This window comes from Streptomyces sp. NPDC091282 (assembly GCF_044757385.1).
Classification (GTDB): domain Bacteria; phylum Actinomycetota; class Actinomycetes; order Streptomycetales; family Streptomycetaceae; genus Streptomyces; species Streptomyces gramineus.
Genome location: NZ_JBIVUX010000007.1, coordinates 57,672 through 114,361, shown reverse-complemented (window position 1 = coordinate 114,361; position 56,690 = coordinate 57,672). Strand labels below are relative to the sequence as shown.

General features: G+C 72.5%; 52 protein-coding genes and 1 riboswitch (2 of these 53 cut by a window edge). Of the genes, 41 read left to right on the top strand and 11 right to left on the bottom strand.

Going from position 1 to position 56,690, the window contains the following annotated elements; genetic code table 11:
* Together metK and ACIQOE_RS30025 are read left to right on the top strand one after the other, a co-directional pair.
* Positions 1-1,142, top strand: partial view of a methionine adenosyltransferase gene (gene metK, locus ACIQOE_RS30030; protein ID WP_351320094.1) — the 3' portion only. 67 nt of this gene lie to the left of the window's left edge; only the last 1,142 of its 1,209 coding nucleotides appear in the window; the start codon falls outside the window, past its left edge; its stop codon occupies positions 1,140-1,142.
* Between the two features lie 94 nt (positions 1,143-1,236).
* Complete coding sequence (locus tag ACIQOE_RS30025; protein WP_401414824.1) at positions 1,237-3,414, top strand: primosomal protein N'; 2,178 nt, start codon at positions 1,237-1,239, stop codon at positions 3,412-3,414.
* A 72-nt stretch (positions 3,415-3,486) separates the two neighbouring features.
* On the opposite strand, the gene ACIQOE_RS30020 is transcribed toward ACIQOE_RS30025, so the two are convergent.
* The gene (locus ACIQOE_RS30020) at positions 3,487-4,035 is read right to left on the bottom strand and encodes a hypothetical protein (RefSeq protein WP_365558144.1); all 549 of its coding nucleotides are present in this window, start codon (positions 4,033-4,035) and stop codon (positions 3,487-3,489) included.
* 275 nt (positions 4,036-4,310) lie between these two features.
* Between ACIQOE_RS30020 and fmt the strand changes: the two genes are divergently transcribed.
* The 4 genes from fmt to ACIQOE_RS30000 all read left to right on the top strand — a co-directional run bounded on the left by fmt (position 4,311) and on the right by ACIQOE_RS30000 (position 8,705).
* Positions 4,311-5,243 (top strand): methionyl-tRNA formyltransferase, encoded by a 933-nt coding sequence (gene fmt, locus ACIQOE_RS30015; RefSeq protein ID WP_351320088.1) that lies wholly within the window; start codon positions 4,311-4,313, stop codon positions 5,241-5,243.
* Between the two features lie 85 nt (positions 5,244-5,328).
* Entirely contained in the window at positions 5,329-6,756 is a 1,428-nt protein-coding gene (locus tag ACIQOE_RS30010) for a transcription antitermination factor NusB (RefSeq protein WP_351320086.1), read from the top strand.
* 140 nt (positions 6,757-6,896) lie between these two features.
* On the top strand, positions 6,897-7,583 hold the full coding sequence (rpe, locus tag ACIQOE_RS30005; RefSeq protein ID WP_351320084.1) for a ribulose-phosphate 3-epimerase: 687 nt from the start codon (positions 6,897-6,899) through the stop codon (positions 7,581-7,583).
* Between the two features lie 78 nt (positions 7,584-7,661).
* The gene (locus tag ACIQOE_RS30000) at positions 7,662-8,705 is read left to right on the top strand and encodes a sugar-binding domain-containing protein (protein WP_351320082.1); all 1,044 of its coding nucleotides are present in this window, start codon (positions 7,662-7,664) and stop codon (positions 8,703-8,705) included.
* Between the two features lie 100 nt (positions 8,706-8,805).
* Here the strand turns inward: ACIQOE_RS30000 and ACIQOE_RS29995 are convergent, their stop codons facing one another.
* Together ACIQOE_RS29995 and ACIQOE_RS29990 are read right to left on the bottom strand one after the other, a co-directional pair.
* Entirely contained in the window at positions 8,806-9,411 is a 606-nt protein-coding gene (locus tag ACIQOE_RS29995; protein ID WP_365573674.1) for a TetR/AcrR family transcriptional regulator, read from the bottom strand.
* 57 nt (positions 9,412-9,468) lie between these two features.
* Complete coding sequence (locus ACIQOE_RS29990; RefSeq protein WP_365573677.1) at positions 9,469-10,767, bottom strand: MFS transporter; 1,299 nt, start codon at positions 10,765-10,767, stop codon at positions 9,469-9,471.
* 263 nt (positions 10,768-11,030) lie between these two features.
* Here ACIQOE_RS29990 and ACIQOE_RS29985 point away from each other — a divergent pair, with 263 nt between their 5' ends.
* The 4 genes from ACIQOE_RS29985 to ACIQOE_RS29970 all read left to right on the top strand — a co-directional run bounded on the left by ACIQOE_RS29985 (position 11,031) and on the right by ACIQOE_RS29970 (position 14,537).
* Positions 11,031-11,984 carry a Dyp-type peroxidase gene (locus ACIQOE_RS29985; RefSeq protein WP_365558232.1) on the top strand — a complete coding sequence of 318 codons (954 nt, stop codon included), beginning with the start codon at positions 11,031-11,033 and terminating at the stop codon, positions 11,982-11,984.
* A gap of 83 nt (positions 11,985-12,067) precedes the next feature.
* On the top strand, positions 12,068-12,379 hold the full coding sequence (locus ACIQOE_RS29980; RefSeq protein ID WP_365558235.1) for a barstar family protein: 312 nt from the start codon (positions 12,068-12,070) through the stop codon (positions 12,377-12,379).
* A gap of 171 nt (positions 12,380-12,550) precedes the next feature.
* Complete coding sequence (locus ACIQOE_RS29975) at positions 12,551-13,993, top strand: GuaB1 family IMP dehydrogenase-related protein (protein WP_365558238.1); 1,443 nt, start codon at positions 12,551-12,553, stop codon at positions 13,991-13,993.
* Between the two features lie 91 nt (positions 13,994-14,084).
* A complete protein-coding gene (locus tag ACIQOE_RS29970; protein WP_046726552.1) occupies positions 14,085-14,537 on the top strand; it encodes an Lrp/AsnC family transcriptional regulator in 453 nt (150 codons plus the stop codon).
* A 120-nt stretch (positions 14,538-14,657) separates the two neighbouring features.
* On the opposite strand, the gene ACIQOE_RS29965 is transcribed toward ACIQOE_RS29970, so the two are convergent.
* Complete coding sequence (locus ACIQOE_RS29965; protein WP_351320071.1) at positions 14,658-15,398, bottom strand: GntR family transcriptional regulator; 741 nt, start codon at positions 15,396-15,398, stop codon at positions 14,658-14,660.
* A gap of 233 nt (positions 15,399-15,631) precedes the next feature.
* Here ACIQOE_RS29965 and ACIQOE_RS29960 point away from each other — a divergent pair, with 233 nt between their 5' ends.
* The 10 genes from ACIQOE_RS29960 (at position 15,632) to ACIQOE_RS29915 (ending at position 27,421) form a co-directional block, all read left to right on the top strand.
* Positions 15,632-16,792 carry an extracellular solute-binding protein gene (locus ACIQOE_RS29960; RefSeq protein WP_365558241.1) on the top strand — a complete coding sequence of 387 codons (1,161 nt, stop codon included), beginning with the start codon at positions 15,632-15,634 and terminating at the stop codon, positions 16,790-16,792.
* Positions 16,789-17,688, top strand: a complete 900-nt coding sequence (locus ACIQOE_RS29955) for an ABC transporter permease subunit (protein ID WP_351320067.1) — start codon at positions 16,789-16,791, stop codon at positions 17,686-17,688. The genes ACIQOE_RS29960 and ACIQOE_RS29955 overlap by 4 nt, the downstream gene beginning before the upstream one ends.
* Positions 17,673-18,491, top strand: a complete 819-nt coding sequence (locus ACIQOE_RS29950; protein ID WP_365558244.1) for an ABC transporter permease subunit — start codon at positions 17,673-17,675, stop codon at positions 18,489-18,491. The genes ACIQOE_RS29955 and ACIQOE_RS29950 overlap by 16 nt, the downstream gene beginning before the upstream one ends.
* 3 nt (positions 18,492-18,494) lie before the next feature.
* The gene (locus tag ACIQOE_RS29945; RefSeq protein ID WP_365558247.1) at positions 18,495-19,571 is read left to right on the top strand and encodes an ABC transporter ATP-binding protein; all 1,077 of its coding nucleotides are present in this window, start codon (positions 18,495-18,497) and stop codon (positions 19,569-19,571) included.
* Between the two features lie 55 nt (positions 19,572-19,626).
* Positions 19,627-21,078: an HAD-IA family hydrolase gene (locus tag ACIQOE_RS29940; RefSeq protein ID WP_401414817.1), complete on the top strand. Its 1,452-nt coding sequence runs from the start codon at positions 19,627-19,629 to the stop codon at positions 21,076-21,078.
* 93 nt (positions 21,079-21,171) lie between these two features.
* Complete coding sequence (locus tag ACIQOE_RS29935; protein ID WP_401414815.1) at positions 21,172-23,892, top strand: nitrate- and nitrite sensing domain-containing protein; 2,721 nt, start codon at positions 21,172-21,174, stop codon at positions 23,890-23,892.
* Positions 23,876-24,310, top strand: coding sequence for a roadblock/LC7 domain-containing protein (locus ACIQOE_RS29930; RefSeq protein WP_401414813.1), 435 nt, complete (start codon positions 23,876-23,878; stop codon positions 24,308-24,310). The genes ACIQOE_RS29935 and ACIQOE_RS29930 overlap by 17 nt, the downstream gene beginning before the upstream one ends.
* A 7-nt stretch (positions 24,311-24,317) precedes the next feature.
* The gene (locus tag ACIQOE_RS29925) at positions 24,318-24,698 is read left to right on the top strand and encodes a DUF742 domain-containing protein (RefSeq protein ID WP_401414811.1); all 381 of its coding nucleotides are present in this window, start codon (positions 24,318-24,320) and stop codon (positions 24,696-24,698) included.
* Positions 24,699-24,851: 153 nt separating this feature from the next.
* A complete protein-coding gene (locus ACIQOE_RS29920) occupies positions 24,852-25,640 on the top strand; it encodes a carbon-nitrogen hydrolase family protein (protein ID WP_401414809.1) in 789 nt (262 codons plus the stop codon).
* Between the two features lie 68 nt (positions 25,641-25,708).
* Positions 25,709-27,421 carry a flavin monoamine oxidase family protein gene (locus tag ACIQOE_RS29915; protein WP_401414807.1) on the top strand — a complete coding sequence of 571 codons (1,713 nt, stop codon included), beginning with the start codon at positions 25,709-25,711 and terminating at the stop codon, positions 27,419-27,421.
* A gap of 12 nt (positions 27,422-27,433) precedes the next feature.
* Here ACIQOE_RS29915 and ACIQOE_RS29910 read toward each other — a convergent pair whose 3' ends face one another.
* From ACIQOE_RS29910 to ACIQOE_RS29900, 3 genes are all read right to left on the bottom strand, one after another.
* Positions 27,434-28,363: an LLM class F420-dependent oxidoreductase gene (locus ACIQOE_RS29910; protein ID WP_351320049.1), complete on the bottom strand. Its 930-nt coding sequence runs from the start codon at positions 28,361-28,363 to the stop codon at positions 27,434-27,436.
* Positions 28,364-28,457: 94 nt separating this feature from the next.
* On the bottom strand, positions 28,458-29,144 hold the full coding sequence (locus ACIQOE_RS29905; RefSeq protein WP_351320047.1) for a DUF5995 family protein: 687 nt from the start codon (positions 29,142-29,144) through the stop codon (positions 28,458-28,460).
* Between the two features lie 108 nt (positions 29,145-29,252).
* The gene (locus tag ACIQOE_RS29900; protein ID WP_401414805.1) at positions 29,253-30,632 is read right to left on the bottom strand and encodes a uracil-xanthine permease family protein; all 1,380 of its coding nucleotides are present in this window, start codon (positions 30,630-30,632) and stop codon (positions 29,253-29,255) included.
* A gap of 165 nt (positions 30,633-30,797) precedes the next feature.
* On the opposite strand from ACIQOE_RS29900, the gene ACIQOE_RS29895 reads away from it, so the two are divergent.
* Complete coding sequence (locus tag ACIQOE_RS29895; RefSeq protein WP_401414803.1) at positions 30,798-32,066, top strand: alginate lyase family protein; 1,269 nt, start codon at positions 30,798-30,800, stop codon at positions 32,064-32,066.
* An 89-nt stretch (positions 32,067-32,155) separates the two neighbouring features.
* The gene (locus tag ACIQOE_RS29890; protein WP_365558268.1) at positions 32,156-32,614 is read left to right on the top strand and encodes a thioesterase family protein; all 459 of its coding nucleotides are present in this window, start codon (positions 32,156-32,158) and stop codon (positions 32,612-32,614) included.
* On the opposite strand, the gene ACIQOE_RS29885 is transcribed toward ACIQOE_RS29890, so the two are convergent.
* Positions 32,574-33,788: an MFS transporter gene (locus tag ACIQOE_RS29885; RefSeq protein WP_401415078.1), complete on the bottom strand. Its 1,215-nt coding sequence runs from the start codon at positions 33,786-33,788 to the stop codon at positions 32,574-32,576. The genes ACIQOE_RS29890 and ACIQOE_RS29885 overlap by 41 nt on opposite strands.
* Before the next feature lie 133 nt (positions 33,789-33,921).
* Here ACIQOE_RS29885 and ACIQOE_RS29880 point away from each other — a divergent pair, with 133 nt between their 5' ends.
* The 13 genes from ACIQOE_RS29880 (at position 33,922) to ACIQOE_RS29820 (ending at position 45,884) form a co-directional block, all read left to right on the top strand.
* Complete coding sequence (locus ACIQOE_RS29880) at positions 33,922-35,274, top strand: ROK family transcriptional regulator (RefSeq protein WP_401414800.1); 1,353 nt, start codon at positions 33,922-33,924, stop codon at positions 35,272-35,274.
* A gap of 263 nt (positions 35,275-35,537) precedes the next feature.
* A riboswitch (FMN riboswitch) is annotated at positions 35,538-35,668 on the top strand.
* 156 nt (positions 35,669-35,824) lie between these two features.
* On the top strand, positions 35,825-36,430 hold the full coding sequence (locus ACIQOE_RS29875; RefSeq protein WP_351320039.1) for a riboflavin synthase: 606 nt from the start codon (positions 35,825-35,827) through the stop codon (positions 36,428-36,430).
* Positions 36,427-37,068 (top strand): nicotinamide mononucleotide transporter family protein, encoded by a 642-nt coding sequence (locus ACIQOE_RS29870; protein ID WP_351933797.1) that lies wholly within the window; start codon positions 36,427-36,429, stop codon positions 37,066-37,068. The genes ACIQOE_RS29875 and ACIQOE_RS29870 overlap by 4 nt, the downstream gene beginning before the upstream one ends.
* A complete protein-coding gene (locus ACIQOE_RS29865; protein ID WP_365558274.1) occupies positions 37,065-38,399 on the top strand; it encodes a bifunctional 3,4-dihydroxy-2-butanone-4-phosphate synthase/GTP cyclohydrolase II in 1,335 nt (444 codons plus the stop codon). The genes ACIQOE_RS29870 and ACIQOE_RS29865 overlap by 4 nt, the downstream gene beginning before the upstream one ends.
* Before the next feature lie 25 nt (positions 38,400-38,424).
* Positions 38,425-38,910 carry a 6,7-dimethyl-8-ribityllumazine synthase gene (ribH, locus tag ACIQOE_RS29860; RefSeq protein ID WP_362647417.1) on the top strand — a complete coding sequence of 162 codons (486 nt, stop codon included), beginning with the start codon at positions 38,425-38,427 and terminating at the stop codon, positions 38,908-38,910.
* Positions 38,911-38,944: 34 nt separating this feature from the next.
* Positions 38,945-39,217: a phosphoribosyl-ATP diphosphatase gene (locus ACIQOE_RS29855; RefSeq protein ID WP_351320031.1), complete on the top strand. Its 273-nt coding sequence runs from the start codon at positions 38,945-38,947 to the stop codon at positions 39,215-39,217.
* Between the two features lie 49 nt (positions 39,218-39,266).
* Positions 39,267-40,115 (top strand): ATP phosphoribosyltransferase, encoded by an 849-nt coding sequence (gene hisG, locus ACIQOE_RS29850; protein ID WP_351320029.1) that lies wholly within the window; start codon positions 39,267-39,269, stop codon positions 40,113-40,115.
* A 14-nt stretch (positions 40,116-40,129) separates the two neighbouring features.
* Entirely contained in the window at positions 40,130-40,585 is a 456-nt protein-coding gene (locus ACIQOE_RS29845) for a PH domain-containing protein (protein WP_401414796.1), read from the top strand.
* Between the two features lie 256 nt (positions 40,586-40,841).
* Positions 40,842-42,170 (top strand): hemolysin family protein, encoded by a 1,329-nt coding sequence (locus ACIQOE_RS29840; protein WP_351320025.1) that lies wholly within the window; start codon positions 40,842-40,844, stop codon positions 42,168-42,170.
* Entirely contained in the window at positions 42,167-43,252 is a 1,086-nt protein-coding gene (locus tag ACIQOE_RS29835; RefSeq protein WP_351320023.1) for a hemolysin family protein, read from the top strand. The genes ACIQOE_RS29840 and ACIQOE_RS29835 overlap by 4 nt, the downstream gene beginning before the upstream one ends.
* A 333-nt stretch (positions 43,253-43,585) precedes the next feature.
* On the top strand, positions 43,586-44,368 hold the full coding sequence (locus ACIQOE_RS29830; protein WP_401415076.1) for an aldo/keto reductase: 783 nt from the start codon (positions 43,586-43,588) through the stop codon (positions 44,366-44,368).
* An 83-nt stretch (positions 44,369-44,451) separates the two neighbouring features.
* The gene (locus tag ACIQOE_RS29825; RefSeq protein WP_401414793.1) at positions 44,452-45,471 is read left to right on the top strand and encodes an aldo/keto reductase; all 1,020 of its coding nucleotides are present in this window, start codon (positions 44,452-44,454) and stop codon (positions 45,469-45,471) included.
* The gene (locus tag ACIQOE_RS29820) at positions 45,468-45,884 is read left to right on the top strand and encodes an SRPBCC family protein (RefSeq protein WP_351320017.1); all 417 of its coding nucleotides are present in this window, start codon (positions 45,468-45,470) and stop codon (positions 45,882-45,884) included. Before ACIQOE_RS29825 ends, ACIQOE_RS29820 begins: the two co-directional genes overlap by 4 nt.
* Positions 45,885-45,925: 41 nt before the next feature.
* On the opposite strand, the gene ACIQOE_RS29815 is transcribed toward ACIQOE_RS29820, so the two are convergent.
* Together ACIQOE_RS29815 and ACIQOE_RS29810 are read right to left on the bottom strand one after the other, a co-directional pair.
* Positions 45,926-47,785 (bottom strand): AAA family ATPase, encoded by a 1,860-nt coding sequence (locus ACIQOE_RS29815; protein WP_351320015.1) that lies wholly within the window; start codon positions 47,783-47,785, stop codon positions 45,926-45,928.
* Between the two features lie 427 nt (positions 47,786-48,212).
* Positions 48,213-48,833: a uridine kinase gene (locus tag ACIQOE_RS29810; RefSeq protein WP_401415074.1), complete on the bottom strand. Its 621-nt coding sequence runs from the start codon at positions 48,831-48,833 to the stop codon at positions 48,213-48,215.
* Between the two features lie 282 nt (positions 48,834-49,115).
* On the opposite strand from ACIQOE_RS29810, the gene ACIQOE_RS29805 reads away from it, so the two are divergent.
* The 5 genes from ACIQOE_RS29805 (at position 49,116) to ACIQOE_RS29785 (ending at position 54,116) form a co-directional block, all read left to right on the top strand.
* Positions 49,116-50,066 carry a hypothetical protein gene (locus tag ACIQOE_RS29805; RefSeq protein WP_351320013.1) on the top strand — a complete coding sequence of 317 codons (951 nt, stop codon included), beginning with the start codon at positions 49,116-49,118 and terminating at the stop codon, positions 50,064-50,066.
* A 31-nt stretch (positions 50,067-50,097) separates the two neighbouring features.
* Positions 50,098-51,609 (top strand): amino acid permease, encoded by a 1,512-nt coding sequence (locus ACIQOE_RS29800; protein ID WP_401414790.1) that lies wholly within the window; start codon positions 50,098-50,100, stop codon positions 51,607-51,609.
* Between the two features lie 165 nt (positions 51,610-51,774).
* Positions 51,775-53,154: a peptidase C39 family protein gene (locus ACIQOE_RS29795; RefSeq protein WP_401414788.1), complete on the top strand. Its 1,380-nt coding sequence runs from the start codon at positions 51,775-51,777 to the stop codon at positions 53,152-53,154.
* A gap of 94 nt (positions 53,155-53,248) precedes the next feature.
* Positions 53,249-53,389 (top strand): SCO1431 family membrane protein, encoded by a 141-nt coding sequence (locus ACIQOE_RS29790; RefSeq protein WP_365558294.1) that lies wholly within the window; start codon positions 53,249-53,251, stop codon positions 53,387-53,389.
* Positions 53,390-53,456: 67 nt separating this feature from the next.
* Positions 53,457-54,116, top strand: coding sequence for a TetR/AcrR family transcriptional regulator (locus ACIQOE_RS29785; protein ID WP_365558297.1), 660 nt, complete (start codon positions 53,457-53,459; stop codon positions 54,114-54,116).
* Between the two features lie 60 nt (positions 54,117-54,176).
* Here the strand turns inward: ACIQOE_RS29785 and ACIQOE_RS29780 are convergent, their stop codons facing one another.
* Positions 54,177-55,418 carry a glycoside hydrolase family 18 protein gene (locus tag ACIQOE_RS29780; protein ID WP_399012878.1) on the bottom strand — a complete coding sequence of 414 codons (1,242 nt, stop codon included), beginning with the start codon at positions 55,416-55,418 and terminating at the stop codon, positions 54,177-54,179.
* Between the two features lie 330 nt (positions 55,419-55,748).
* On the opposite strand from ACIQOE_RS29780, the gene ACIQOE_RS29775 reads away from it, so the two are divergent.
* Positions 55,749-56,690: the 5' portion of an acyl-CoA dehydrogenase family protein gene (locus ACIQOE_RS29775; protein ID WP_365558303.1), read on the top strand. Its footprint extends 231 nt past the window's final position; only the first 942 of its 1,173 coding nucleotides appear in the window; the start codon lies at positions 55,749-55,751; its stop codon lies beyond the right edge, outside the window.

Here is a 56,690-nt window from a genome sequence, read left to right as displayed (position 1 = left end):
TCAGCGACACCATTCTCGACGCGCTTCTGCGCGAGGACCCGACCTCCCGGGTCGCCGTCGAGACGCTGATCACGACCGGCCTGGTGCACGTGGCCGGCGAGGTCACGACCAAGACGTACGCGGACATCGCGACGCTGGTCCGCAACAAGATCCTCGACATCGGCTACGACTCGTCCAAGAAGGGCTTCGACGGCGCTTCCTGCGGTGTGTCGGTGTCGATCGGCGCGCAGTCACCGGACATCGCGCAGGGCGTGGACAGCGCGTACGAGAACCGGGTCGAGGGCGACGAGGACGAGCTCGACAAGCAGGGCGCCGGCGACCAGGGCCTGATGTTCGGCTACGCGACCGACGAGACCCCGACCCTGATGCCGCTGCCGATCTTCCTCGCGCACCGGCTGTCCAAGCGCCTGTCCGAGGTCCGCAAGAACGGCACCATCCCCTACCTGCGGCCCGACGGCAAGACGCAGGTCACCATCGAGTACGACGGCGACAAGGCCGTCCGCCTCGACACGGTCGTCGTCTCCAGCCAGCACGCCTCGGACATCGACCTGGAGTCGCTGCTCGCCCCCGACATCCGCGAGTTCGTCGTGGAGCCCGAGCTCAAGGCCCTGCTGGACGAGGGCATCAAGCTCGACACCGAGGGCTACCGCCTCCTGGTCAACCCGACCGGCCGCTTCGAGATCGGCGGCCCGATGGGCGACGCCGGCCTGACCGGCCGCAAGATCATCATCGACACCTACGGCGGCATGGCCCGGCACGGCGGCGGCGCCTTCTCCGGCAAGGACCCGTCCAAGGTCGACCGTTCCGCCGCCTACGCCATGCGCTGGGTCGCCAAGAACGTCGTCGCGGCCGGCCTGGCCTCCCGCTGCGAGGTCCAGGTGGCCTACGCGATCGGCAAGGCCGAGCCCGTCGGCCTGTTCGTGGAGACCTTCGGCACCGCCAAGATCGACGCCGAGAAGATCGAGAAGGCGATCGACGAGGTCTTCGACCTGCGTCCGGCCGCGATCATCCGCGACCTCGACCTGCTGCGCCCGATCTACGCGCAGACCGCGGCCTACGGTCACTTCGGCCGTGAGATCCCCGAGTTCACCTGGGAGAAGACGGACCGCGTGGACGCCCTGCGCAAGGCCGCCGGCCTCTGATCCGCACGCACGACGCGCGTCGGCTCCCGTGCCCACCGTCCGGTGGGCACGGGAGCCGACGCCGTTCGGGCCCGGGACGCGGGACACGCGGCCGATGTCAGAGGCGTTTGGTAGGAATGCAGGTGTGAGCAGCGAGGACGAACACGGGGGCGGGGGCGCCGAAGGGGCGCCGCCGGAGCAGCTCGCGCTCATCCGGGAGAGCGTCCGGGAGGCCAGGGTGCCGCGCGCCAAGCCGCGGACCTGGCGGGGTGCCGCGCTCGCCGAGCGGCTGCCGGTCGCCCGGGTGCTCGTGGACAAGGGCGTGCTCCATCTCGACCGGTACTTCGACTACGCCGTCCCGGCCGAACTGGACGCCGACGCACGGCCCGGAGTGCGGGTGCGGGTGCGGTTCGGGGCCGGCCGGCACCGGGTGCGGGACGGGCGCCGCGAGGGCGGCGGGCTCATCGACGGGTTCCTCGTGGAGCGGCTCGACGAGTCCGACTACGCGGGACCGCTGGCCGCGCTGGCCCAGGTGGTCTCGCCCGAGCCGGTGCTCAGCGCGGAACTGCTGCGGCTCGCCCGGTCCGTCGCCGACCGGTACGCGGGGAGCCTCGCCGACGTGCTGCAGCTGGCGGTGCCGCCGCGCAGCGCGCGGGCGGAGAAGCGGCCGTCCGCCGACCCGCTGCCGCCCCCGCCGGCACCCGGCGCCGGATCCTGGACGCGCTACGAACACGGCGCCGCCTTCGTCGAGGCGCTGGCCTCCGGCGGCGCACCGCGTGCGGTGTGGAACGCCCTGCCGGGGCCCGAATGGAGCCGGGAGACCGCCCTGGCCGTCGCCGCCACGCTCTCCTCGGGACGCGGCGCGCTGGTCGTCGTACCGGACGGGCGGGCCGCGGCGCGGGTCGACGCGGCGCTGACCGAGGTCCTGGGCGAAGGGCGGCACGCGCTGCTCACGGCCGACGCCGGGCCCGAGAAGCGGTACGCGCAGTGGCTCGCCGTCAGCCGTGGCGCGGTACGGGCGGTGGTGGGGACGCGGGCCGCCATGTTCGCGCCGGTACGGGACCTCGGGCTGGTCGCGATCTGGGACGACGGGGACGACAGCCACAGCGAGCAGCACGCCCCCCAGCCGCATGCCAGGGACGTGCTGCTGCTGCGCGCCGCCCTGGACAAGTGCGGCTTCCTGCTGGGCGGTTGGAGCTGCACGGTGGAGGCCGCGCAGCTCGTGGAGAACGGCTGGGCACGGCCCCTGGTGGCGGGCAGGGAGCAGGTGCGGCGGGCCGCTCCGCTGGTGCGGACCGTCGGCGACGGCGACCTCGCGCGGGACGAGGCCGCCCGTGCGGCCCGGCTGCCGACCCTCGCCTGGCAGGCCGTCCGGGACGGTCTGCGGCACGGTCCGGTGCTGGTGCAGGTGCCCCGGCGGGGATACGTGCCCCGGATGGCCTGCGACCGGTGCCGGGCCCCGGCGCGCTGCCGGCACTGCGCCGGTCCGCTGGAGGCGCGGGACGCCGGGGCGCTGGGGTGCGGTTGGTGCGGGCGCGCCGAGAGCGACTGGCACTGCACCGAGTGCGGCGGCTTCCGGCTGCGGGCCCAGGTGGTCGGTGCCCGGCGGACCGCCGAGGAACTGGGCCGGGCGTTTCCCGCCGTGCCCGTACGGACCTCGGGGCGCGAACAGGTGCTGGACACGGTCCCGGGGACGCCGGCGCTGGTGGTGAGCACACCGGGCGCCGAGCCGGTCGCCGAGGGCGGCTACGCGGCCGCCCTGCTGCTGGACGGCTGGGCGATGCTGGGACGGCCCGACCTGCGGGCCGGTGAGGACGCGCTGCGGCGGTGGATCGCGGCCGGGTCGCTGGTGCGGCCGCAGGACGCGGGCGGCACCGTGGTCGTCGTCGCGGAGCCGACGCTGCGGCCGGTGCAGGCACTGGTGCGCTGGGACCCCGTCGGACACGCGGTACGCGAACTCGCCGAGCGGGCCGAGCTGGGCTTTCCGCCGGTGTCGCGGATGGCGGCGGTGTCGGGTCCGCCGGAGGCGCTCACCGAGTTCCTCGCGACGGCCGAACTGCCGCCGGACGCGGAGCTGCTGGGGCCGGTTCCGGTGCCCGTGGCACGGGCCGGGGCACCGCGGCGGGCCGGGGCGCCGCCGCCCGGCGAGCACTGGGAGCGGGCGCTGGTGCGGGTGCCGCCGGGGAGCGGCGGCGCGCTGGCGGCCGCCCTGAAGGCGGCTCAGGCCGCGCGGATGGCACGGGGGAACGGCGAGGCCGTGCGCGTGCGGGTCGATCCGCCCGACATCGGGTAACGGCGCGGGCCGGGCGGGCGGCTGCCCTCCCGGAGGCACGCCGGGAGGGCGGGCGGGGCCTGCGTCCGGAGGTCAGCCGTTGCGCGGGCCGGGAAAGGCCGTCGGCCTGACCTCCTCGCGCAGGGTCGGGCTGCCCGCGGTCGGCTGGGTCGGCATGGAGCGGGCGGCCGGGACGGTGGGGACCGTGGGCAGCGCCGGGACCGTGTCCAGCGTGCGGGTGCCGGACGGCTCGGTGGCGTGCTCGGTCTCGGCGGCCGGCGCCGACGGGGCCGCGGCGCGGCGGGCGCCGTAACGGCGGTGCACCGCCTGCTTGGTCACGCCGAGCGCGGAGCCCACCGCGTCCCACGAGAAGCCCAGCGAGCGGTCGAAGTCCACGGCGGCCGTGACCAGCGTCTCGACGCTGTCCCGGAGCTCCTGGGCGAGGCGGACCGTCGGGGCGGGAGCGCGTCCGTAGACGACGAAGCCCGTGGAGGGGCCGGAGCGGCGCGGGCGGTAGACGTTGCCCAACTGGGCGGTGAGCGTGCGCAGTGCGTCCACCTGCCGGCGGACCCGCTCGATGTCCCGCACCAACAAGTGCAGGCTGGCCCGGGCCTGGGCGTCGTGGGTTGCGTTCTCGGCCATGAACAAGCCTCTCGAACCGGCGTTGAAAGGAACGGGCCGCGCAAGCGGCCCGGTGTGGTCAACTCTTCCTTGACCAACGCGTGGGCGCGCGGCTGGTCACGGTGTGGGGGCGTGTGGGCATATGCGTACGCCGTGTTCTTCCGCCCGCGCACCGCCCGTTCGGTCGGCCGGGGCCGTGCCGTCGGCGGGGGTGTTCGCCGTCGGCGGCGCGCGGTGCGCGGCATAGACTTGCGTGTCGCCCGTGTCCGTCGTGTCCGAGAGGCCCTCACTCGCCCATGAAGCTCGTCTTCGCCGGTACCCCCGAAGTCGCCGTCCCCGCTCTGGACGCCCTCATCGCCTCCGGGCGGCACGAGGTCGCCGCCGTGGTCACGCGGCCCGACGCACCGGCCGGGCGGGGCCGCAGGCTGATCGCCTCTCCGGTGGCCGAGCGGGCGATGGAGGCGGGCATCGAGGTGCTGAAGCCGCTCAAGCCGCGTGATCCGGAGTTCCTGGAGCGGCTGCGGGAGATCGGGCCGGACTGCTGCCCGGTCGTGGCCTACGGCGCGCTGCTGCCCCGGGTCGCCCTCGACGTGCCGGCCCACGGGTGGGTCAACCTGCACTTCTCGCTGCTGCCCGCCTGGCGCGGGGCGGCTCCGGTGCAGCACTCGGTCATGGCGGGCGACGAGATCACGGGCGCGTCCACCTTCCTGATCGAGGAAGGCCTCGACTCCGGGCCCGTCTACGGGACCGTCACCGAGGAGGTGCGGCCCACCGACACCAGCGGCGACCTGCTGACGCGGCTCGCGTTCGCCGGGTCGGGGCTGCTGGCCGCCACCATGGACGGCATCGAGGACGGCACGCTCAAGGCCGTGCCGCAGCCCGCCGACGGTGTCACCCTCGCGCCGAAGATCACCGTCGAGGACGCCAGGATCGACTGGTCGGCGCCGGCGCTGCGGGTCGACCGGGTGGTGCGCGGCTGCACTCCCGCGCCCGGCGCCTGGACCACCTTCCGCGGGGAGCGGCTCAAGCTGATCCAGGTCGCGCCGGTGCCCGAGCGGACCGACCTGGCGCCGGCCGAGATCGCCGTGGGCAAGAACAGCGCGCACGTGGGGACCGGTTCGTACGCCGTGGAGCTGCTCTGGGTGCAGGCCCAGGGCAAGAAGCCGATGCGGGCGGCGGACTGGGCGCGCGGCGTGCGCATCGGCGCCGGCGAGACCCTCGGCGACTGAGCCGCCCCTTCCCGGCCGCGGCCTTCCGGGGCGTCCGGCGTACGCTGGAAGGCCGCACCTCTCCCATGTCCGGAGCACCTTTTTCGTGAGCCAGCAGTCCCGGGGGCCGCGTCGGCCCGCCAAGCCCTACCGCCGTCCCCAGAAGGACCCCGTCCGTCTCCTCGCCTTCGAGGCGCTGCGCGCCGTGGACGAGCGGGACGCCTACGCCAACCTCGTCCTGCCGCCGCTGCTGCGCAAGGCACGCGAGAAGGAGGGCCCCGACCGGTTCGACGGCAGGGACGCGGCCCTCGCGACCGAGCTGGTCTACGGGACGCTGCGCCGGCAGGGGACGTACGACGCGGTCATCGCCGCGTGCGTGGACCGGCCGCTGCGCGAGGTCGACCCGCCGGTCCTCGACGTGCTGAGCCTCGGCGTGCACCAGCTGCTCGGCACCCGGATCCCGACGCACGCCGCCGTGTCCGCCTCCGTGGAGCTGGCCCGGGTGGTGCTGGGCGACGGCCGCGCCAAGTTCGTCAACGCCGTGCTGCGCAAGGTCGCGCAGGACGACCTCGACGGCTGGCTCGCGAAGGTCGCGCCGCCCTACGACGAGGACCCCGAGGACCATCTCGCCGTCGTGCACTCGCACCCGCGGTGGGTCGTCTCCGCGCTCTGGGACTCGCTGGGCGGCGGCCGGGCCGGGATCGAGGACCTGCTGTCCGCCGACAACGAACGGCCCGAGGTGACGCTGGTGGCCCGGCCCGGCCGCGCCACCACCGCGGAACTGCTCGACGAGGAGGCGGCCGTGCCGGGGCGCTGGTCGCCGTACGCGGTGCGGCTCAGCGAGGGCGGCGAGCCCGGCGCCGTCGAGGCCGTGCGGGAGGGACGGGCCGGCGTGCAGGACGAGGGCAGCCAGCTGGTGGCCCTCGCGCTCGCCAACGCGCCGCTGGACGGCCCGGACGGCACCTGGCTCGACGGGTGCGCCGGGCCCGGCGGCAAGGCCGCGCTGCTCGCGGCGCTCGCGGCGGAGCGCGGGGCGGTGCTCCTCGCGTCGGAGAAGCAGCCGCACCGGGCGGGCCTGGTGGCGAAGGCGCTGCACGGCAATCCGGGGCCGTACCAGGTCATCGCCGCCGACGGCACCCGGCCGCCGTGGCGTCCCGGCACCTTCGACCGGGTCCTGATGGACGTCCCCTGCACGGGTCTGGGCGCGCTCCGGCGGCGCCCGGAGGCGCGCTGGCGCCGCCGGCCCGAGGACCTGGACAACTTCGCCCCGCTGCAGCGCTCCCTGCTGCGCACCGCGATCGACTCGGTGCGGGTCGGCGGTGTCGTCGGCTACGCCACCTGCTCGCCGCATCTCGCCGAGACCCGTGCGGTGGTCCAGGACGTGCTCAAGCAGCGCCCGGAGACGGAGCTGCTGGACGCGCGCCCGCTGCTGCCGGGCGTCCCGGACCTCGGCGAGGGCCCTGACATCCAGCTGTGGCCGCACGTGCACGGCACGGACGCGATGTATCTCGCTCTGATCCGGCGGACCGGCTGAGGGCGCCTGCCGGGAGGCGCGGTCGGGCAGCGCCCCGAAAGGGGCGCGATCAGCTCCCACCGGCGGGTGGCCGGGGCCCGGCCGCGACCACCCCGGAACCCCACGCGGCCCTCCCCGGCGGGGCATGGCAGGCTTGACGCATGGCCGCGCAGATCAACCCCAGCATCCTGTCCGCCGACTTCGCCCGCCTCGCGGACGAGGCCGAGGCGGTCGCAGGCGCCGACTGGCTCCACGTCGACGTCATGGACAACCACTTCGTCCCGAACCTCACGCTCGGTGTGCCGGTCGTAGAGTCCCTGGCCCGGGCCACGGACATCCCGCTGGACTGCCATCTGATGATCGAGGCCCCCGATCGGTGGGCACCCCAGTACGTCGAAGCGGGTGCCTCGTCCGTCACCTTCCACGTGGAGGCGGCGGCCGCCCCGGTGCGGCTCGCGCGCGAGATCCGGGCGAAGGGCGCCCGCGCCTCCATGGCGCTCAAGCCCGCGACGCCCATCGAGCCGTACGAGGACCTGCTGCCCGAGCTGGACATGCTGCTCATCATGACGGTGGAGCCCGGTTTCGGCGGTCAGGCGTTCCTCGACATCATGCTTCCCAAGATCCGCCGCACCCGGGAGCTGATCGGCAAGCACGGGCTGGAGCTGTGGCTGCAGGTCGACGGCGGAGTCTCGGCGGCGACGATCGAGCGGTGCGCGGACGCGGGAGCCGACGTTTTCGTGGCAGGTTCCGCGGTGTACGGGGCAAACGACCCGGCAGAGGCGGTACGTGCACTACGCACCCAGGCCGAGGCGGCCACGGCTGCCGCGTCCTGGGCGTGCGACCACTGAGGTACGGGAACGTGAACGGCTCCGATCAGGGCTGATCGACTGCGCCGGATCTGCAAGGATGAACGGCGTATCCAGAGTGTGAACAGCAGTGAGGAGATGGCCGTGTCGGGTATGTCGGCGGGCCGGTCAGCCATGCGGATGGGACCCGCTGAGCTGGTGCAGGCGGCGGCCATGGCCCGCCGCTTCTACCTAGAGGGCAAGTCCAAGATCCAGATCGCGGAGGAGTTCGGCGTCAGCCGCTTCAAGGTGGCCCGGGTCCTGGAGACCGCACTCGAAAGGGATCTCGTACGCATCGAGATCCGTGTGCCGGCCGAGCTGGACGCCGAGCGCTCGGACGCGCTCCGCGCCCGCTACGGCCTGCGGCACGCCGTCGTGGTGGAGTCCCCGGCCGAGGCGGAGGAGACCCCCGATCCGGAGAATCTCGGTGAGGTGGCCGCCGACCTGCTCGGCGAACTGGTCAACGAGGGGGACGTGCTCGGCCTCGCCTGGGGCCGGTCCACCATCCACATGGCGGCGGCGCTGGACCGGCTGCCGCCGTGCACGGTGGTGCAGCTGACCGGCGTGTACGACGCCGGGACCTCCGAGCGCGGTTCGGTGGAGGCCGTCCGGCGCGCCGCCCAGGTGTCGGGGGGCGACGCGCACCCCATCTACGCGCCGATGCTGCTGCCGGACGCGGCCACCGCGGCCGCGCTGCGCAACCAGACGGGCATCGCCCGTGCCTTCGAGTACTTCGACAAGGTCACGGTCGCCTGTGTCTCCATCGGTTCCTGGGAGCCCGGGATCTCGACGGTGCACGACATGCTCAGCGACGAGGAGCGGGCGCACTACGCCACGCTCGGTGTCGCCGCCGAGATGGCCGCGCACCTGTTCGACGCCGACGGCCGCCGGGTCGGACGTGACCTGGGGGAGCGGTGCATCACGGTCAAGGCCGACCAGCTGCGCCGGATCCCCGAGGTCGTCGCGATCGCGGGCGGCCAGCGCAAGGCGGCGGCGATCGACGCGGTGCTGAGGTCGGGGCTGGTCACCAGCCTCGTCACCGACACCTCGGCCGCCGACTACCTGATGACGGCGGGACCCACGCCCAAGCCGACCCTGAGCCGTTCGGACCCCGACGGCTCCTGACGGGGGACCGCCGCGGCGGCACCGGTACCGGTGACAACGCTGCCGTGGCGGTCCGCCCGTCCGGTTCGGGCCGTCGGGCGGGCCCGCGCGCCCGGTGGGCTCAGGAAGCGGGCCGCTCCGCGGGACCCGAGGCAAGCGCCGCGTCGATCAGCAGGCCCGCCGCCTGCCGGGCGACCGCGCCCGCCGACGGGTCGCGGTCCATCCGCGCGGACACGCTGCCGCCGTCGTACAGCAGCTGGAGCTGGCGGGCCAGGCTCGCGGGATCCGGTGCGCCGGCCTCCCGCGCCAGGTCGGTCAGGAGCGCCCGGACCCAGGCCCGGTAGAGGTCCGAGATCTCTTCGATGGTGCCGCCCCGCTTGGCCTCCGCGCTGGCCGCCAGGAAGGCGCACCCGTGGAAGCCCTGCTCGGAGAAGAGCGCGGTCTGCGCGTCGAAGACGGCCAGCAGCCGTTCCCGCGGACCGTCGGCGCCCTCGACCGCGCGCAGCAGGCGGGCGGACATCCGGGCGTACCGGGAGTCGAGATAGGCGCGGATGAGCTGTTCCTTGCCGCCGAAGGTGTTGTACAGCGAGGCCTTGGCGACGCCGGCGCGCTCGATGATCCGGTCGATCCCGACCGACTGCACGCCCTCCGCGTAGAACAGCTCGTTCGCGGCCGAGAGCAGGCGCTCCCGGGCCGTCGGAGCCTTGGCGGTCAACGCCTTCGTCATGCCACCCACCTTCTCGACGCTTCCACTCTACGGGCGAGGGGACCGCTGCCTGCCCCGTCAGCGGGGCGACACCGCGTCGGCGTGCCCGGCTTCCCGGACCTCGACGGCCGGCGTGCCGCCTGAGGCCACCAGCACCCCGGACGTGCTCTGCGTCCCGCGGCGCAGCAGCAGGGCCGCGAGGGCCAGCAGGGCCAGGCCGATGACCACCGCGCCGTACTCCTCCGAGGTCGGGACGAGTCCGCCGCCGTGCACCACCAGGGCTCCGGCGACGACGGACGGGACGCCCATGCCGAGGTAGGCGACGACGAACAGCAGGGACAGCACGCCCGAGCTCTCGTGCGGCCGGGTCAGCGGCAGCACGGTGCGGATGCCGCCCTGGAAGCCGCTGCCGAAGCCGAAGCCGGCGACGGCCGTACCGGCGAAGAACAGGGCCGGTACGTTCTGCGCGACGGCCAGCAGGGTGACGGCGACACCGACGACCAGCGCGCCGATGCCGGTGTACATCACGGTCGTCGCACGGGCGTCGCGCAGCAGGAGGACGGCGACGGCCGCCACGAACGCGAGGACGAACAGGCCGAGGCCGCCCCAGACGGCGGAGGTGGAGCCGACCAGGGTGCGCACCAGGGCCGGGCCGAGGGAGCCGTAGAACCCGGCGAGCGCCCAGACGGCGAAGATGACCGGGGCCGCCGCGAGGGCCGCGCCGCGGACCGTGCGCGGGAGCTTGATCTCGGGCACCAGCGAGGCGAGCGCGCCCGGCGCGCGGGTGACGGTCTCGTCGATCAGGGAGATGGCGACGGCCTGGGCCACGAACACGCCGAGCAGGCCGAGGTAGATCGTGTGGGTCGGGGCGGGCAGGTACTGCACGACGAAGCCGCTGACCAGGGCGCCGGTGGCGGTGCCCAGACCGGGGGCGAAGGCGTTGGCCATGGTGCCCCGGGAGCGGTTGATGTCCATCATCGCGGCACCCACCGCGCCGAGCGCGGCACCGGTGGACAGGCCCTGCACGATCCGGGCGACGAGCAGTTCGCCGACGCCCCCGGCGGTGGAGAACAGCACCATCGCGACGGCCTGGGCGGCGATCGCGGAGATCAGCACGGGGCGGCGGCCGACATGGTCCGACAGCTTGCCGAGGACCAGGAGGCCGGACAGGACGGCGATCGCGTAGATGCCGAAGACCACGGTGGTGGTGATCGGGCTGAAGCCCCACTCGGCCTGGTAGGACGCGTAGAGCGGGGTCGGCGCGCTGGAGGCGGCGAGGAAGGAGACGACGATGGAGGCGAGCACGTAGAACGCCGCGCGGGGCGGGATCGGCCTGCTCTGCGCCGTGGGTCGGGCGTGCTGTGCGAGGTGGTTCATCAGGAGAGATCCTTCGCGGGGACGGTGCCGGAGATCGTCGGTTCACAGATGCCTGAAGTGAGTAGACAGGTCTGTCTACATGACCTGGTCAACCCCATAGACAGGTCTGTCTATTCCGACGCCGGGAAAAAAATTCCGGGGAAGCCGGGAGGGCGGCGCGCGGCTCGATGGGAGCGTCTGCGCCTGCCCGGCGCCGCGAACCCCGATCATGTGAATGACATACGGGCACGAAGGCCGAGTGCCGATCACTTCCGGAGGACGCGGTGACCACTGAACCCCAGCCCGCACGGGACGCCGAACCACAGCCGGTGCTCGGGCCGTTGACCACCGCCGCGATCTTCCTGGTGGTCAGCGTCGGCCCTGGGCACGAGGAGCGGGCGCGGGACGTGCTCGGCGATCTCGCCGCGCTCTGCCGCAGCTTCGGGTTCGGCGCCCCGGACGGCGCCCTGAGCTGTGTCGCGGGCATCGGCTCCGACGCCTGGGACCGGCTGTTCGCCTACCCCCGGCCGGCCGGACTGCATCCCTTCCGTCCCCTGGAAGGCGCCCGGCACACCGCCGTCGCCACCCCCGGCGACCTCCTCTTCCACATCAGGGCCACCCGCTTCGACCTCTGTTTCGGGCTGGCCGCCGAGATCATGCACCGGCTGCGCGACGCGGTGACCGTCGAGGACGAGGTGCAGGGCTTCCGGTACCTGGACGCCCGTGACCTGCTGGGCTTCGTCGACGGCACCGCCAACCCGGTCGGCGCCGCCGCCCGCAGGGACGTCCTGATCGGCGCGGAGGATCCCGCGCACGCCGGCGGCAGCTACGTGATCGTGCAGAAGTACCTGCACGACCTGGACGCCTGGAACGCGCTGCCGGTCGAGACGCAGGAGCGGATCATCGGCCGGACGAAGCTGACCAACATCGAACTGGAGGAACAGGGCTCGCACGTCGACCTGAACACCGTCACGGGACCGGACGGCAAGGAGCAGGACATCGTGCGCGACAACATGCCCTTCGGCAGCCCCGGCCAGGGCGAGTTCGGCACCTACTTCATCGGGTACGCCCGCAGGCCGGACGTCATCGAGCACATGCTCCGCAACATGTTCCTCGGCAACGAGGACGCCCGCTACGACCGGATCCTCGACTTCTCCACGGCGGTCACCGGCACCCTCTTCCACGTGCCGTCCGGCGACTTCCTCGACGACCTGCCCCCGGCTCCCGGCAAGGCGTGACGCGGGCGCGCGTTGTCATCCGGTGCGCCGGTGGGTTCTACTGCACCGGTGTCCCCCCACAACTCCTCCCGGACGGAGCTGAGATGACGACGGATCCGTGTCTGGTCGTGCTCGACCTCACCGGGGTCGCGGACAAGGCGGCCCTCATGGACCGCGCCGCCACCGCCCTCGGCCTGCCCGACTGGTTCGGCCGCAACTGGGACGCCCTCGCCGACGTCCTCCGCGACCCCTCGGTGTGGGCGCCGCAGGCGGCCGGCCGCGGCCTGGTCCTGGCCGTGACCGGCTGGCAGGGGTACGCGCAGGCCCGCCCGGCGGAGTGGGGCACCGCCCGGGACGTGTTGGCCCAGGCATCCGCCGACGAGCCGCGGCTGACCGTGGCGCTCGCCCTCGGATGACCCGGCGAGCGGCGCCGACCGCCCTTGTAGCTTCCTCCTAAGCGGCTCTGACCTGCCTGGACGTTCGTCCCGGGCACCGCATACCGGTCGCCATGGGACAATGAAGTACGTGCTTTTCCCCTTGGCCGGCCGGTCCGGGGGTCACCTCTGATCGACCGGGATGTGCGGCACGTGCGTTTCCTCAATGACATCCAGCCCGCGTACGACCTGACGTACGACGACGTCTTCATGGTGCCGAGCCGCTCCGCGGTCGGCTCGCGGCAGGGCGTCGACCTCGACTCGCCGGACGGCACGGGCACCACCATCCCGCTGGTCGTCGCGAACATGACCGCGATCGCGGGCCGGCGGATGGCCGAGACGGTGGCCCGGCGCGGCGGTCTCGTCGTCATCCCCCAGGACATCCCGATCGACGTGGTCACCGACGTCATCGGCTGGGTGAAGAGCCGCCACCTGGTGCTGGACACCCCGATCGTGCTCGCCCCGCACCAGACCGTCGCCGACGCGCTGGCCCTGCTGCCCAAGCGCGCGCACAACGCGGGCGTCGTCGTCGACGAGGACGGCCGTCCCGTCGGCGTCGTCACCGACCAGGACCTCAACGGCGTCGACCGCTTCACCCAGCTGGCCGAGGTCATGTCCCGCGATCTGCTGCTCCTCGACGCGGACATCGACCCGCGCGAGGCGTTCAACAAGCTGGACGCGGCCAACCGCCGCTACGCCCCGGCCGTCGACCGCGACGGCAGGCTGGCCGGCATCCTCACCCGCAAGGGGGCCCTGCGCGCCACCCTGTACACCCCGGCCACCGACGCCCGGGGCAGGCTGCGGATCGCCGCCGCCGTCGGCATCAACGGGGACTTCGCGGACAAGGCCAAGCAACTGCTCGACGCGGGTGTCGACACGCTCGTCATCGACACCGCGCACGGCCACCAGGAATCGATGATCAACGCGGTCAGGCTGGTCCGCGGCCTCGACCCGAAGGTCCCGATCGCGGCCGGCAACATCGTCTCCGCCGAGGGCGTCAAGGACCTCGTGGACGCGGGCGCGGACATCATCAAGGTCGGTGTGGGCCCCGGCGCCATGTGCACCACCCGCATGATGACGGGCGTCGGCCGGCCGCAGTTCTCGGCCGTCCTGGAGTGCGCCGCGGAGGCGAAGAAGTACGGCAAGCACGTCTGGGCCGACGGTGGCGTCCGGCACCCGCGGGACGTCGCCATGGCGCTGGCCGCGGGCGCGTCCAACGTGATGGTCGGCTCCTGGTTCGCCGGCACCTACGAGTCGCCCGGCGACCTCCAGCAGGCCGCCGACGGCCGGCTCTACAAGGAGTCCTTCGGCATGGCCTCGGCGCGCGCGGTGCGCAACCGCACGTCCGAGGAGTCCGCCTACGACCGGGCCCGCAAGGCGCTCTTCGAGGAGGGCATCTCCACGTCCCGGATGTTCCTCGACCCGGCCCGGCCGGGCGTCGAGGACCTGATCGACTCGATCATCGCGGGCGTGCGGTCCTCGTGCACCTACGCCGGCGCGGGGTCGCTGGAGGAGTTCGCCGAGAAGGCGATCGTGGGCATCCAGAGCGCGGCCGGGTACGCGGAGGGCAAGCCGCTGCACGCGAGCTGGAGCTAGCCGCTTCACGGACGGCGGCCGGGCTCGTGTTCTACTTCGGGTACGGCTGTCGCCGGTCCCGTCCTGCACCACCTGAAAGCTGAACGACCCCTTGCTGAACGATCTCGACGAACGCATCGTGCACGCCCTCGCCGAGGACGCCCGCCGCTCCTACGCGGACATCGGGCAACTGGTCGGCCTGTCCGCGCCCGCCGTCAAACGGCGCGTGGACCGGCTGCGCGCCACCGGGGCGATCACCGGTTTCACCGTGCGGGTGGATCCGGCGGCCCTCGGCTGGGAGACGGAGGGGTTCGTCGAGATCTACTGCCGGCGCAACACCTCGCCGGAGACGATCCAGCGGGGGCTGGAGCGCTACCAGGAGGTGGTGGCCGCGTCCACGGTCACCGGGGAGGCCGACGCGGTCGTGCAGGTCTTCGCGTCGGACATGCGGCACTTCGAGCGGGTGCTGGAGCGGATCGCGGGGGAGCCGTTCGTGGAGCGCACCAAGTCGGTCCTGGTGCTGTCGCCCCTCCTGAGAAGGTTCTCCTCAGGAGCACCGGGGTAGGTCCCTGCCCACCGGAACGGGGAGTGCGGGTCGTGCGCCGGGTTCGGCCCGGTGGGGGCCGTTCGCGCGGTTCCCCGCGCCCCTTCGGGCCCTGCCCGCACCCGGCGCACCACCGCACCCCTATCCCGCCGTCTTCCGCGCCAGCGCGTTGTTGCCGATGGAGTTGTGCACGCTGAAGCTCACCGCGTCCGACCGGTACCGGTCGTCGGACCACTCCACCGGCCGCCCCTCCCGCGTCGTCGTCACGCGCCGCACCCGCAGCAGCGGGCTCGTCCGGCGGATGCCGAGCAGTTCCGCGTCCTGCGCCCCGGCCGCCACCGCGTCGATGACGTGCTCGCCGTAGGCGAAGACCAACCCCTTGTCCTCGTAGAGGCGTTGCGTGACCGACGGGCAGTCCGGCTCTATCGTCTCGACCGCCGGGGAGATCCAGTCCGCGTACACCGTGCGCTCCAGCAACACCGGCTCGCCGTCCAGGCCGCGGACCCGGAGGACGTGCAACACCCGGGTGCCTGAGGTGAGTTGGAGGCGTACCGAGTCCTCGTGGGTGGCCGGGCGGTACTCCTGGGACACCACGTGCCCGGTCGCCTCGCGGCCCATCGACCTCGCCCACTGCGCGAAACTGCGCAGCTCCGCGAAGCTCTGGCTGCGCCGGCTGGCCAGCACCATCCGGCGGGCGCCCTGGCGGGAGCCGATCAGCCCCTCGGAGGTGAGCGCGGCGACGGCCTGGCGGACGGTGCCGCGGGACACGCCGTACTGCGCCGCCAGCTCCGTCTCCGCGGGCAGCCGACTGCCGACGGTGTACTCCTCGCGGTCGATGGCGTGCCGCAGCTCGTCGGCGATCTCCTCGTGTCGCGCCGTCATGCTTCCCCTCTGATCAGACCGCTGTGCACAGCGTGACCAGCCTAATCGACGTCCTGGGGTGATGCGTGTCAGCCGCGAATGTGCAGGGAATCAGGGGCTGGTGTTTCTGCTGTGTTCATGAACAGGCCACTCGCACCGGGCGTACTGGGGTCAACTTGTTCAGACAAGTTCGCTCGGCGCCCGCCACAGCGCCGCCCACAGCGCCACCCTCGTGCGTACTCCCTGGAGAGACCGTGATCGTGTCCCTGCCGAGAACCGCCGTCCTTGGCGGCTCCCTCGCCGTCGTAGCCGCGCTCGCCCTGAGCGCCTGCGGCGCCGCCCCCGACAACGCGTCGTCCACCACCTCCGACGGCAAGAACGCCGCCACCGCCGCCTCCGCCGCCGACCTCGGCGGCATGGACAAGCTGGTCGCCGCGGCCAAGAAGGAGGGCGCGCTTCACATCATCGCCGTGCCCCGCGACTGGGCCAACTACGGCGCCATCATCGACGGCTTCCAGAAGAAGTACGGCATCAAGATCGAGGACGAGAGCCCCGACGGCTCCAGCCAGGACGAGATCAACGCCGTGACCTCGCGCAAGGGCCAGGACCGTGCGCCGGACGTGCTCGACCTCGGTTCGTCCTTCGCGCTCAGCGCCGCCCAGCAGGGGCTGCTCGCGCCGTACAAGGTGACCACGTACGGCGACATCCCCACCGCCCAGAAGGACCCGCAGGCCCGCTGGTACAACGACTACGGCGGCTACATCTCCATCGGCTGCGACGCCAAGCGCGTCAAGACCTGCCCGACCACCTTCGCCGACCTGCTCAAGCCGCAGTACAAGGGCCAGGTCGCGCTCAACGGCAACCCGACCAAGTCCGGCTCCGCCTTCGGCGGCGTCTACGCGGCCGCGCTCGCCAGCAAGGGCTCCTTCGACGACATCCAGCCCGGCCTGGACTTCTTCGCCAAGCTGAAGAAGAACGGCAACTACACGCCCGTCGAGTCCACCCCGGCCACCGTCGAGAAGGGCGAGACGCCCATCTCGATCGACTGGGACTACCTGAACGCCGGCTACGCCGACGAGTTCAAGTCCAAGGGCGTGGACTGGAAGGTCAGCATCCCGTCCGACGGCCAGTACGCCCAGTACTACTCGCAGGCCATCAACAAGGACGCCCCGCACCCGGCGGCCGCCCGCCTGTGGCAGGAGTACCTGTACAGCACCGAGGGCCAGAACCTGTGGCTCAAGGGCTACGCCCGCCCGGTCCTGATGACCTCCATGGACTCGGCCGGCACGCTGGACAAGACCGCCGCCGCCAAGCTCCCCGCGGTCACCGGCACGCCGTCCTTCCCGACCGAGGCCCAGCAGGACAAGGCCAAGACGGTGCTCTCGACCGGCTGGTCGAAGGCCGTCTCCGGATGACGGCCACGCTCACGCGGGCCGACGTGGCGTCCGCCGCTTCCCAGAAGCGGCGGCGCCGCGCCCCCGGCTGGCTCGCCGTCGTCCCGCTGCTGGTCTTCACGGCCGTCGCCTTCGGGCTCCCGGCCGTGGCCATGCTGAACGGCGCCTTCACGGTCAAGGACCCGGCGACCGGGGTGTCCTCGTACACCGGGAGCAACCTCACGGACTCGCTCCAGGGCCCGTACCTCACCGCCCTCGTCGGCAGCGTCAAGCTGTCCGCGCTCTCCGCCCTGATCGCCGCCGTCCTCGGACTGCCGCTCGCGCAGGCCGTGGTCAGCTCGCGCTCCCGGGCGCTGCGCGAGGCCGTGCTCACCGCCTCCGGCGTGCTCGCCAACTTCGGCGGTGTGCCGCTGGCCTTCGCGTTCGTGGCGACCCTCGGCAACGCCGGTGTGCTGACCGTGCGCCTGCACCTCGCGGACCACGGCTGGAACCTGTACAGCTTCTGGGGCCTCGTCCTGGTCTACCTGTACTTCCTGATCCCGCTGATGGTCCTCACCATCACACCGGCCCTGGACGGACTGCGCGCCCAGTGGCGGGAGGCCGCGCTGAACAACGGCGCCACCGGCGTGCAGTACTGGCGGTTCGTGGCGCTGCCCGTGCTCGCGCCCTCGCTGCTCGGCGGGCTCGTCCTGCTCTTCGGCAGCGCCTTCGCCGCCTACGCCACCGCCGCCGCGATGGTCGGCAGCGCGGTCCCGCTGGTGACCCTGCAGATCGCCGACGCCCTCTCCGGCAACGTCCTGGTCGGCCAGGAGAACGTGGCCCTCGCCCTCAGCCTGGACATGGTGCTGGTGGCGGGCGTGGTGATGGCCGTGTACCTGCCCCTGCAACGACGGAGTGCCCGATGGCTCGACGCCTGACCCCCTGGCGCTGGGCCGTCCTAGGCCTCGCCGCCCTGTACTTCCTCGTCCCGCTGGGCGCCTCCGTCGTCTTCACGGTGGACGTGCCCGGCCAGGGCGTCACCTTCGACGCCTACAGCCAGATCCTGTCCGCCGACGGGTTCACCTCCAGCCTGCTGCTCTCCCTCGAGCTGGCCGTCGCCACCATCGCCGTCGTGCTGCTGCTGATGGTGCCCGCCGTGGTCGCGCTGCGGCTGAGCGCGCCGAAGCTGCGGCCCGTCGTCGAGATCGTCTGCTCGCTGCCGCTGGTGGTGCCGCCGATCGCGTTCGTGGCCGGGATCGCGAGCGTTCTCAAGTGGGGGCCGGACCACCTGTCACGGACCCCCCTGTTCGAGACGTTCGTCGCCATCCAGAACCCGGACTTCCCGTTCGTCCTGGTCCTCGCGTACGTCGTGATGGCCCTGCCCTTCGTCTACCGGGCGCTGGACGCCGGACTGCGCGCCGTCGACGTCCGCACCCTCGTCGAGGCCGCCCGCAGCTGCGGTGCCAACTGGCCGCAGGCCCTGGTCAGGGCCGTACTGCCCAACCTGCGCGGAGCGCTGCTCAACGCCTCCTTCCTCACCCTGGCGCTGGTGCTCGGCGAGTTCACCGTCGCCCGGCTGCTCGGCTTCCAGCCCTTCGCCGTGTGGATCTACAACGTCGGCGGCTCGCAGGCCCAGATGTCCGTCGCCGTGTCCGTGCTCAGTCTCCTGGTGACCTGGGCCCTGCTCCTCGCGCTCGCCGGTGCCGGCGGCCGTGACCGTACCGCTTCCTCCCGGGGATGAACCATGAGTGTCAGCACGCCTGAGAAGGCCACCGCCACCGCCGCCACCGTCGAATTCCGCTCCCTGCGCAGGGAGTTCGGCACCACCGTCGCCCTCGACGGACTCGATCTCACCGTCCGGCCCGGGGAGTTCCTGGCCCTGCTCGGCCCGTCCGGCTGCGGCAAGACCACCGCGCTGCGCATGCTCGCCGGGTTCGAACACCCCGACTCCGGCGCCGTGCTGGTGGACGGCGAGGACGTCACCTCGGTGCCCGCGCACCGCCGCGACGCCGGCATGGTCTTCCAGTCGTACAGCCTCTTCCCGCACCTGAACGCCGTCGACAACGTGGCGTTCGGGCTGCGCATGCGCAAGGTCCGCACCTCCGAACGGCGCGCCCGTGCCGCCGAACTGCTGGAGCTGGTCGGACTCGGCGACAAGGGCGAGCGGTTCCCGCACCAGCTCTCCGGCGGCCAGCAGCAGCGCATCGCGCTCGCCCGCGCCCTCGCCCTGCGGCCCCGCGTGCTCCTCCTCGACGAGCCGCTGTCGGCCCTGGACGCCAAGGTCCGGCTGACGCTCCGCGAGGAGATCCGCCGCCTCCAGCAGGAACTCGGCATCACCACACTGTTCGTGACGCACGATCAGGAAGAGGCGCTGTCCATGGCCGACCGGGTCGCCGTGATGCGCGCCGGACGGCTCGAACAGTGCGCCGAGCCCGCCGAGCTGTACGGCCGTCCGGCCACCGCCTTCGTCGCCGAGTTCGTCGGCACGATGAGCCGGATCCCCGGCACGGTCGAGGACGGCCTGGTCGAGGTGCTCGGACAGCGGCTCCCGCTCGACGGACCGGCACCGCAGGCCCGCGAGGTCGACGTGCTGGTACGGCCCGAGGCGGTCCGGGTGCGTGCGGACGCCACCGGCGGCGCCACCGTCGTCGCCACCGCCTTCCTGGGCGCCGTCGTCCGGGTCACCGTACGGCTCGCCGACGGCACCGAGGCCAAGGCCGACCTGCCCGCCCATGAGGCCGCGGGTCTGGGCGCCGGTGCGGCGGTGAGCGTGTCGCTGCCCGAGCGGCCGGTGCTCGTGGCGGACCGTACCCAGAAGTAGCGCTTCCGGAGATCCGGAAGAGTCCATCAGCCCAGACGTGAGGAATGACGACAACGTGACCCCCCACCCCCGACTCCCGCTCCAGGCCGTCCTGTTCGACATGGACGGAACGCTCGTCGACACCGAGCGACTGTGGTGGGAGGCGGTGGAACGCGTTGCCGGGCGGCCGCTCGGCGAGGCCGACGAACCCGACGTGCTGGGCCGGCCGGTCGAGCACACCGCCCACTGGCTGGCCGACGCCACCGGCAGGTCCGGCGCCGGCCTCGCGGCCGAACTGCACCGGGAGTTCGCGGACCGCGTCCGCACCGGCATCGTGCCCCGCCCCGGCGCCCTCGACCTGCTGGACGCGCTCGCCGCGGCCGGCGTTCCCACCGCCCTGGTCACCGCGTCCCCCCGCGCGGTCGCCGACCTCGTGCTCGCCGCGCTCGGCGAAGGCCGGTTCGCCGCCTCCGTCACCGCCGACGACACCGCCCGGACCAAACCCGCCCCCGACCCCTACCTCGCCGCCTGCCGGGCCCTCGGCGTCGACCCGGCGGCCTGCGTCGCCGTCGAGGACACCGAGACCGGGGTCGCCTCGGCGGAGGCGGCGGGCTGCGCGGTCCTCGCCGTGCCCTCCCTCGCGCCGATCGGCGACGCCCTCGGCCGGACCGTCCGGGACAGCCTGGTCGGGGTCACCCCGAAGCAGCTCAGCGACATGGCCGTACCCGAACTGCGGGTCATGTCCTGGAACCTGTGGCTCGGCGGCAGCCTGATCGACGACCACCGGGCCAAGCAGATCAAAGCCGTCGTCGACGCCGGCGCGGACGTCGTCGGCCTCCAGGAGACCGCCGGCACCTCGGCCCGCGAACTCGCCGAGGCCCTCGGCTGGCACCACCACACGGCAGGCGAGAACCTCGGCATCATCAGCCGGTACCCGATCACCGCCCGCCTCGGCGACCCGGAGGTCGGCTTCTACGGGGCCGCCGGGGTGCGGATCGCGGTACGTCCCGGACGCGAGGTCGACGTGTGGACCGCGCATCTGCACTACACCCCCTACGGGCCCTACGAGTTCCACTTCGACGGGCTCGGGGCGGCCGAACTCGCCGCCCACGAGGAGGTGCGGCTCGGGCAACTGCGCGAGGCGCTCGGGCTGATCGGCGACGGCACGGTGCCCGTCGTCCTGGTCGGTGACTTCAACTGCCCGTCCCACCTGGACTGGACGGAGGTCGAGTGGCCCGTGACCAAGGCCGCCGAGGCGGCCGGGTTCCGCGACTCCTACCGGGAGGCCCACCCGGATCCGGTGGCCGCGCCGGGCCACACCTGGTCGCCGGTCCACCCCGTGCGGGAGGACGGCAGCGGGCGGCCCGAGCCGCAGGACCGCATCGACTACGTGCTGTACCGGGGGCTGCGCGTGATCGACTCCAGGACCTGCGTCAGCGGCGTCCCCGCGCCCTGGCCCGACGTGGCGGGCAACGACTGGCCCTCCGACCACGCGGCCGTCGTCAGCACCTTCGCCGTCGGATCCTGACCGGGGTTACCCGGGGCAACCGTTGCGGTCGTCTGGGGCATCCCGTAGGTTGTGCCGGGCTCCTTACTCGCTGGTAACACCGGTAGGCAATCCATGCGCTGGACAGTCGGCCGACCCGCCACGGTCCGCGCGCGGATCGTGGCGCTCGCCCTCGCACCGGCCGTCGCGCTGACGGCTCTGTGGAGCTTCGCCATGGTCTCCGTCACCGCCGACCTGCGCGCGCTGATCCGGGTCCAGGGGGTGTACGACGACTTCGGCACCCCCGTCGACACCGCCGTCGGGCAGATCCAGATCGAACGACGGCTGTCGGCGGCCTACTTGGGCGCCCGGCCCGGCACGGTGTCCGCCGCCGCCCTGTCGGCGCAGCGGCGCCGCACCGACCGGGCCGTGGCCGCCCTGCGCGACGCGGTCCGCGACGGTGACCGCGGACGCCTCAGCGGCCCGCAGCGCACCGCCCTGGACGCGATGGTGACCGCCACCGGCGGACTCGGAGCCCTGCGCGAGCGGGTGCTGTCCCGGACCGTCTCCTGGGACGCCGCCGTCACCGGCTACAACGCCCTCGTGGAACCCGGCTTCGACGTGCAGTCCGCCCTCACCGCCCTCCAGGCCGGCCGCCTGGCCCGAGAGGCGCAGATCGTCGTCGAACTGGTCCGGGTACGGGAGTTCGTCTCCCGCGAGGACGCGCTGGTCGCGGGAGCCAGGGCCGCCGGACGGCTCACCGCCGCGCAGTACGGCGGCCTCACCGCGGCCGTCGAGGACCGGCGCGTCTTCGAGCGGACCTACGTCGCGGACCTGCCCGCCGACTCCCGGGCCCTGTTCGAGCGGTTCCAGCGCGGCGAGCTGTACCGGTCGCTGGTGCGCGGCGAGGACACGCTGCTGCGCGCCGGTGCCGGCCGGGCCGGTGCGGCCGTCGCCGCGGACACCTGGCGGTCTACCACCGACCGGGCCGTGCGGCAGTACATGCTGCTGTGCACCGATGCGGCGCGGAACGCCGCTTCGCGCGGACGGGCCTTCGCCTACCGGGAGCTGACCAGGGCGGCCGTCGTCGGTGTCGTCGGACTGGCCGTCGTGGGGCTCTCGCTGTGGTACGCGGTGCGCGGTGCGCGCCGCGTCTCGCGCCGCCTGGAGAACCTGCGGGACGCGGCCGACCTGCTCACCGCGCATCAGCTTCCGGCCCTGATGGACCGGTTGAGCGCCGGTGAGGACGTGGACGCGGCCGCCGAGGCGCCGCCGCTGGCCGCCGGGGAGGCGGGGCGCGACGAGATCGGGGACGTCGGCCGGTCGTTCAACCGGGCGCGGCTGGCCGCCGTCGAGGCGGCGGTGAAGCAGGCCACCCTGCGCCGGGGCCTGTTCGCGGTCCTGCTGAACATCGCGCGCCGCAACCAGGCCCTCGTGCACCGCCAGCTGAAACTCGTCGACACCCTGGAGCGGCGGACCGACGACCCGGCCGTCCTGGCCGAGTTGTTCCGCATCGACCACCTGACCACCCGGATGCGCCGGCACGCCGAGAGCCTGATCATCCTCTCCGGCGCGACCCCCGGGCGGCGCTGGCGGCGGCCGGTGCCCGTCGCCGACGTGGTGTCCTCGGCGGTCGGCGAGATCGAGGAGTACCCGCGGGTCGTGGTGCCGCCGATGCCCGAGGTCGGCGTCGCGGCGGACGCGGTCGCCGACGTCGTGCACCTGGTCGCCGAGCTGCTGGAGAACGCCACCGTGTTCTCGCCGCCGCACACCCGGGTCACCCTGCGCACCGGCCGGACCGGCCGGGGTTTCACCCTGGAGATAGACGACCGGGGTCTCGGCCTGGACGCCGGCCGGCTCGCCGAGGCCCACCGCACCCTCACCGACCCCGAGGCCTTCGACCCGACCCGCCACGACCGCCTCGGCCTCTACGTCGTGGGCCGGCTGGCCGCCCGGCACGGCATCGCGGTGACCCTGCGGGAGTCCCCGTACGGAGGCACCACCGCGGCGGTTCTGCTGCCGCCGACGATGCTGGCGGAGACGGACTCCGGGCCCGGCGCCACGAAGACGGACTCCGGGCCGGGCGCGGCCGGGGCGCGTGCCCTGGCGAGTGCGTCGGCCGTCGCTGCGGAGACGGATGTGCGACCCGGTGCGCCAGAGGCCGCGATGGACGGGCGGCCCGCTGCATCGGAGGCCGCGATGGGTGCGGGGCTTGCTGCATCGGAGGCTGTGATGGGTGCGCGGCCCGCTGTACCGGTGGCCGTGGCGGGTGCGCGGCCCGCTGTACCGGAGGCCGTGGCGGGTGCGGGGCCCGGTGCGCCGGAGGCCGTGGCCGACGCGGGTCCCCGCCACGACGGGACGGCGGACGCCGGTGTCCCTCCGCGCGGCACGGCGGGCCCCGGTACCCCTCCGCGCGGTCCGGCGGACGCGGGTGTCCTCCCGGACGGTACGGCGGACGCGGGTGTCCGCCCGGACGGGACGGTGGACGCGGATGTCCCTCCGCGCGGCACGGCGGGCCCCGGTACCCCTCCGCGCGGTCCGGCGGACGCGGGTGTCCGTCCGGGCGGAACGGCGGACGCCGGTGTCCCTCCGGTCGGGGCGGCGGGTGCCGGGCCCGGCGTGGCGCGTGCGGCCGCCGGTCCCGCGCTGCCCACCCGCAGACGGCAGGCCTCCCTCGCTCCCGAGCTGCGCACCGAGCCCGAGCCCGGACCCGTGCGCGAGCTGGACGCCGACGAGATGAGGGCGGTCTTCGGAGCCCTCCAGCGGGGTCTGGACCGCGGGCGCAGGGGGCTGCCCCTCGACACCGACGAGCCGCCCGCCACCGACGAAAGGACGCCCCGTGCCGACGACCAGTGACAGCCACCCCGCCCCGGAACCCGGCACGCCGCCCGGCAGCGACCTCGGCTGGCTCCTCGACGACCTGGTGGCCCGCACGGACCACGTCCGCCAGGCCGTGCTGCTCACCGCGGACGGGCTGCCGCTCAGCCGTTCCGAGGGCATGCGGCGGCGCGACATCGAGCACCTCGCGGCCCTCTGCTCCGGCCTCCACAGCCTGGCCCGCTCGGCGGGGGAGCGGTTCGCCGCCGGAGAGGTGCGCCAGACCATGGTGATGCTCGACGACGCCTATCTCTTCGTGACCCCGGCAGGCCACGGCAGCCGGCTGGCCGTCCTCAGCGACGTCCGCACCGACGTCGGCCAGCTGGCCCACGAGATGGCCCTGCTCGTCCGCCGCCTCGGCCGTCACCTGGACGCGGCCGCCCGCTCGGCACCCTGACCCCGCGGTGCGCGAGGAACACTGGTACGAGGACGAGACCGGCTCGCTGGTCCGCCCCTACACCGTGACCCGGGGCCGTACCGAGCCGTCCGGACGGCTGGTCATCGACTTGATGTCGCAGGTCACAGCGGTGGACACCGGCCGGTCCGAGCACGGCGTCGACCATGCCGGGACGGCTCTGCTCGCCCTGGTGCGGCGCGGTGCCCGGCCGGTCGTCGAACTCGCCGCCGACGCCGACCTGCCGCTCACCGTCCTGCGCGTCCTGCTCGGCGACCTCGCCGAGGCCGGTCTGGTCCGCATCGACCGGCCACGCCGCGTCGCAGCGGCCGGCCCGGCCGCCGACCCGGCCCTGCTCAAGGAGATCATCGAGCGGCTGCGGGAGCTGTAGAGCGACCCGCGGCGCAACGAATCACCGGCGGACGCCCGCATCACGCAACGAACCGTCCGGCCACGCGCAACGGCTCCTCCTTGTCCGGCCCCGCGCGCGGACCTACCGTCTAAAGGGCCCCAGACATCCCTTCCGTACCCGGTGAGGACCCGCATGCGCACCGCCCTGCTCCAGAGCTCCGGCCGCCCCGGCTCGACCGTCGAGAACCTCAAGGCCCTCGACGACGCCGCCGGCCGGGCCGCCGCCGAGGGCGCCGCGCTGCTCGTCGCACCCGAGATGTTCCTGACCGGCTACGCGATCGGCGACGACGTCGCCCGCCTCGCCGAGCCCGCCGACGGCGACTGCGCGGACGCGATCGCCGAGCTGGCCCACCGGCACGGCGTGGCGATCGCCTACGGCTACCCGGAGCGTGCCGCGGGCGTGGTCCACAACTCCGCCCAGCTGATCTCCGCGGACGGCACCCGGCTCGCGAACTACCGCAAGACCCATCTCTTCGGGGGCTTCGAGCGCGAGCACTTCACGCCCGGCGAGCAGCCGGTCGTCCAGGCCGAACTGAATGGCCTCACCGTCGGCATCATGATCTGCTACGACGTGGAGTTCCCGGAGCCGGTGCGCGCGCACGCCCTCGCCGGCACCGACCTGCTGCTCGTCCCGACGGCGAACATGCACCCGTTCCAGTTCGTCGCCGAGTCCCTCGTCCCGGTGCGGGCCTGGGAGAACCAGATGTACGTGGCGTACGCCAACCGGGTAGGCCAGGAAGGCGAGTTCGAGTTCTTCGGGCTGTCCGGCCTGTCCGGCCCCGACGGTGTGGCACGCGCCCGCGCCGACCGCGGCGAGGAACTCCTCGTCGCCGACGTCGACCCCGCGCTCCTCGCCGCCTCCCGCGAGGCGAACCCCTACCTCAAGGACCGCCGGCCCGGCCTCTACGGGCCCCTGGTCTGACCTCTCCCTCCCCGCTTTCCCTTCCTCACTCTTCTCGCAGGTCGCAAGTCGCAAGGAGTCCGTACCCCATGACGTCCACCGTGCCCAACGCCGTCGAGCACGCCGACGAACAGCAGCCGCCGATCACCATGTTCGGGCCGGACTTCCCGTACGCGTACGACGACTTCCTCGCCCACCCGGCGGGCCTCGGCCAGATACCCGCGACCGAGCACGGCAGCGAGGTCGCGGTCATCGGCGGCGGGCTGTCCGGCATCGTGGCCGCGTACGAGCTGATGAAGATGGGCCTGAAGCCGGTCGTCTACGAGGCCGACCAGATCGGCGGACGGCTGCGGACCGTCGGCTTCGAGGGCTGCGACCCCTCGCTGAGCGCCGAGATGGGCGCCATGCGCTTCCCGCCCTCCTCCACCGCCCTCCAGCACTACATCGACATGGTGGGACTGGAGACCCGGCCCTTCCCCAACCCCCTTGCGGAGGCGACCCCTTCGACGGTCGTGGACCTCAAGGGCGAGTCGCACTACGCCGAGACGGCCGCCGACCTGCCGCAGGTCTACCGTGACGTCGCCGACGCCTGGAACAAGTGCCTCGAAGAGGGCGCCGACTTCTCCGACATGAACCGCGCCCTGCGCGAGCGGGACGTGCCGCGCATCCGTGAGATCTGGTCCCGGCTGGTGGAGCGGCTCGACAACCAGACCTTCTACGGCTTCCTCTGCGACTCCGAGGCCTTCAAGTCCTTCCGGCACCGGGAGATCTTCGGCCAGGTCGGCTTCGGAACCGGCGGCTGGGACACGGACTTCCCGAACTCGATCCTGGAGATCCTGCGGGTCGTCTACACGGAGGCCGACGACCACCACCGAGGCATCGTCGGCGGCAGCCAGCAACTGCCGCTGCGGCTCTGGGAACGCGAGCCGCAGAAGATCGTGCACTGGGAGTACGGCACCTCGCTCGCCAAGCTGCACCGGGGCGGCGAGCCGCGTCCGGCCGTGACCCGGCTGCACCGCACCAGCGGCAACCGGATCACCGTGACGGACGCGGCCGGCGACATCCGTACCTACCGTGCGGCGGTCTTCACGGCCCAGTCCTGGATGCTGCTCTCGAAGATCGCCTGCGACGACTCGCTCTTCCCGATCGACCACTGGACCGCGATCGAGCGCACCCACTACATGGAGTCCTCGAAGCTGTTCGTCCCGGTCGACCGGCCGTTCTGGCTGGACAAGGCCGTCGACGGCAACGGGGAGCCGACCGGCCGGGACGTCATGTCGATGACGCTCACCGACCGGATGACCCGTGGCACGTACCTCCTCGACGACGGCCCGGACCGGCCGGCCGTCATCTGCCTCTCCTACACCTGGTGCGACGACAGCCTGAAGTGGCTGCCGCTGTCCGCGAACGAGCGGATGGAGGTGATGCTGAAGTCGCTCGGCGAGATCTATCCGAACGTCGACATCAGGAAGCACATCATCGGCAACCCGGTGACCGTCTCCTGGGAGAACGAGCCCTACTTCATGGGCGCGTTCAAGGCCAACCTGCCCGGCCACTACCGCTACCAGCGCCGCCTGTTCACGCACTTCGTGCAGGACCTTCTCCCCGAGGACAAGCGGGGCATCTTCCTCGCGGGCGACGACATCTCCTGGACGGCGGGCTGGGCGGAGGGCGCCGTCCAGACCGCGCTGAACGCGGTCTGGGGCGTCATGCACCACTTCGGCGGCACCACCGACCCGTCCAACCCGGGCCCCGGTGACGTCTACGACGAGATCGCGCCGGTCGAACTCCCCGAGGACTGAGGGCAGCAGGCCTCAGACCCCGGCCGCCCGCGCCTTCTCGTACACCTCCGCGGCGACCTCCTTCAGCTCCTGGGCGTCCCGCGGAGTGGTCTGGAGGTCGACCAGGATCTCGTCGAGTCCGACCGCCGCGTGGGCCACCAGGTCCTCCACGATCTGGTCCGCGCTGCCCTGGAAGGGCTGGCGGTCGGGGCCGTCGTAGGGCTTGGCCGTGTGGACGGCGTTCACCCGCACGACCGTCCGGATCGGTTCCGTGCGGCCGCGCTCGGCCGCCAGGTCCTGCAACTCCCGCCACTGCGCGGCGAGCTGTTCGGCGCCCATGCCCACCGGCAGCCAGCCGTCGGCGTGGTCGACCAGCCGCCGCAGGGCCCGCTTGTTGCCCGCGGCCAGCAGCACCGGAATCGGCCTCGCGGGCTTGGGACCGACCACCGCGGAGGCGATCTTCGTCAGGTCCCCGTCGAACTTCACCGGGTCCGGGCCCCACACGGCCCGGCACACCGCGATCAGTTCGTCGAGCACCTTGCCGCGCTCCTCGAACGGCCGGATCCCGGCGGCCGCGTACTCGTCGAGCGACCAGCCGGTGCCGAGGCCCGCGATCACCCGGCCGCCGCTCGCCGCGTCCAGCGTGGCCAGCGACTTGGCCAGCTGGAAGGGGATGTGCAGCGGGGCCACCAGGACGCTGGTGCCCAGCTGGGCCCGCTCGGTGACCGCGGCGGCCAGGGCGAGCGTGACCAGGGGCTCGGCCACGTTCCGGTAGGAGTCCGGCCAGGGGAGTCCCTCGACGTTGTACAGGCCCTGGGTGGCGGGTTCCGGGAAGAGGGCCCGCTCGAAGACCCACAGGCTGTCGTAGCCGATCCGTTCCGCGGTACGGGCCACGTCGGGAACGTCCGTGCCGATGGAGTACTGCCGCATCTGGGGAAGGCCGAAGCCCAGCCGAGTCGTCATTCCGGTGCTCCTTCGCAATCGGGTCGTGGGCTCAACGTAAGGCGATCACGAGGGGATTCCGCGGCGGCTCGCACGCCGACGGGATCAGGCCACCTCAGCCGGACAGCGGTGTGAGCAGCATCCGGCCGGCCAGCCCGACGGCGGCGTCCAGCCGCTCGGTGAACTCCTCGGCCAGGTCGCCGAACCGGCGCAGCGTCCACAGGGCCCGCGCCGCCGACCAGGTCGCGTCCCGGGCCCGCTCCAGGCTCCAGGAGCCGAGCAGATGGGTCAGCGGATCGGCGATCTGGAGAAGGTCGGGACCCGGCATCAGCTCCTCGCGGATGCGCTCCTCCAAGGAGACGAGCAGCTCGCCCACCCGGTCGAACTCGTCCTCCAGATCGGCCGGTTCGCAGCCGAGCGCACGGCAGGTGTCCACCACGGCCAGCGCCAGGTCGTGCCCGATGTGCGCGTTGATGCCCGCGAGCGCGAACTGCAGTGGCCGTACACCGGGATGCCGGCGGAACTGGAACAGCGGCCGCCAGCAGGCCGGCGGACGCCCGTCGCCGTCCGCCGCGTCGACCGCCGCCAGGTACCGCTCGGCGAACCGCACGTCCAGCGTCGCCGCGGCTCTCGCATCCCCGAACCGGCCCGCGTCCAGCCGCCGTTCGACCTCCTCCGTGACGGCGAGATAGACACGGTTGAAGACCGCGACCCCGTCCCGCTCCGGCAGCGCCGCGTCCAGCGCGCGCATCCGGGAGACGACGGTGCCGACCGGAGCCATGAGGTGTTCCGACTGCGCCATGGGGGAAGGGTCCCAGCCCCGGCCCGCCGGACACGCCGACCGGCCGGGCATTCCCCGGAACGGAGGACGCGGACCCGGCTGCGCCTGCGACGTGGACCCGTCCGGCGTCTAGGACGTGGACCCGTCGTAGGAGCTGGTGCCCTCGTCGAGGAGCGGTTCCTGCCGCTTGAGGTGGGCCGGGGCGAAGGCGCGCAGCGTGTGGTAGCCGACGATGACCACCAGCGTGCCCAGCGCGATGCCGCTCAGCGAGAAGGTGTCGGTGAACTTCATGCTGACGTTGCCGACGCCGATGATGATGCCCGCGGCGGCCGGGACCAGGTTCAGCGGGTTGCGCAGGTCCACCTTGGCGTGCAGCCAGATCTGGGCGCCGAGCAGGCCGATCATGCCGTACAGGATGACGGTGATGCCGCCGAGCACGCCGCCCGGCACCGCGGCCACCACCGCGCCGAACTTGGGGCAGACGCCGAACAGCAGCGCGAAGCCGGCGGCGGCCCAGTAGGCGGCGGTGGAGTAGACCCGGGTCGCGGCCATCACGCCGATGTTCTCGGAGTAGGTGGTGTTGGGCGGGCCGCCGACCGCGGTGGAGAGCACGGAGGCGACGCCGTCCGCCGAGATCGCCGTGCCGAGCCGGTCGTCGAGGGAGTCGCCGGTCATCTCGCCGACGGCCTTGACGTGCCCGGCGTTCTCCGCGACCAGGGCGATCACGACCGGGAGGGCGACCAGGACCGCCGACCACTGGAAGGTCGGGCCGTGGAAGGACGGCAGCCCGATCCAGTCCGCCCTGCCGACACCGGACAGGTCCAGGCGCCAGTGGTCGGTGACCCTGCCGTCCGGGCCGGTGGAGTGGATCCTGCCGAGGATCCGGTCCAGGGCCCAGGACAGGACGTAGCCGAAGAGCAGGCCCAGGAAGATCGCGATGCGGGACCAGAACCCACGCAGACAGACGACGGCCAGACCGGTGAAGGCCATCACCAGCAGCGCGGTCCACTGGTCCTGCGGCCAGTAGGTCGAGGCGGTCACCGGGGCCAGGTTGAAGCCGATCAGCATGACGACCGCGCCGGTGACGATCGGCGGCATCGCGGCGTGGATGATCCTGGCGCCGAAGCGCTGCACGGCCAGGCCGATCAGGAAGAGCACGGCGCCGACCACGAGGACCGCGCCGGTCACGGTGGCGCTGGTGCCGCCCTGGGCGCGGATGACGGCCGCGACCCCGACGAACGACAGCGAGCAGCCCAGGTAGCTGGGGACCCGGCCGCGGGTCGCGAGCAGGAAGATCACGGTCGCGACACCGGACATCATGATCGCCAGATTGGGGTCGAGCCCCATCAGCACCGGGGCGACGAAGGACGCGCCGAACATGGCGACCACGTGCTGGGCGCCGAGCCCGATCGTGCGGGGCCAGGTGAGCCGTTCGTCGGGGCGCACCACCGCGCCGGGCGCGGGCGTGCGCCCGTCACCGTGCAGTTTCCAGCGCACGCCGAGATCCATGGTGGGGGTTCGCTTTCTTCGAAGTGCTGTGAGGACGGCTTCGTACGTGAAGACGGTCCGAACCATTGTCACGGCTACCTGGCGGTCCTACGCTCACACGGTCCCACTCGTGAACTGAATTCACGTATCTGACCGATACCGCTTTCCGTCCGATCGGAGTGCCCGATGAGTGGAAGATCCCGCACGGCCGTCGTCCTGACGGCGCTTGCGGCCCTCGGAGCCGTCCTCGTCCCCTCCGCCCACGCGGTCCCGAGGACCCCGAAGGCTCCCGACACCGCGGTCCTCGACGGGGCCCGCCTCCAGCGGACCCGGGCCGCACTGGACCACGGCGATCCGCGACTGCGCCGGGCGGTGCGGGACTTGACGGCGCGCGCCGACGCCTGGCTCGGCCAGGGCCCCTGGACCGTGGTCGACAAACCGAAGCCCGCTCCCGGCGGCGACGTCCACGACTACCTGAGCCAGGCCCCCTACTGGTGGCCCACCACCGCCCCCACCGCCGACAACCCCTGGGGCTGCCCCTACGTCCAGCGCGACGGGCAGCGCAACCCCGAGGTCGACACCGGCACCGACCGCCAGGACGTGGAGAAGGTCTTCGACTCGGTCTACGACCTCTCCCTGGCCTGGTACTACACGGGCGGACGGCAGTACGCGCGGAAGGCCGGCCAGGTCCTGCGCACCTGGTTCCTCGACCCGGCGACCCGCATGAACCCGAACCTCGACCACGCCCAGTTCATCCCGTGCAAGTACGACGGCCGGGCCATCGGCGTCATCGACTTCTCCCAGTCGTACACGAGCGTCGTCGACGCCCTGGCGATCCTCGCCACCGGCGCGCCCGGCTGGAGCGCCCGGGACCGCGCCGGGATGCACGACTGGAACACGGACTTCCGCGACTGGCTGGAGCACAGCGCCTTCGGCACGGAGGAGGGCGCCGCCGCCAACAACCACGGCACCTTCTACGACATGCAGCTCGCCGCCCTCGCCTACGCGACCGGGGACCGGGCGCTGGCCAGGAGGACCGTGCTGGACGCGCGGGCCCGGCGGATCGACCCGCAGGTCGCGGCCGACGGCAGTCAGCCGCAGGAGCTGGCCCGCACCCGGAGCTGGCACTACTCGACCTTCGACCTGGTCGCCTACACCCGGCTCGCGGCCATCGGCCGGCACGTCGGGGTGGACCTCTGGGCCTACCGGGGGCCGGACGGGCAGAGCCTGTTCAAGGCCGTGGACTACCTGCTGCCCGCCGCGACCGGAGCCGCCGCCTGGCCCCATCCGGAGCTGGAGTTCCACCGCTACGCGGCGTCCGACGTCGTCCACGCGGCGGCCGACGCGGGCGACGAGGCGGCCCGGCGGGCGGTCGGGCGGCTGGAGGCGCCTCCCGGCGGCGACCTCTGGGCGCTGCGCCCGGCCGCCGAGCAGCTGGACTCGATCGCCGGCTGAGGGGAAGCGGACGGGGTTCCTGAGCGCTCGCTTAGACTGGGGTCAGCTGAAGGCCAGCGATACGTCAGCACCGCCCAGGAGCCCCACCCGTGACCGCCGAAGCCCCGACCGCGCCCGCCCTGTCCCACGGACGGCTCGTCCCCGTCACCGTCCACTTCGACGACCTCGACGCGCTCGGGCTGCTCCACAACGCCCGCTACCCCGTGATGGTCGAGCGGGCCTGGGCCGAGCTGTGGCAGGGACACGGCTTCGCCTTCGAGGGCGACTGGGCCGCGGCCGAGGACGCCTGCAACGCGGTCAAGGAACTCCGGATCGGCTACGAGGCACCGGTCACCCGGCCGGGCGCCTACGCCGTCCACCTCTGGCTGGAACGGCTCGGCACCACCGGGCTGACCTACGGCTTCCGGTTCTGCTCGGCGGACGGCGCGATCACCTACGCGCAGGGCACCCGGGTCCTGGTCCGGCTGGACGCGGCCACCCTGCGCCCCGCCCCGTGGAGCGAGCGCTTCAGGGCCGCGGGCCGGGAACTGCTGCGGCCGGCCGGCTGACCTCCGCCCGCGTGGAGCGGTCCCCGGCCCGCAGCACGCCCGCGAACACCACCAGTCCGCAGGTGAGCGCCGTGACCACGCCGAACGACACCACCAGGCTGGTCGCCTGGGCCACTCCACCGATCAGGCTGGGCGCGACCAGTCCCGAGGTGTAGGTGATGGTCGCGACGCCCGCGATCGCCTGACTCGGGTTCGGCCCGGCGTGCCCGGCCGCCGCGAAGCACAGCGGCACGACGACGGCGATGCCGAGGCCCATCAGCGCGAACCCGGTCATCGCCACCGCCGGATGCCCGGCGAGGACGATCAGCAGACCGCCGCACGCGGCCAGCACCCCTCCGGCCCGCACCGTGCGCACCGTGCCGAAACGGTTGACCACCGCGTCCCCGCTGATCCGGGCCACGGCCATCGTCAGCATGAATCCGGTGGTGGTGGCCGCCGCGAGCCCCGCCGAACTGTCCATCCGGTCCCGCAGGAACACCGCCGACCAGTCCAGGCTCGCGCCCTCGGCGAACACCGCGCAGAAGCCGACCGCGCCGATCAGCAGGGCCGACCGCGGCGGCAGCGCGAACCGCGGCGGCGGCTCCTCGTCCTCGGCGGGCTGCAGGTCCAGCACCCAGCCGGCCGCCGGCACACCGAGCACGGTGAGGGCGGCGGCGGCCAGCGCGAAGTGCAGCCGGGCGTCCGAACCGAGGTGCGCGGCCAGGGTGCCCGCCGCCGAACCGATCAGGGCGCCCGCGCTCCACATGCCGTGCAGCCCCGACATGATCGACTTGTCGAGCAGCCGCTCCACCTCGACGCCGAGGGCGTTCATGGCGACGTCGGACATGCCCGCGCTGGCGCCGTACACGAACATCGCCAGGCAGAGCGTGTACAGGTTGGGCGCGAGGGAGGGCAGGACCAGCGACAGCGTCCACATCGCGATCAGGCCGCGCAGGGCGGTACGGCTGCCGAAGCGATGGCTGATCCGGCCCGCCAGCGGCATCGAGCACGAGGCGCCGAACGCGGTGAACGCGAGGGCGAGACCGAGCTGTCCGGCGCCCAGGCCCGAGTGTTCCTGGATCCAGGGCACCCGGGTCGCGAACGAGCCGGTGACCGCGCCGTGCACGGTGAACACGGCCGCGACGGCATATCGCGCCCGCTTCACCTCCTGCCGATCGTGGTGCCCGTTCTCCATGGCCTTCATGGTCCTGCCCCTCCCCGGGTGGCTGCCGCCCCGCTGTCGCGCCGTAAACTATCAGGGACCCTGCCTGATAGATAGAGAGCGAAGCGGCCGTCCCGGGCCGCGCCGATCTGGGAGGATGCCCGTCATGCCCGCATCACCGAGCACCGCCCGGGCCATCAACGACCGGCTCGCGCTCACCCTGCTCCAGCAGGAAGGCGCGCTGACGGCGGGGCAGTTGAAACAGCTGACCGGGCTGTCCCGGCCCACCGTCGCCGACCTCGTCGAACGGCTCACCGCCTCCGGCCTGATCGCGGTGGTCGGCGAGTCCGGCGAGCAGCGCCGCGGGCCCAACGCCCGGCTCTACGGCATCGTCGCCGACCGCGCCTGCCTCGCCGCCCTCGACATCCGCACCGAGAGCGTCTCCGTGCTGGTCTCCGACCTGGTCGGGCGGGTGCTGGCGGAGGGGTCGGTGCCGGTCGGACCGGAAGCCGGCGAGGCCGCCGCCGTCGAGCAGGCGGTCGCACTGGTCGAGCGGACCGCGACGAAGGCGGCGGCGTCCGGCGGCGGACGGCTGCACACCGTGGGCATCGGGGCACCCGGGCTCATCGACCCGGCGAGCGGCGAACTCCGCGACACGGCGGGCCTGCCGGCCTGGCACCGCCGGCTGGTCGCCGCCGTCCAGGAGCGGTTCCCGCAGGCCCGGGTCAGCGTGGAGAACGAGACCAACCTGGCCGCCCTGGCCGAACAGCGCGAGGGTGCGGCCCGCGACCGGGACACCTTCGTGCTGCTGTGGCTGGGGCACGGCTGCGGCGCCGCCGTCGTCCTGGACGGCAGTCTGCGCCGGGGCGCCTCCGGCGGCACGGGCGAGATCGGCTTCCTGCCGGTGCCGGGCACGCCCGGACTCCCGTCGGCGACGGACTGCGCCGGCGGCTACCACTCCCTGGTGGCCGCGGCGGCGATCACCGAACTGGCGGAGGAACACGGCCTGCTTCCGGCAGGGTCGACGGGCCCGGGACCCGCTGCGGCAGCCCTGGTCAGGGAGGCGGTCCGCGGCGCGGGGGAGGGCGGCGAGTTCTCTTCCGGCCGTCGTGAGACCGGCGGCGATCCGTCGGCGACCCAGGCGGGCGCGGGGCCGTATGCGGTGTGCGGCGACCGCCGCGCGGGCGCGGCCGGCCACGACGGACCCGCGGACGACCGGCGCCCCGCGCCGGCGTCCGCCGAGGCCCGCTTCCTGGACGTCCTCGCCGACCGCGTCGCCGTGGGTGTGGCCGCGGTCGTCGCCGTCCTGGACCCCGGCCGCGTGGTCCTCGGCGGCGAGATCGGCGCGGCCGGCGGCGACGCGCTCGCCACCCGCGTGGAGGAACGGCTGCGCCGGATGTCCCCGCTGGCCACCGAGGTCCGGGCGAGCGTCCTCGGCGGCGAAGCCGTGCTGCGCGGAGCGCTGCTGACGGCGCGGGAGCGGGCGCAGGACGAACTGTTCGCACCGCGGGAGCGCTGAACCGAACGCCCTGGTGGGCGACCCGGCGACGGGCAAGGGCCGTCGTCACCGCCGCCGGGCCCGCCCGAACGATAAAAGGACTAGACCAGTAGGGTCAAGAGCTGCGGATCAAGTCAAGATGCCTGGTTGGAGGGCCTGTTGGGCCGCCGCTGCGCATATGACGGCCCGTTGGGGAAGTCCAGCGGCACGGTCTGTGAGGCAACGCACACACTCGGCCCGCATGGACCCTTGCCGGGCGTGGCACACTGGCCCTGTACCAGAAGCAGCGCACTCCGGGGTCGGTGAAACTCCGAACCGGCGGTTACAGTCCGCGACCCGTCCGCTTCCAGCGGCCGGTTGACCAGGTGAAATTCCTGGACCGACGGTTAAAGTCCGGATGGGAGGCAGTGCGCGGCGGGCGAGCATGTCTCCGTGCGCGCCGCCGTATCTGGTCTCGTCCGTCATGGGCGGGGCCTTGTCGGCGTCGTTCCCGGTGTGCTCTTCCGTCCTTTCTGTCGTTCGTCGACAGGCCCCGGAGTCCGTGCCCGATCGAGGCAGGAGGACCCGGGAAGTGTTCACCGGAATCGTCGAAGAGCTGGGTGAGATCACCGCCGTCGAGAACCTCGGCGACGCCTCCCGTTTCCGGCTCCGCGGCCCCGTGGTGACCGAGGGCGCACAGCACGGCGACTCCATCGCCGTGAACGGCGTCTGTCTGACCGTCGTGGAACACGAGGGCGACGAATTCACCGCCGACGTCATGCAGGAGACCCTGAAGCGCTCCTCGCTCGGCGCGCTCGGCGTCGGCTCCCGCGTCAACCTGGAGCGCCCCACCGCGGTCGGCTCCCGGCTCGGCGGCCACATCGTGCAGGGCCATGTCGACGGCACCGGTCAGGTGCTGTCCAGGACCCCGTCCGAGCACTGGGAGATCGTCAAGGTCTCGCTCCCCGCGGACCTCGCCCGCTACGTCGTGGAGAAGGGCTCCATCACGGTCGACGGCATCAGCCTCACCGTCGTCGAGGCGGGCCCCGACCACTTCACGGTCAGCCTCATCCCGACCACCCTCGACCTCACCACCCTCGGCCTCAAGCAGCCCGGCGACCCGGTCAACCTGGAGGTCGACATCGTCGCCAAGTACGTCGAGCGGCTGCTCGCGAACACACCGGGAGCGGGCCGGTGAACGCGCTGAACTCCGAGGCCTTCGTCCTGTTCGGCCAGCACATCCTCTGGTCGGACATGATCGGCAACATCCTCGGCCTGGCCGCCCTCGCCCTCGGCTGGCGCCGCAACCTGTGGAGCTGGCCGGTCCAGTTCGCCTCCGGTCTCATCCTCTTCGGCGCCTTCTACGGCCACTTGACCGGCAGCGCCGGCAAGCAGGCCGTCGTCATGGTGGTCGCGCTCTACGGCTGGTGGCAGTGGAACCGCAGCAAGGGCGAGGGCACCGACGGCCACATCACGCCCCGGTTCGCCACCTGGCGCGAGCGCGGCGCGATGGTCGCGGCCGCGGCCGCGGGCACCGTCGCCGTCGCCCTGCTCTTCAAGGCGTACCCGTCCCTGTCCTGGGACCCCTGGCCCGACGCCTACATCTTCGTCGGCACCGTCGTCGCCATGTACGCCCAGGCCCGGGGCATGGTCGAGTTCTGGATCGCCTGGCTCCTGGTCGACCTGGTCGGCGTCCCCCTCAACTTCGCCAACGGCTACGCCTTCTCCGGCTTCGTCTACGTCATCTACGGCGCGCTCGTCCTGTGGGGCATGCGCGACTGGTGGCTGCGCTCCCGCCAGGGCCCGCGGCCCGCTCTGGAAGGAGCACCCGCATGACCGCCATCCCGTCGCCGGCCACCACCCCGGGCGAGGCGCTGCGCGCCGTACCCCCCGTCCTCTACAGCGCCGAGGGCATCGAGGATCTCGCCCTCGACCCCGTCGAGCAGGCCATCGCCGACATCGCGGCCGGCCGCCCGATCGTGGTCGTCGACGACGAGGACCGCGAGAACGAGGGCGACCTCGTCATCGCCGCCGAGAAGGCCACCCCCGAGATCATCGCCTTCATGATGAGCGAGTGCCGCGGCCTGATCTGCGCCCCGATGGAGGGCGCCGAACTCGACCGGCTCAAGCTGCCGCAGATGGTCCAGGACAACACCGAGTCCATGAAGACCGCGTTCACCGTCTCCGTGGACGCCTCCGCCGCGCACGGCGTCACCACCGGCATCTCCGCCGCCGACCGCGCCACCACGCTGCGGCTGCTGGCCGGCGGCGACGCCGGGCCCGCCGACTTCGTCCGCCCCGGCCACGTCTTCCCGCTGCGCGCCCGGCCCGGCGGCGTCCTCACCCGCAACGGCCACACCGAGGCCGCCGTCGACCTGGCCCGGCTCGCGGGCCTGCGCCCGGCCGGCGCCATCGTCGAGATCGCCGGCGAGGACGGCCGGATGCTCCGGCTCCCCGAGCTGGTCCCGTTCGCCCGCAAGCACGGCCTGACGATCATCTCCATCGCCGACCTGATCACCTACCGCCGCTCCGCCGAGCCCGCCGTCCGCCGCGAGGCCGAGGTCAACCTGCCCACGGCGCACGGGACGTTCACGGCGTACGGCTACCGCTCCACCGCCGACGGCGTCGAGCACGTCGCCCTCGTCCACGGCGAGATCGGCGACGGCGAGGACGTCCTCGTGCGGGTCCACTCCGAGTGCCTCACCGGAGACGTCTTCGGCTCGGCCCGCTGCGACTGCGGCCCCCAGCTCGACGCCGCCCTGGACCGCATCCAGGACGAGGGCCGGGGCGTCGTGGTCTACCTGCGCGGCCACGAGGGCCGCGGCATCGGACTGCTGTCCAAACTGCGCGCCTACGAACTCCAGGAGCGCGGCCGCGACACCCTGGACGCCAACCTGGAACTCGGGCTGCCCGCGGACGCCCGCGACTACGGCGCCGGCGCGCAGATCCTGGCCGACCTCGGGGTGCGCGGGGTGCGGCTGATGACCAACAACCCCGACAAGAGCGACGCGCTGCTCAGCCACGGCATCCAGGTCAGCGGCCGGGAGCCGATGCCCGTGCAGGCGGGCGAGCACAACCTCCGCTACCTGCGCACCAAGCGGGACCGGATGGGTCACGATCTGCCCTGGCTGGACGCCCCCGCGGTGTCCACCTGCGGCAACCAGTAAAGAGAAGAAGAGAACGAGGAGAGACGTGAGCGGCAAGGGTGCACCGGAGCTGTCCGTACGCAATGTCAGCGACCTGCGGGTCGCGGTCATCGCGGCCCAGTGGCACGAGAAGGTGATGGACGGTCTGGTGGACGGCGCCCTGCGCGCCCTGCGCGACCTGGGGATCGACGAGCCGACCCTGCTGCGGGTCCCCGGCAGCTGGGAACTCCCGGTCGCCGCCAAGGTCCTCGCGGGCCGCGGCTACGACGCGGTGGTCGCGCTCGGTGTCGTCATCCGCGGCGGCACCCCCCACTTCGAGTACGTGTGCCAGGGCGTCACCCAGGGCCTCACCCAGGTCTCCGTCGAGACCGGTGTGCCGGTCGGTTTCGGCCTGCTCACCTGCGACGACGAGGAGCAGGCCCTGGACCGGGCGGGCCTGGAGGGCTCCCACGAGGACAAGGGCCACGAGGCGGTGACGGCGGCGGTGGCGACGGCGGCCACGCTCCGCTCGGTATCCGAACCCTGGCACTGAGCGACGCGGCGTGTGGCGTAGTCTGGCGCACACCATGTCCAACAAGACTTTCGAGGAGCTCTTCACCGAGCTCCAGCACAAGGCCGCCCACGGCGACCCCGCCACCTCCCGCACCGCCGAACTGGTCGGGAAGGGGGTCCATGCCATCGGCAAGAAGGTCGTCGAAGAGGCCGCCGAGGTCTGGATGGCCGCCGAGTACGAGGGCAAGGAAGCCGCTGCCGAGGAGATCTCGCAGCTGCTCTACCACGTGCAGGTGATGATGGTCGCCCGCGGAATCTCGCTGGACGACGTCTACTCCCACCTGTAGAACCGTCTCCGACCCACCCCCTTCAATCCGAGCAAAGGAAGCCGACCTCATGCTGCGCATCGCCGTCCCCAACAAGGGTTCCCTCTCAGGACCTGCGGCGGACATGCTGCATGAGGCCGGCTACCGGCAGCGCCGGGAGTCCAAGGAACTGCGCACCGTCGACCCGGTCAACGACGTCGAGTTCTTCTACCTGCGGCCCCGGGACATCGCGATCTACGTCTCCTCCGGCCGCCTGGACATCGGCATCACCGGCCGTGACCTGCTGATCGACTCCGGCGCCCGCGCCGAGGAGATCCTGCCGCTCGGCTTCGCCCGGTCCACCTTCCGCTTCGCCTCCAAGCCCGGCGCGGCCGAGAGCCTGGCCGACCTCGCGGGCAAGACGGTCGCCACCTCCTACGAGGGCATCGTCGCCAAGCACCTCGCCGACAGCGGCGTCGACGCGTCCGTCGTCCACCTGGACGGCGCCGTCGAGACCGCCATCGAACTCGGTGTCGCCGAGGTCATCGCCGACGTCGTCGAGACCGGCACCTCGCTGCGCAACGCGGGCCTGGAGGTCTTCGGCGAGCCGATCATGACCTCCGAGGCGATCGTCGTCCGCCGGGCCGGCGCCGACGTCGAGGAGCCCAAGGTCCAGCAGTTCCTGCGCCGCCTCCAGGGCGTCCTGGTCGCGCGCACCTACGTGATGATGGACTACGACTGCCGGGTCGAGCAGCTGGAGAAGGCCGTCGCCCTCACCCCGGGCCTGGAGTCGCCGACCGTCTCCCCGCTGCACAACGAGGGCTGGGTCGCCGTCCGCGCCATGGTCCCCACCAAGGACGCGCAGCGGATCATGGACGATCTGTACGACATCGGCGCCCGCGCCATCCTGACCACGGCCATCCACGCCTGCCGCCTCTGAAACGCCCGCGAGAGATGTCCGACCTTCCTTCCCTTCCCGTCACCTTCCGGCCGGGCCACACGCGCGTGATCCTGCTCACCGCGGGTGCCGCCATGTTCGCCACCATCACCGCGGTCGCGCTGCTCCTCGAACAGCTCGGCCCGGGGGAGCAGCTCAGCTTCATCCTGACCGGCGCCCTGATCTTCTGGGTGCTGGCCCTGCTGGCCCGGGTGAAGGTGGTCGCCGACGAGTCCGGGGTCACCGTCGTCAACGTCGCCGGCAAGCGGCATCTGGAGTGGGCGGAGATCGTCCAGGTGAACCTCCGCCCGGGTGACCCGTGGGTCTTCCTGGACCTCACCGACGGCACCAGCCTGCCCGCGCTCGGCATCCAGCCGGGCGTCGCCCGGCAGCGTGCCATCGCCGACGCCAAGGCGCTGCGGGCCCTCGCCGAGGCCCACGCGAGCCACGGCCCCGAGCAGCACCAGGGCTGACATCACGCAACTTCGGGGCCGTCTCGGGGTCGTCCACCCTGCCCTTGTGGGCCCGGTCTTGATTAATCTGTTGGCGGAGGCTTTTCACGTCCCGCCTCCACCCCTGTCGCGCGCCACGCGCACAGGGGTTCCTGCTACCCGAGGAGTGACCCTCTCCGGCGATGGACGGATCGTCCTGTAGTACCTGCGCCGCCCCCTCCCGACATACCGCGGACCGCCCGTGCGAGATCCGCGAGGCTTCGGAGGCGGCGGCATCATGACCACCCCCCTGCTGCTCCTGGCAGCCGCGTTCCTCCTCATCCTCGCCAACGGTTTCTTCGTGGCCGCCGAGTTCGGCCTGGTGACCGTGGAGCGACCCGAGGCCGAGAAGGCCGCCGCCGACGGCGACAAGCGCGCCGGCACGGTCGTCGAGGCGCTGAAGGAACTGTCCTTCCAGCTCTCCGGCACCCAGCTGGGCATCACCATCACCTCCCTGGTCGTCGGCATGCTCGCCGAACCGGCGCTGGCCGCGCTGCTGCACGGCCCGTTCACCGCGCTCGGCCTTCCCGAGGGCGCGGTGTCCGGCATCTCCGTCGTCATCGGCATGCTGCTGGCCTCGGCCATCCAGATGGTGATCGGCGAACTCGTGCCGAAGAACTGGGCGGTCTCCAAGCCGCTCACGGTCGCGCGCTTCGTCGCCGGCCCGCAGGCCCGCTTCTCGCGCCTGTTCCGCCCGGTCATCGCCGCGCTGAACACGGTCGCCAACCGGCTCGTCCGGGCCCTCGGTGTCGAACCCGCCGAGGAGCTGGCCTCCGCCCGCACGCCGGGCGAGCTGGTCTCGCTGGCCCGGCACTCCGCGCAGGCCGGCGCGCTGGAGCAGGACACGGCCGACCTGTTCGTGCGCACCCTGTCCCTGGGCGAGCTGACCGCGCAGCACGTCATGACCCCGCGCGTGAAGGTCAGCGCGCTCCAGGACTCGGCGACCGCCGAGGACGTGGTCAACCTCACCCGGGCCACCGGCCTGTCCCGCTTCCCGGTCTACCGGGAGAAGATCGACGAGATCGTGGGCATGGCCCACCTCAAGGACGCGCTGGCCGTCTCGGTCCACGACCGGCTGCGCACCCCCGTCGGCCGCATCGCCCGCAAGGCGCTGCTGGTCCCGGAGACCCTTCCGGTGCAGCCGCTGCTCGCCCGGCTCCGCTCCGAGCAGCCCATCGCGGTCGTCGTCGACGAGTACGGCGGCACGGCCGGGGTGGTCACCCTGGAGGACATCGTCGAGGAACTCGTCGGCGAGGTCCGCGACGAGCACGACAGCCCGGACGCGCCGGAACTCGCGGCCGCCCCGCCCCAGGACGGCAGGCCCGCCTGGGACGTCGACGGCAGCGTCCGCGTCGACATCCTCCAGCGGATAGGCCTGGACGTGCCCGAGGGTCCGTACGAGACGGTCGCCGGCCTGGTCGCCGACCTCCTCGGCCGGATCCCCGCGCCCGGTGACCGGGCCGAGCTGCCCGGCTGGCGGCTCTCCGTCCGCCGGGTCGGCCACTACCGTGCCGAGCGGGTCCGCCTGGTCCGCACCGCCCCCGCCGTCGCGGAGGCCGTCCGATGAGCGTCCTCCAACTGGTCCTCGCGGCCCTGCTGGTCCTCGCCAACGGCTTCTTCGTGGGCGCCGAGTTCGCGCTGGTCTCGGTCCGCCGCAGCCAGATCGAGCCGCTGGGCACGGCCAGGGCCCGCCAGGTGCTCTACGGCCTGGAGCGGCTGCCGCAGATGATGGCCGCCGCCCAGTTCGGCATCACCGTCTGCTCGCTGACGCTCGGCGCGGTCGCCGAGCCGACGGTGGCGCACCTGCTGGAACCGCTGTTCGAGGCGGTGCGGCTGCCGGAAGGCGTGATCCATCCGCTCGGTTACGTGATCGCGCTCGCCGGGGTCGTCTTCTTCCACCTGGTGATCGGCGAGATGGTGCCGAAGAACCTGGCGATGGCGGCGCCCGAGAAGGCCGCGCTGTGGCTGAGCCCCGGCCTGGTGGCCTTCGCCCGTGTCTGCCGGCCGATCACGGTGGCGCTGGGCGCCTGCGCCCAGGGCATCCTGAAGCTGTTCCGGGTGGAACCGAAGGACGAGGTCGAGGCCGTCGTCACCAGCGAGCAGCTCAACCGGCTCCTGGAGGACTCCGGCCAGGCGGGCCTTCTCGACCCGGAGGAACAGGAGCGCCTGGAGGACGCGCTGGAACTGGGCTCCCGCCCGGTGACGGACGTCCTGCTGCGGCGCGAGTCCCTGATCACGGTCCCGCCGTCGGTCACCCCGGGCCAGATCGTCGAGCTGACCGCGCGTACGGGGTACTCCCGTTTCCCGGTCGCCGCCGAGTCCGGCGCGTTCATGGGCTACGTGCACGTCAAGGACGTACTCGACCTGGAGGACTCGGACCGGGCGGTGCCGCAGCAGCTGTGGCGCCCGATGACGACCCTGCGGGCCGAGCTGCCCCTGGACGACGCGCTCACGGTCATGCGCCGGGCGGCGACGCACCTCGCGCAGGTGGCCGACGCCCAGGGCCGCGTGCTGGGGCTGGCGGCCCTGGAGGACGTGCTGGAGCTGCTGGTGGGTGAGGTCACGGACCCGGCGCACCGCGAGAAGCGGCCGGCCAGGCCGCCCGAGCCCCGGGCCAGCGGAGAGCCCGAAGAGGTGGCTGTCGGCTGATGTCCACGGGAGCCGCGGGACCGGTGCCGACCGGTCCCGCGGCTCTTTTTTCTGCTCCCAGGCCCCCGTTCTCCCGAATCCGCGTACGCCGCTATCCCGCGTTTGCAATTAATCGGCGCCTGCAACTAATGTGGGTGACGGTCGTGCAGCCCGGCACCGTCGCCGGACCCCGCCGTACCGCGCGCCGCTGACCGCGCGCCGACGCCGGGCAGCACGGACCATCGACTACGTACCCATGGACGATCGGCCGCCGCCCCGACCGGCGAGATCGACAAGGACAGGGAGAACATCGTGACCTCCATCCCCGACGTCACCCTCAACAACGGCGTCACCATGCCGCAGCTCGGCTTCGGTGTCTTCCAGGTCCCCGACGAGGAGACCACGGCCGCCGTCGCCGCAGCCCTGCGGGCCGGCTACCGCAGCATCGACACCGCCGCCGTCTACGGCAACGAACGCGGTGTGGGCCAGGCGCTCGCCGACTCCGGCATCGCCCGCGACGAGCTGTTCGTGACGACCAAGCTGTGGAACAGCGAGCAGGGCTACGACTCCACGCTCGCCGCCTTCGACGCCTCCCTGGACCGGCTCGGCCTGGACCACGTCGACCTGTACCTCATCCACTGGCCGACCCCGGCCCGTGACCTGTACCTCGACACCTGGCGCGCGCTGGAGAAGCTGTACGCCGACGGACGCACCCGTGCCATCGGCGTCTCCAACTTCCAGCCCGCCCACCTGGAGCGCCTGCTCGGCGCGGCCTCCGTGGTCCCCGCCGTGAACCAGATCGAGCTCCACCCGGGCCTCCAGCAGGCCGAGTTGCGCGACTTCCACGCCCGGCACGGCATCGTCACCGAGGCCTGGAGCCCGCTCGCCCAGGGCGCCGTCCTCAAGGACGACGCGGTCACCGCGATCGCCGCCGAGCACGGCAGGACCCCGGCCCAGGTCGTGCTGCGCTGGCACCTGCAGATCGGCAACGTGGTCATCCCCAAGTCGGTCACCGACGCCCGTATCCGGGAGAACGCCGACGTCTTCGGCTTCGAGCTCAGCCCGCAGGAGATCGACGCCCTCACCGCGCTCGACCGCGGCATGCGCACCGGCCCGGACCCCGACACCCTCAACTGACCCGCGACCGGGGCCGGCGGCCCACCGGCGACCAGCCCCCGCTTCGCAACCCCCCACGCCGCACGACGGATCGAGGCACCCCCATGAGCATCCGCTCCTTCCTGCCGGGCCGCATCGGCTTCGGCACCGCACCGCTCGGCAACATGTTCCGCGCCATCCCCGACGAAGAGGCCGCCGCCACCGTGCAGGCCGCCTGGGACCAGGGCGTCCGCTACTTCGACACCGCACCCCTGTACGGAGCGGGCCTGGCGGAGCTGCGGCTCGGCGAGGTCCTGGCCGGCAAGCCGCGCGACGAATACGTCCTGTCCACCAAGGTCGGGCGGATCGTCCTCGACGAGGTCGAGGACCCGGCGGCTCGCGAACTCGGCGAGAAGGGCGCCCTGTTCGAGCACGGCCGCCCCAACAAGATGGTCAACGACTACAGCGCCGACGCGACGCTGCGCTCCGTCGAGGACAGCCTGAAGCGCCTCGGCACGGACCGCATCGACATCGTCTGGGTGCACGACATCGCCCAGGACTTCTACGGCGACGAGTGGGTCGGCGTGTACGAGAGCGCCCGTACCGGCGCGTTCCGCGCCCTGACCCGGCTGCGCGAGGAAGGCGTCATCAAGGCCTGGGGCATCGGCGTCAACAAGGTCGAGCCGCTGGAGATGACGCTGGACCTGGAGGAGCCGCGCCCCGACGCGTTCCTGCTGGCCGGCCGGTACACGCTGCTCGACCACGCCCGCGCCCTCCAGCGCCTGCTGCCCGCCGCGGCCGAGCAGGGCGTCGACATCGTCGTCGGCGGCCCCTACAGCTCCGGCATCCTCGCCGGCGGCAGCCACTTCGAGTACGCCGAGGCGCCCGCGCACATCGTCGACAAGGTCGGCACGATCAAGGCGCTCGCCCAGCAGCACGGCATCGGCATCAAGTCCGCCGCCCTCCAGTTCGCGCTGGCCCACCCGGCCGTCGCCGCGGCCATCCCCGGCGCGACCCGGCCCAGCCGCATTGCCGAGGACCTCGCCGCGCTCGTCGAGCCCGTTCCGTACGCCTTCTGGAAGGCGCTGCGCGAGCAGAAGATCATCGCGCACGACGCGCCGGTGCCGCTCGGGGAGGCCGCGTGACCGCCGCCGCCCGCGCCACCCTCGACGTGCGGCGCCCCGCCGACCAGGTCTGGCAGCTCATCGGCGGGTTCGACGCACTGCCCGACTGGCTGCCGTACATCACCCGGAGCCTGCCGGGCGAGGGCGGCCGGCTGCGCACCCTGACCAACGCCGAGGGCGAGGTCATCGTCGAACGCCTCGAAGCCTTCGACGCGTCGGCCCGCAGCTACACCTACTCGATCGAGCGGGCGCCCTTCCCCGTCACGGGCTACCGCTCCACGCTCCAGGTCGTCGACCGCGGCGACGGCGGATGCCGGGTGGAGTGGTCGGGCACGTTCACCGCGGACGGCGTCACCGACGCCGAGGCGACCGCCCTCTTCGACGGCATCTACCGGGACGGCCTGGCCGCCCTGGAGGAGACGCTCGCCGGCTGACCGGGGGAGCGGGCCGGGGCCACGGTGGTCCCGGCCCGCTCCTACATCCCGGCCGGATCCTGCGGTGCCCGCCCCGACAGCACCTCTCCGTACGCCTGCATCAGGTCGGGCAGCCGTAACGTCGCCAGGTCGTCCCGCGTCAGCGCGCCGGGATACACCGACAGCCGCAGGTCCCGGTAGGCGCAGCTCTTCTCGTACAGCGTCCGCAGGAACCGCCCGTTGCCCAGCTCGTCGATCCACCCCTGCTCGACCACGTGCCCGGCGATCGACCGCAGCTCCTCCAGCGCCTCCTCGTCCCACGCGTCCCCGTTCTCCCCGGCCAGCACCTCGCCGATCGAGGTCAGCTCCAGCGGCCGGTAGGAGGGAAAGTCCACGCGGCTCGTGAAGCGGGAGGAGAGCCCGGGGTTGGCGGCCAGCAGCCGGTCCATGCCCTCCGGGTAGCCGGCCAGGATCACCACCAGGTGGTCGCGGTTGTCCTCGGCCCGCTTCAGCAGCACCTGGAGCGCCTCGTCGCCGTACGCGTCGCCCTTGCCGTAGCCGGAGTTGGACAGGGAGTACGCCTCGTCGACGAAGAGCACCCCGCCGATCGCGGAGTCGATCAGTTCGTTCGCCTTCACGGCGGTCTGGCCGAGGTACTCGCCGACCAGATCGGCCCGCTGGGCCTCCACCAGGTGGTCTCCGCCCAGCAGGCCCAGTGCGTAGAACACCCGCCCGAGGATCCGCGCGACCGTCGTCTTCCCGGTGCCCGAGGGGCCGGAGAAGACGAAGTGGCGCTTGGGCGGCTGCACCGGCAGCCCCTGCCCGGCCCGCAGCCGGGCCATGTTCAGCTGCGCGGACAACGCCTTGACCTGGCGCTTCACCGGTTCGAGGCCGACCATGCGCTCCAGTTCGGCGAGCGCCTCCTCCAGCAGCGCGGGATCGGTCGGCCCGGCCGGCAGCGGAGGCGAGGCCACGGCCTTCTCGCGCACCGCCGGATCGACCACCGACGGCATCGCGCCGGCCGGCGGCTCCGCCTCGCCGAAACGCAGGTCCCGGCCCTCGGCGCCGAACAGCGGGTCGAGCAGGTCGGGGCCGTCCACGACGTCCTGCCCGGCGCCGGTGAGCGTGATCGCCGCGAAGTCGGCGCTGTCGTCGTACCCGTCGCCCTCGGCGATCGCGGCCAGCCGCGCCGAGGTGTCCATGAACGCGGGATCCACCCGGTGGACGGCCCGGTACAGGGGGAGCGCGGCGGCGCTGCGGCCGGTGCCCTCGTGCGCCCGGGCCAGCCAGTAGCGCAGCTCCTTGCGCTGGGGCTGCTCGCTGCGGCAGCGCATCAGGGCCGCCGAGAGCAGCGGTTCGGCCTGGCCGTACATCTCCAGGCGCACCCGTGCCATGCCGCCGAAGAGTCCGGCCTCGATGCCGAGCATCGGATCGTCGAGCAGCGGGTCGGTGTGCCGCACCAGCTGCTCCCAGTCCTTGACCAGGTAGGCCCGGCAGGCGTGCAGGAAGCGCACCTGCGGGTCGGCGTCCACCGGCGGCAGCCCGGCGAGGGCCCGGTCCAGCTCCGGGACGTGCCGGCCGTCCAGCCAGTGGGAGGCGTGGGCGAGCAGCAGATCGCGCGGGTTCTCCAGCACCGGCTGCACCCACCAGCCGAGCCAGTACCAGGAGTTGAGCGCGCGGCGGTGCCGGGCGCGCTGATCGCCGAAGCGGTCCCGGTGCCGGAACATCCTGAGCAGCGCGGTCGTCGTGTCGACGCGCAGCGCGTGCAGCCCGAGCCAGGCGTCCGCCATCCCGGGATCCATCCGAACCGCGGCGCGGAACTCCTCCTCCGCCTGCGGATAGGCGCCCATCGTGTAGGCGTCCACGCCTCGCAGCCAGGCGAGGTCGGCCGGGGCCTCGGGGCCCTGCGTGCCGAAATCCATCACGTCCCCCACAAACCGTGCCCGTGGTTGGCCCCGGGCTCCCCCCGATGGCCGCCGTTGGTCGAACCGCTGTGCCGCGGACCGGAGTTGCAGGTGCGCGAAGCAGCCGTCCGAAGGTCGCACCGAGGGCATCGTACCTGCGGTTCCACCGCCCGCCGAAGGGTGCCGCACAGGCCGTTTGCCGAGGTGGGAGCGGATCGGGCGGAGACCGGACAGTCACCGAGGGTGAGCATGGCGGCATGCCCGGCGGGCGCAAAAGGGGTAAAGGGCAGAACGAAGCCCCCGATCACGGGGGAACAACCGGGGGCTTCGCGTCTGTGGTGCGGCCTCCAGCGGCCGCTCAGTGAGAACGTAAGTCCTGTACGGCCCTTGGGTCAAGCCGAGTTGAGGGACTGAGGCAACTTCTTCCGGGCGCCTCTTCACACGTTCAGCACACTGCCGACGGTCCCTCACGGTGGGTGACCGTCTGGTCCGGTCCAACGCTGTGCACGGGCCCCGGAAGCACCTCGTACCCCGTCCGTGACTGCGTCACCAGGAGGTCGGAGTAGGGCCGGGACGGATCCTCGGCGAAGTGGGCGCGTTCCGCCGCGACCCACCCGGCCCAGAACTCCCGCTGTTCCGCGCCGTCCCGCAGCCTGCCCCGCGCCCAGGACTCCTCCCGCGGCACCTCCATCCACAGCAGCCGCGCCAGGAACGGGCGCAGCGCGCGCCGGCCGGCGCCGACGCCCTCGACGAGGATCACGGGGGAGGGCGGCAGCGGGCGGGGCGGGCCGAAGGCGCGGGCGCGCCAGTCGTAGGGCGCGTAGCGGGCGGTCTCACCGCGGCCGAGCGGCTCGATCACCTGGGCCAGCAGCCGGCCGGTCCAGGCGAACAGCTCGTCGTGGCTGGCGATGTCGTCGAGGTGGAGCACCGGCGCCCCGCCCAGCGCGGCGGCCAGCCGCGCGGCGAAGGTGGTCTTCCCGGAACCGGCGTGCCCGTCGACGGCGACGAGGCGTACCGGGCCGCAGGAGGGCGGCAGGCCCTGGAGCGCGGAGGCGAGGCGGTGGATGACGGGTCCCGAGGTGCGTCGAGGTGGGGTGTGGTGGGGTGTGGTGTCGCGTGCTGTGGGGTGTTTTCCGGAAACATTCTAGTAGTGCGGCGCATAGCGGGCGTTCCCGGCCCCCGGAGAAGTAGCGCCTTGAACTAATTTCGAGCCGTTCTCCAGCGGCGCCGTCAATATTTCCGGTCCGCTGACCGATATGTCGAAATCGGACGTTCCCGGTGCGGCCACCGCTGAGTAGTGTGCTTTCTGCGCGAGTACGGCGCGTCGAACGGGGACGGACAGGGGAAGATGGCCGCGGAGTTATTCGAAGGGCAGTACGTATGGCATCCGGCGGCCGATGACCGCTTGCTCGCGAGTGTTTGCGTGGACGTGCGGGCCGGGAGATATCGCAGCGCCCGCGAGGCCCTTGCCGAGACGCGCACCGACTTCGCGCTGCGCGCCCACCGCTCGCTGGTCCTGGCCTCCGAGGCGGCCGGCACCGATCTGGTCGAGCGCTGGCTGGCCGAGGAGCCCGGCCCCGAGTCCGCGCTGATGTGGGCGCGGGTGGCCGTGCAGCGGGCGATCCACGCGGCCGACGCCCGCGACGAGCGCGCCGAGGCGCTGGAGCGGATAGCCCTCGCCGCCTGCGACCGGGCCTCCTCCCTGAACCCCGCCGATCCCACGCCCTGGGCCGCGAAGCTCGCCATGGCCCGGCTGCACCGCCCGCACGACCGTGCCCCGAACGGCCTGCTGACCTCGCCGCCCGGCCCCTGGCGGCTGTTCGCGCACACCCTCGCCCTCGACCCCTGGCACCGCGAGGCCCACCACCGCTTCCTGTCCTTCTTCTTCACCCGCTACGGCGGCTCGGTCAACGCCGCCTGGGACGTCGCCGCCTTCCTCGCCCAGCGGGCCCCCGCCGACTCCGCGATCCGGCTGCTGCCGCTGGTCGCCCTGGTGGAGAGCCACAACCCGACCCAGCTGCTGGCCGAGCGGGTCTGGGAACAGCCGCAGTGGCGCGCCACCGCCCTGTCGATCTACCACAACTGGCTGCCCACGATGGCCGGATACCGCTTCACCCCGGTGCTCGACCTGGCCTATCTCGCGCACGCCCTGGTCATGGCCCAGCGCGAGTTCGAGGCCCGTGCGGTCTTCACGGCCATGGGGCGGTACGCCTCGCGCATGCCCTGGAGCGTGTTCGGCGAGCCGGCCGAGCAGCTCTCCCGGGCCCGCCGCGCCTGCGGTCTGCCCATCCCCTCGTAGCGCCACCCCCCACAGAGAGAAAGGCCGGTAGATGTCGGAGCGCACAGCGGACCCCGTCACGCTCGACGACGACGCGACCCTGCATGCGATGGGTTATCCGCGAAAACTCACCCGTCGATTCCAGGCGTTCGACAATTTTGCCATATCCTTCACCATCATCAATATTCTCTCCGGTATCTTCTCGTCCTTCGGATTCGGAATGAACGCGGGCGGCCCCCGTATTCTCGTGTTCGGCTGGATCGGCGTCTGCGTGATGGTGATGTGCATCGGCGCCGCGATGGCGGAAGTCGCCTCCGCGTATCCGACGAGCGGCGCGCTCTATTTCTCGGCCGGTAAACTCGCCAAACGCCACAAGGGCGCCTGGTCCTGGTACACGGGCTGGCTGAACTTCGTGGGCCAGATCGGCGGCACCGCGGCCACCGGGTACGCGGCGGCCACCTTCAGCCAGGCCTTCGTCGCCCTCCAGTGGTCCTCGTACACCCCCACGACCCACCAGACGGTCCTGATCACGGCTTTGATCATCGTGCTCCAAGGACTCGCCAACACCTACACCGTGCAGCTCGTCGCGGTGCTGAACCGGATTTCCGTGTGGTGGCTCCTGATCGGACTCGTGGTGATCGTGAGCACACTGATCGTGATGCCGGCCCATCACCAGTCGGCGTCCTTCGTGACGCATTTCGTGAACAACACCGGCTTCACCGACGGCCTTTACGGCGGCATGCTCGGCCTGCTGGTCACCAGCTGGACCTTCACCGGCTTCGACGGCAGCTTCCACATGTCCGAGGAAACGGTCCAGGCGACCGTGAACGCACCCCGCGGGATCATCCGCTCGATCGGCTATTCGGCGATCACCGGCCTCGTCCTGATGCTCGCCCTGGTGTACAGCATCGGCGACTACGACAAGGTGGCGAAGTCCTCCGCACCGCCCGTCCAGATTCTCATCGACGGACTCGGCATGGGCTGGGCCAAGGCCATGCTGCTCGTGGTCATCGGCGCCATGCTCTTCTGCGGCCTCGCCAACCTCACCAGCAACACCCGGCAGATCTTCGCCTTCTCCCGGGACGGCGCCATGCCCGGCTCCCGCCTGTGGCACTCGGTGTCGCCCCGCACCCGTACGCCCGTCAAGGCCGTCTGGCTCGCGGTGGCCTGTTCGCTGGCCCTGATCGTGCCGGGCTGGTGGTCGCACACGGCGTTCACCGCGATCGTCAGCGTCAACGTCGTCGGCCTGTTCCTCGCCTACGCCGTGCCGGTGTTCCTGCGGCTGCGGCTCGGCGACGAGTTCCGGCCGGGCCCGTGGAACCTGGGCCGCTGGAGCAGGCCGGTCGGCTGGCTGGCGGTGACCTGGATCCTGCTGAGCAGCATCCTGTTCATGCTGCCGCAGGCCTCGCCGATCACCGTCGACACCTTCAACTACGCGCCGATCGCCCTGGCCGTCGTCCTGATCGTGGCCACGGTCTGGTGGTTCGCCACCGCCCGCCGCCGCTTCCAGGGACCGGTCAGCTACGGCCGCCCCGACGAGGTCGCCGCTATGGACCTGATCTGACGACGACGAGGAGATCCCCGGCGCCGGGTGCCGGGGATCTTTCAGCGGACGAGACCAATATTGGTGGGCGTGGCATCGCCGAAAGTGCTGGCAGGGGCATGTCCCCTGCTTCATAGTTGGCGCACCGGACCAGCAGCGTCGCGCACCCCTGGGGGTCTCCCGCCCATGAGCAGAGCCGAACAGCCGTCCCGCAGAACCGTCCTGGCCGCCGCGGCCGCCGTCGCCGCGGCCGCCGTCGCCCAGGGAGTGATCCCGGCGGCCCCCGCGGCCGCGGCGCCGGAGACCGACTCCGAGGACCTCGCCCGCACCTTGACCCGTCCGGTGGACTACCACGCGTGGACCACCCACGGCGACTGGCGGAGCGGATCGGCCCAGGGCGTGCGTGCCGTCGCCGGGCGGCGCCCCGGCGTGGTGATCGCCACCGCCGCCGGCACCACCTCCTACACCGACCCGCACACCGGCACCACCGCCTCGTGGGAGTACGCCACCTGGACCGGCCCGGTGCACCGGCTCGCCGTGCCCGCCACCGAGGCCATCGCCTCCTGGAACGCCGACACCCCGGCCGGCACCTGGATCCAGGTCGAACTGCAGGGCACGTACTCCGACGGCACCCGGACGCCCTGGTACGTGATGGGCCGCTGGGCGGCGGGCGACGAGGACATCAAGCGGACCTCGGTGGACGGCCAGTCGGACGGCAGGAGCAGCGTCTGGACAGACACCTTCGCCATCGATGACGCCACCGGCGGCCTGCGCCTGGCCGCCTATCAGCTGCGCCTGACCCTCTACCGCAAGCCCGGCACCGAGCTCACCCCGACCGTCTGGCGGCTCGGCGCGATGGGCTCCGACATCCCGGACCGCTTCACCGTCCCGGCCTCCACGCCGGGGACGGCCCGGGAACTGACGGTGCCGCGCTACTCGCAGGAGATCCACAAGGGCCAGTACCCGCAGTACGACAACGGCGGCGAGGCCTGGTGCAGCCCCACCTCCTCGCAGATGATCATCGAGTACTGGGGCGGCCGGCTCACCCCGGCGCAACTGGCCTGGGTCGACCCGTCGTACGCCGACCCCCAGGTCTGCCACGCGGCCCGCTCCACCTACGACTACCAGTACGAGGGCTGCGGCAACTGGCCGTTCAACGCCGCCTACGCGTCGACCTACCGGGACCTCCAGGGCGTGATAACGCGTCTCGGCTCGCTCACCGACCTGGAGAAGCTGATCGCGGCCGGCATCCCGGCCATCACCTCCCAGTCGTTCCTGGAGAGCGAGCTGACCGGCGCCGGCTACGGCACCTCGGGTCACCTCATGACGGTGATCGGCTTCACCGCCGACGGCGACGTGATCGCCAACGACCCCTGCTCGGTGGACGACAACGCTGTCCGGCGGGTCTACCCGCGCCGGGAGTTCGAGAACATCTGGCTGCGGACCAAGCGGTACAACGCCTCCGGCAACGTCGCCTCGGGCACCGGGGGCGTCTGCTACCTGTACTTCCCGGCCTGCCCGAGCCCGAGCCAGGCCAGGGCGCTCGCGGCGGTGGGCGTGCGCTGACCGGCGGGACGCCGGCCCCGGACGGACCGGGGGCCGGCGTCCTGTGACCAAGCTCTCCGCCGCAAAAGCCGCAATCGGTGGCATGGTGGACGGCATGACCACGCACTCCGCCACCGCCGTCCGCGCCCGTACCGGCGGCCCCAGGGAAGACGGCCCGAAGGTCCTGGAACACGTCATGGGCTGGGCCCTCGTCGTGGTCGTCGCCATGCTGGTGACCCAACTCGGACTGCTGTGACCTGACCCGGCACCCGACCTGGCATACTGCGGATGTCCCGCGCAGCCTGCTGAGACCAGGGTCTGAGTTGAATATTAGTCAACAGCGCGCCGCCGCCCGTCCCCGGGCGCGAGGCACCGAGCGCTCCGTGGCCCGTCGCGCCGAACTGATCTCCATCGGCCGGAAGTTGTTCGCCGACACCTCGTACGACGCGCTCTCCATGGACGACATCGCCCGGCAGGCGCATGTCGCCAAAGGGCTGATCTACTACTACTTCCAGTCCAAGCGCGGTTACTACCTGGCGATCATCCAGGACTCGGTCGCGGACCTGGTCACCTACGCCGCGAGCGGCCTCGAACTGCCCCAGGTGGACCGGGTCCACCGGACCATCGACAGCTACCTGCGCTACGCCGAGTTCCACCAGGCCGCGTACCGCACGATCGTCAGCGGCGGCGTCGGCTTCGACGCCGAGGTGCACTCCATCCGGGACGGGGTGCGCGAGGCGATGGTCGGGACCATCGCCGAAGGCGCCTACGGCCGCAGCGACATCGGCCCGCTCGCCAGGATGGGCCTGCTCGCCTGGCTGTGCAGCGTGGAGGGCGCGACCCTCAACTGGATCGACAACCCCGAACTCTCCCGCGACACCATGTGCGAGCTGCTGGTCAAGACGCTCGGCGGCACCATGCGCGCCATCGAGGAGCTGGACCCCGCCTACCGCGCCCCGGCCCCGGCCCGCCGGGACACCTGACGGACGCACAAGGGGCGGAGGTCTCGTGGAACCCCCGCCCCGAGCCCCCGTGACCGGGGGTCAGTTGACGGCCTTGATCAGCTCACCGCCCGCGGTGTCGCCGCTCAGTTCCCAGAGGAACGTGCCGCCCAGGCCCTGCTGGTTCTTGTAGGTCATCTTGGTCGCGATGGTCGCCGGGGTGTCGTAACTCCACCAGTTGGTGCCGCACTTGGCGTACGCCGTGCCCGCCACCGTGCCGGTCGCCGGGCACTTGGTCTTGAGCACCTTGTAGTCCTCGATGCCCGCCTCGTAGGTGCCCGCCGCCGGTCCGGTGGCCGAGCCGCCGGGTGCCGCCTGGGTGACGCCGGTCCAGCCGCGGCCGTAGAAGCCGATACCGAGCAGCAGCTTGGACGCCGGGACACCGAGGCCCCGCAGCTTGGCGATCGTCGCCGACGTGTAGAAGTTCGCCTTCGGGATGCCCGAGTAGGAGTTGAGCGGCGAGTGCGGGGCCGTGGGCCCGGTCGCGTCCCAGGCGCCGAAGTAGTCGTACGTCATCGGGTTGTACCAGTCGACGTACTGGGCGGCCCCCGCGTAGTCGGCCGCGTCGATCTTGCCGCCGGCGGTCGCGTCCGCGGTGATGGCGGCCGTGACCAGCGCACTGCTGCCGAACTTCGAGCGCAGCGCGGCCATCAGGTTCCTGAACGCGTCCCGGCCGCTGGTGTCGCAGGTGTTGCCGCAGGCGTTCGGGTACTCCCAGTCGATGTCGATGCCGTCGAAGACACCCGCCCACTTGGAGTTCTTCACCAGGTCGTAGCAGGACTGGGCGAAGGCGGCCGGGTTCCTTGCGGCCTCGCCGAACCCGCTCGACCAGGTCCAGCCGCCGAAGGACCAGAGGATCTTGAGGTTCGGGTGCTTCTTCTTCAGCTTGAGCAGCTGGTTGAAGTTGCCGCGCAGCGGCTGGTCCCAGGTGTCCGCGACCCCGTCCACCGATTCGGCGGCGGTGTAGGCGCGGTCGGTCGCGGCGTACGAGTCGCCCATCGCGCACTTGCCGCCGGTGACGTTGCCGAAGGCGTAGTTGATGTGGGTGAGCTTCGCCGCCGAGCCGGAGGTCTCGACGTTCTTGACCAGGTACTTGCGGTCGTAGATGCCCCATTCCGTGAAGTAGCCGACGACCTTCGAGCCGGCCTGCACCTGGGGAGCGGCCGGGGCGGCCTGGGCGGCCGCGGATGCGGTGCCCGCGCCGGCCAGCAGCCCGGCGCCGAGGACGGCGCAACAGGCCGCGGAGAGCAGCGCCCGGAACCGGGAGCGGTGGGAGGTGTGCATCGGGTGTCTCCTCCTGGGGGCGAGGGGAACGCGCGCCGATTGGCATGAACGCGGTAAAGCGTTGGTCATGAACCTTAGGAGGACTAGACCAGTCGGGTCAATGGTGCGGACCAATCTCGGGGCGCTCGAATGTTGTCCTGGAATTGTCGAAGTAAGCGGTCGTTAACTGGTGACGGAAGGTCCCCGATCGGGCATACTCACTGCGCAGCCGCTGGTCAGCAGCTTCCGTGACCCGGAACGCCCACCTCGGCGGCACTCGAACGACAGGCGGAGCGGCCCCTACCCGACGGGCCGCGACCGCCCGTGCCCGACAGGGAGGAGACCGACGCCATGTCCGACCGCGACCCGCAGCCGGTGGAGCGTCAGCTGCCCACGGAGGAAGCGAGGGACCTGATCTCGCTCGTCCGGGAGATCGCCCAGCGCGAGATCGCGCCACGGGCGGCCGAGGAGGAGGATGCCGGGCGCTTCCCGCGCGAGGTCTTCACCCTCCTGTCCGCATCAGGACTGCTCGGCCTGCCGTACGACGCCGAGTACGGCGGCGGTGAGCAGCCCTACGAGGTGTACCTCCAGGTCCTGGAGGAGCTGGCCGCGGCCCGCCTCACCGTCGGTCTCGGCGTCAGCGTGCACACCCTCGCGAGCTACGCGCTCGCCGCCTACGGCACCAAGCAGCAGCAGGTCGAGCACCTGTCGGCGATACTCGGCGGCGGCCTGCTCGGCGCCTACTGCCTGTCCGAGCCGGCCTCCGGCTCCGACGCGGCCTCCCTGCGCACGAAGGCGGTCAGGGACGGCGACGGCTGGGTGATCAACGGCACCAAGGCGTGGATCACGCACGGCGGCATCGCCGACTTCTACACGGTCATGGCCCGCACCGGCGCGGAGGGCTCGCACGGGATCACCGCCTTCCTGGTCCCCGGTGACGCCGAGGGCCTGAGCGCCGCGGTGCCCGAGAAGAAGATGGGCATGAAGGGCTCGCCCACCGCCCAGGTGCACTTCGACGACGTCCGGGTCCCGGACGAGCGGCGGCTCGGCGAGGAGGGCCAGGGCTTCGCCATCGCCCTGTCCGCGCTGGACTCGGGCCGGCTCGGCATCGCCGCCTGCGCCGTCGGCCTCGCCCAGGCGGCCCTGGACGAGGCAGTCGCCTACGCCACCGGACGGCAGCAGTTCGGCCACCCCATCGCCGACTTCCAGGGCCTGCGCTTCATGATCGCCGACATGGCGACCCAGATCGAGGCGGGCCGCGCCCTCTACCTCGCGGCGGCCCGGCTGCGGGAC

Excerpts from the sequence above, each read along its gene's own strand:
- ACIQOE_RS30025 (WP_401414824.1), top strand. The coding sequence starts at position 1,237 with ATGTCAGAGGCGTTTGGTAGGAATGCAGGTGTGAGCAGCGAGGACGAA.
- ACIQOE_RS29950 (WP_365558244.1), top strand. The coding sequence starts at position 17,673 with ATGGCTCGACGCCTGACCCCCTGGCGCTGGGCCGTCCTAGGCCTCGCC.
- ACIQOE_RS29910 (WP_351320049.1), bottom strand. The coding sequence starts at position 28,363 with ATGACGACTCGGCTGGGCTTCGGCCTTCCCCAGATGCGGCAGTACTCC.
- ACIQOE_RS29990 (WP_365573677.1), bottom strand. The coding sequence starts at position 10,767 with ATGAACCACCTCGCACAGCACGCCCGACCCACGGCGCAGAGCAGGCCG.
- hisG (WP_351320029.1), top strand. The coding sequence starts at position 39,267 with ATGCTGCGCATCGCCGTCCCCAACAAGGGTTCCCTCTCAGGACCTGCG.
- ACIQOE_RS29815 (WP_351320015.1), bottom strand. The coding sequence starts at position 47,785 with ATGGATTTCGGCACGCAGGGCCCCGAGGCCCCGGCCGACCTCGCCTGG.
- ACIQOE_RS29885 (WP_401415078.1), bottom strand. The coding sequence starts at position 33,788 with ATGGAGAACGGGCACCACGATCGGCAGGAGGTGAAGCGGGCGCGATAT.
- ACIQOE_RS30020 (WP_365558144.1), bottom strand. The coding sequence starts at position 4,035 with ATGGCCGAGAACGCAACCCACGACGCCCAGGCCCGGGCCAGCCTGCAC.
- ACIQOE_RS29915 (WP_401414807.1), top strand. The coding sequence starts at position 25,709 with ATGACGTCCACCGTGCCCAACGCCGTCGAGCACGCCGACGAACAGCAG.
- rpe (WP_351320084.1), top strand. The coding sequence starts at position 6,897 with ATGGCCGCGCAGATCAACCCCAGCATCCTGTCCGCCGACTTCGCCCGC.
- ACIQOE_RS29905 (WP_351320047.1), bottom strand. The coding sequence starts at position 29,144 with ATGGCGCAGTCGGAACACCTCATGGCTCCGGTCGGCACCGTCGTCTCC.
- ACIQOE_RS29995 (WP_365573674.1), bottom strand. The coding sequence starts at position 9,411 with ATGACGAAGGCGTTGACCGCCAAGGCTCCGACGGCCCGGGAGCGCCTG.
- ACIQOE_RS29880 (WP_401414800.1), top strand. The coding sequence starts at position 33,922 with ATGCCCGCATCACCGAGCACCGCCCGGGCCATCAACGACCGGCTCGCG.
- ACIQOE_RS29855 (WP_351320031.1), top strand. The coding sequence starts at position 38,945 with ATGTCCAACAAGACTTTCGAGGAGCTCTTCACCGAGCTCCAGCACAAG.
- ACIQOE_RS29935 (WP_401414815.1), top strand. The coding sequence starts at position 21,172 with ATGCGCTGGACAGTCGGCCGACCCGCCACGGTCCGCGCGCGGATCGTG.
- ACIQOE_RS29840 (WP_351320025.1), top strand. The coding sequence starts at position 40,842 with ATGACCACCCCCCTGCTGCTCCTGGCAGCCGCGTTCCTCCTCATCCTC.
- ACIQOE_RS29825 (WP_401414793.1), top strand. The coding sequence starts at position 44,452 with ATGAGCATCCGCTCCTTCCTGCCGGGCCGCATCGGCTTCGGCACCGCA.
- ACIQOE_RS29835 (WP_351320023.1), top strand. The coding sequence starts at position 42,167 with ATGAGCGTCCTCCAACTGGTCCTCGCGGCCCTGCTGGTCCTCGCCAAC.
- ACIQOE_RS29920 (WP_401414809.1), top strand. The coding sequence starts at position 24,852 with ATGCGCACCGCCCTGCTCCAGAGCTCCGGCCGCCCCGGCTCGACCGTC.
- ACIQOE_RS29980 (WP_365558235.1), top strand. The coding sequence starts at position 12,068 with ATGACGACGGATCCGTGTCTGGTCGTGCTCGACCTCACCGGGGTCGCG.
- ACIQOE_RS29900 (WP_401414805.1), bottom strand. The coding sequence starts at position 30,632 with ATGGATCTCGGCGTGCGCTGGAAACTGCACGGTGACGGGCGCACGCCC.
- ACIQOE_RS29895 (WP_401414803.1), top strand. The coding sequence starts at position 30,798 with ATGAGTGGAAGATCCCGCACGGCCGTCGTCCTGACGGCGCTTGCGGCC.
- ACIQOE_RS29965 (WP_351320071.1), bottom strand. The coding sequence starts at position 15,398 with ATGACGGCGCGACACGAGGAGATCGCCGACGAGCTGCGGCACGCCATC.
- ACIQOE_RS29780 (WP_399012878.1), bottom strand. The coding sequence starts at position 55,418 with ATGCACACCTCCCACCGCTCCCGGTTCCGGGCGCTGCTCTCCGCGGCC.
- ACIQOE_RS29830 (WP_401415076.1), top strand. The coding sequence starts at position 43,586 with ATGCCGCAGCTCGGCTTCGGTGTCTTCCAGGTCCCCGACGAGGAGACC.
- ACIQOE_RS29845 (WP_401414796.1), top strand. The coding sequence starts at position 40,130 with ATGTCCGACCTTCCTTCCCTTCCCGTCACCTTCCGGCCGGGCCACACG.
- ACIQOE_RS29945 (WP_365558247.1), top strand. The coding sequence starts at position 18,495 with ATGAGTGTCAGCACGCCTGAGAAGGCCACCGCCACCGCCGCCACCGTC.
- ACIQOE_RS29800 (WP_401414790.1), top strand. The coding sequence starts at position 50,098 with ATGTCGGAGCGCACAGCGGACCCCGTCACGCTCGACGACGACGCGACC.
- ACIQOE_RS29865 (WP_365558274.1), top strand. The coding sequence starts at position 37,065 with ATGACCGCCATCCCGTCGCCGGCCACCACCCCGGGCGAGGCGCTGCGC.
- ACIQOE_RS29795 (WP_401414788.1), top strand. The coding sequence starts at position 51,775 with ATGAGCAGAGCCGAACAGCCGTCCCGCAGAACCGTCCTGGCCGCCGCG.
- fmt (WP_351320088.1), top strand. The coding sequence starts at position 4,311 with ATGAAGCTCGTCTTCGCCGGTACCCCCGAAGTCGCCGTCCCCGCTCTG.
- ACIQOE_RS29955 (WP_351320067.1), top strand. The coding sequence starts at position 16,789 with ATGACGGCCACGCTCACGCGGGCCGACGTGGCGTCCGCCGCTTCCCAG.
- ACIQOE_RS29790 (WP_365558294.1), top strand. The coding sequence starts at position 53,249 with ATGACCACGCACTCCGCCACCGCCGTCCGCGCCCGTACCGGCGGCCCC.
- ACIQOE_RS29805 (WP_351320013.1), top strand. The coding sequence starts at position 49,116 with ATGGCCGCGGAGTTATTCGAAGGGCAGTACGTATGGCATCCGGCGGCC.